This is a genomic window from Micromonospora sp. NPDC007271, from assembly GCF_040634005.1.
Classification (GTDB): Bacteria; Actinomycetota; Actinomycetes; order Mycobacteriales; family Micromonosporaceae; genus Micromonospora.
Window position 1 is genome coordinate 1 of the sequence record NZ_JBEYER010000021.1, and the last position, 57,671, is coordinate 57,671.

Annotated in this window: 45 protein-coding genes and 2 pseudogenes (1 of these 47 running past the window's edge); 29 read left to right on the top strand and 18 right to left on the bottom strand. The window is 72.1% G+C overall.

Features of this window, described 5'->3' with window-relative positions; all coding sequences use genetic code 11:
• Positions 1-159: 159 nt before the first annotated feature.
• The gene (locus ABZ570_RS10375; RefSeq protein ID WP_358059972.1) at positions 160-1,089 is read right to left on the bottom strand and encodes a LysR family transcriptional regulator; all 930 of its coding nucleotides are present in this window, start codon (positions 1,087-1,089) and stop codon (positions 160-162) included.
• A gap of 35 nt (positions 1,090-1,124) precedes the next feature.
• Between ABZ570_RS10375 and ABZ570_RS10380 the strand changes: the two genes are divergently transcribed.
• From ABZ570_RS10380 to ABZ570_RS10415, 8 genes are all read left to right on the top strand, one after another.
• Positions 1,125-1,856, top strand: a complete 732-nt coding sequence (locus ABZ570_RS10380; protein ID WP_358059975.1) for a succinate dehydrogenase cytochrome b subunit — start codon at positions 1,125-1,127, stop codon at positions 1,854-1,856.
• 1 nt (position 1,857) lies between these two features.
• Positions 1,858-3,792 carry a fumarate reductase/succinate dehydrogenase flavoprotein subunit gene (locus ABZ570_RS10385; protein WP_358059978.1) on the top strand — a complete coding sequence of 645 codons (1,935 nt, stop codon included), beginning with the start codon at positions 1,858-1,860 and terminating at the stop codon, positions 3,790-3,792.
• Positions 3,789-4,550: a succinate dehydrogenase/fumarate reductase iron-sulfur subunit gene (locus tag ABZ570_RS10390; RefSeq protein WP_358059981.1), complete on the top strand. Its 762-nt coding sequence runs from the start codon at positions 3,789-3,791 to the stop codon at positions 4,548-4,550. The genes ABZ570_RS10385 and ABZ570_RS10390 overlap by 4 nt, the downstream gene beginning before the upstream one ends.
• Before the next feature lie 417 nt (positions 4,551-4,967).
• Entirely contained in the window at positions 4,968-6,149 is a 1,182-nt protein-coding gene (locus tag ABZ570_RS10395) for a zinc-dependent alcohol dehydrogenase (RefSeq protein ID WP_358059984.1), read from the top strand.
• Complete coding sequence (locus ABZ570_RS10400) at positions 6,146-7,090, top strand: SDR family NAD(P)-dependent oxidoreductase (RefSeq protein ID WP_358059987.1); 945 nt, start codon at positions 6,146-6,148, stop codon at positions 7,088-7,090. The genes ABZ570_RS10395 and ABZ570_RS10400 overlap by 4 nt, the downstream gene beginning before the upstream one ends.
• Before the next feature lie 98 nt (positions 7,091-7,188).
• The gene (locus ABZ570_RS10405; RefSeq protein ID WP_358059990.1) at positions 7,189-8,331 is read left to right on the top strand and encodes an MBL fold metallo-hydrolase; all 1,143 of its coding nucleotides are present in this window, start codon (positions 7,189-7,191) and stop codon (positions 8,329-8,331) included.
• 166 nt (positions 8,332-8,497) lie between these two features.
• Entirely contained in the window at positions 8,498-9,142 is a 645-nt protein-coding gene (locus ABZ570_RS10410) for a sugar transferase (RefSeq protein WP_358059993.1), read from the top strand.
• Complete coding sequence (locus ABZ570_RS10415) at positions 9,139-9,783, top strand: NeuD/PglB/VioB family sugar acetyltransferase (RefSeq protein WP_358059996.1); 645 nt, start codon at positions 9,139-9,141, stop codon at positions 9,781-9,783. Before ABZ570_RS10410 ends, ABZ570_RS10415 begins: the two co-directional genes overlap by 4 nt.
• A gap of 20 nt (positions 9,784-9,803) precedes the next feature.
• Here the strand turns inward: ABZ570_RS10415 and dgt are convergent, their stop codons facing one another.
• Entirely contained in the window at positions 9,804-11,315 is a 1,512-nt protein-coding gene (dgt, locus tag ABZ570_RS10420) for a dGTP triphosphohydrolase (protein ID WP_358059999.1), read from the bottom strand.
• A gap of 57 nt (positions 11,316-11,372) precedes the next feature.
• Positions 11,373-12,635 (bottom strand): nucleotide sugar dehydrogenase, encoded by a 1,263-nt coding sequence (locus ABZ570_RS10425; RefSeq protein WP_358060002.1) that lies wholly within the window; start codon positions 12,633-12,635, stop codon positions 11,373-11,375.
• A gap of 140 nt (positions 12,636-12,775) precedes the next feature.
• Here ABZ570_RS10425 and ABZ570_RS10430 point away from each other — a divergent pair, with 140 nt between their 5' ends.
• Both ABZ570_RS10430 and ABZ570_RS10435 read left to right on the top strand, forming a co-directional pair.
• On the top strand, positions 12,776-15,223 hold the full coding sequence (locus ABZ570_RS10430) for a Tex family protein (protein WP_358060005.1): 2,448 nt from the start codon (positions 12,776-12,778) through the stop codon (positions 15,221-15,223).
• Between the two features lie 98 nt (positions 15,224-15,321).
• Positions 15,322-15,756, top strand: coding sequence for a hypothetical protein (locus tag ABZ570_RS10435; RefSeq protein WP_358060008.1), 435 nt, complete (start codon positions 15,322-15,324; stop codon positions 15,754-15,756).
• Here ABZ570_RS10435 and ABZ570_RS10440 read toward each other — a convergent pair.
• Entirely contained in the window at positions 15,719-16,717 is a 999-nt protein-coding gene (locus ABZ570_RS10440; RefSeq protein WP_358060011.1) for a DUF389 domain-containing protein, read from the bottom strand. The two genes, ABZ570_RS10435 and ABZ570_RS10440, sit on opposite strands and share 38 nt — an antisense overlap.
• A gap of 245 nt (positions 16,718-16,962) precedes the next feature.
• Here ABZ570_RS10440 and ABZ570_RS10445 point away from each other — a divergent pair, with 245 nt between their 5' ends.
• The 3 genes from ABZ570_RS10445 (at position 16,963) to ABZ570_RS10455 (ending at position 22,128) form a co-directional block, all read left to right on the top strand.
• The gene (locus tag ABZ570_RS10445) at positions 16,963-19,092 is read left to right on the top strand and encodes an acyltransferase family protein (RefSeq protein ID WP_358060014.1); all 2,130 of its coding nucleotides are present in this window, start codon (positions 16,963-16,965) and stop codon (positions 19,090-19,092) included.
• 319 nt (positions 19,093-19,411) lie between these two features.
• A complete protein-coding gene (locus ABZ570_RS10450) occupies positions 19,412-20,548 on the top strand; it encodes an aminotransferase class I/II-fold pyridoxal phosphate-dependent enzyme (protein ID WP_358060017.1) in 1,137 nt (378 codons plus the stop codon).
• A 53-nt stretch (positions 20,549-20,601) separates the two neighbouring features.
• The gene (locus tag ABZ570_RS10455) at positions 20,602-22,128 is read left to right on the top strand and encodes a hypothetical protein (RefSeq protein WP_358060020.1); all 1,527 of its coding nucleotides are present in this window, start codon (positions 20,602-20,604) and stop codon (positions 22,126-22,128) included.
• A 747-nt stretch (positions 22,129-22,875) separates the two neighbouring features.
• Here the strand turns inward: ABZ570_RS10455 and wecB are convergent.
• Positions 22,876-23,997 (bottom strand): UDP-N-acetylglucosamine 2-epimerase (non-hydrolyzing), encoded by a 1,122-nt coding sequence (gene wecB, locus ABZ570_RS10460; RefSeq protein ID WP_358060023.1) that lies wholly within the window; start codon positions 23,995-23,997, stop codon positions 22,876-22,878.
• 240 nt (positions 23,998-24,237) lie between these two features.
• Here wecB and ABZ570_RS10465 point away from each other — a divergent pair, with 240 nt between their 5' ends.
• From ABZ570_RS10465 to ABZ570_RS10475, 3 genes are read left to right on the top strand one after another with little or no spacing between them, the layout of a single operon-like run.
• The gene (locus tag ABZ570_RS10465) at positions 24,238-25,323 is read left to right on the top strand and encodes an SDR family NAD(P)-dependent oxidoreductase (protein WP_358060026.1); all 1,086 of its coding nucleotides are present in this window, start codon (positions 24,238-24,240) and stop codon (positions 25,321-25,323) included.
• Entirely contained in the window at positions 25,320-26,615 is a 1,296-nt protein-coding gene (locus ABZ570_RS10470) for a glycosyltransferase family 4 protein (protein ID WP_358060029.1), read from the top strand. Before ABZ570_RS10465 ends, ABZ570_RS10470 begins: the two co-directional genes overlap by 4 nt.
• Positions 26,612-27,523 (top strand): SDR family oxidoreductase, encoded by a 912-nt coding sequence (locus tag ABZ570_RS10475; protein ID WP_358060032.1) that lies wholly within the window; start codon positions 26,612-26,614, stop codon positions 27,521-27,523. Before ABZ570_RS10470 ends, ABZ570_RS10475 begins: the two co-directional genes overlap by 4 nt.
• Before the next feature lie 84 nt (positions 27,524-27,607).
• Here the strand turns inward: ABZ570_RS10475 and ABZ570_RS10480 are convergent, their stop codons facing one another.
• Positions 27,608-28,762, bottom strand: a complete 1,155-nt coding sequence (locus ABZ570_RS10480) for a glycosyltransferase (RefSeq protein WP_358060035.1) — start codon at positions 28,760-28,762, stop codon at positions 27,608-27,610.
• A 375-nt stretch (positions 28,763-29,137) separates the two neighbouring features.
• On the opposite strand from ABZ570_RS10480, the gene ABZ570_RS10485 reads away from it, so the two are divergent.
• Positions 29,138-30,487: a hypothetical protein gene (locus ABZ570_RS10485; protein WP_358060038.1), complete on the top strand. Its 1,350-nt coding sequence runs from the start codon at positions 29,138-29,140 to the stop codon at positions 30,485-30,487.
• A 37-nt stretch (positions 30,488-30,524) separates the two neighbouring features.
• Here ABZ570_RS10485 and ABZ570_RS10490 read toward each other — a convergent pair whose 3' ends face one another.
• Positions 30,525-31,244 carry a class I SAM-dependent methyltransferase gene (locus ABZ570_RS10490; protein ID WP_358060041.1) on the bottom strand — a complete coding sequence of 240 codons (720 nt, stop codon included), beginning with the start codon at positions 31,242-31,244 and terminating at the stop codon, positions 30,525-30,527.
• A gap of 217 nt (positions 31,245-31,461) precedes the next feature.
• Here ABZ570_RS10490 and ABZ570_RS10495 point away from each other — a divergent pair, with 217 nt between their 5' ends.
• Positions 31,462-32,391 (top strand): NAD(+)/NADH kinase, encoded by a 930-nt coding sequence (locus ABZ570_RS10495; protein WP_358060044.1) that lies wholly within the window; start codon positions 31,462-31,464, stop codon positions 32,389-32,391.
• A gap of 84 nt (positions 32,392-32,475) precedes the next feature.
• Here the strand turns inward: ABZ570_RS10495 and pgm are convergent, their stop codons facing one another.
• A complete protein-coding gene (gene pgm / locus ABZ570_RS10500; RefSeq protein ID WP_358060047.1) occupies positions 32,476-34,119 on the bottom strand; it encodes a phosphoglucomutase (alpha-D-glucose-1,6-bisphosphate-dependent) in 1,644 nt (547 codons plus the stop codon).
• A 25-nt stretch (positions 34,120-34,144) separates the two neighbouring features.
• Positions 34,145-35,377 (bottom strand): glucose-1-phosphate adenylyltransferase, encoded by a 1,233-nt coding sequence (gene glgC / locus ABZ570_RS10505; protein WP_358060050.1) that lies wholly within the window; start codon positions 35,375-35,377, stop codon positions 34,145-34,147.
• 150 nt (positions 35,378-35,527) lie between these two features.
• Here glgC and ABZ570_RS10510 point away from each other — a divergent pair.
• From ABZ570_RS10510 to glgA, 3 genes and pseudogenes are all read left to right on the top strand, one after another.
• Positions 35,528-35,641: pseudogene (locus ABZ570_RS10510) on the top strand (helix-turn-helix domain-containing protein); the annotation flags it as partial.
• Between the two features lie 13 nt (positions 35,642-35,654).
• Positions 35,655-35,918: pseudogene (locus ABZ570_RS10515) on the top strand (transposase); the annotation flags it as partial.
• 237 nt (positions 35,919-36,155) lie between these two features.
• Positions 36,156-37,364, top strand: coding sequence for a glycogen synthase (glgA, locus tag ABZ570_RS10520; RefSeq protein ID WP_358060149.1), 1,209 nt, complete (start codon positions 36,156-36,158; stop codon positions 37,362-37,364).
• A 10-nt stretch (positions 37,365-37,374) separates the two neighbouring features.
• On the opposite strand, the gene ABZ570_RS10525 is transcribed toward glgA, so the two are convergent.
• On the bottom strand, positions 37,375-37,830 hold the full coding sequence (locus tag ABZ570_RS10525) for a type II toxin-antitoxin system VapC family toxin (protein ID WP_358060053.1): 456 nt from the start codon (positions 37,828-37,830) through the stop codon (positions 37,375-37,377).
• On the bottom strand, positions 37,820-38,059 hold the full coding sequence (locus ABZ570_RS10530) for an AbrB/MazE/SpoVT family DNA-binding domain-containing protein (RefSeq protein WP_358060056.1): 240 nt from the start codon (positions 38,057-38,059) through the stop codon (positions 37,820-37,822). The genes ABZ570_RS10525 and ABZ570_RS10530 overlap by 11 nt, the downstream gene beginning before the upstream one ends.
• A gap of 117 nt (positions 38,060-38,176) precedes the next feature.
• Between ABZ570_RS10530 and ABZ570_RS10535 the strand changes: the two genes are divergently transcribed.
• The 3 genes from ABZ570_RS10535 (at position 38,177) to ABZ570_RS10545 (ending at position 44,780) form a co-directional block, all read left to right on the top strand.
• Entirely contained in the window at positions 38,177-40,273 is a 2,097-nt protein-coding gene (locus tag ABZ570_RS10535) for a maltotransferase domain-containing protein (RefSeq protein ID WP_358060059.1), read from the top strand.
• Positions 40,261-42,363, top strand: coding sequence for a 1,4-alpha-glucan branching protein GlgB (glgB, locus tag ABZ570_RS10540; RefSeq protein ID WP_358060062.1), 2,103 nt, complete (start codon positions 40,261-40,263; stop codon positions 42,361-42,363). The genes ABZ570_RS10535 and glgB overlap by 13 nt, the downstream gene beginning before the upstream one ends.
• 80 nt (positions 42,364-42,443) lie before the next feature.
• Positions 42,444-44,780, top strand: coding sequence for a hypothetical protein (locus ABZ570_RS10545; protein ID WP_358060065.1), 2,337 nt, complete (start codon positions 42,444-42,446; stop codon positions 44,778-44,780).
• 14 nt (positions 44,781-44,794) lie between these two features.
• On the opposite strand, the gene ABZ570_RS10550 is transcribed toward ABZ570_RS10545, so the two are convergent.
• Positions 44,795-45,835: a phosphatase domain-containing protein gene (locus tag ABZ570_RS10550; protein ID WP_358060068.1), complete on the bottom strand. Its 1,041-nt coding sequence runs from the start codon at positions 45,833-45,835 to the stop codon at positions 44,795-44,797.
• Positions 45,836-45,954: 119 nt separating this feature from the next.
• Here ABZ570_RS10550 and ABZ570_RS10555 point away from each other — a divergent pair, with 119 nt between their 5' ends.
• The 4 genes from ABZ570_RS10555 (at position 45,955) to ABZ570_RS10570 (ending at position 50,260) form a co-directional block, all read left to right on the top strand.
• On the top strand, positions 45,955-47,565 hold the full coding sequence (locus tag ABZ570_RS10555; RefSeq protein WP_358060071.1) for a hypothetical protein: 1,611 nt from the start codon (positions 45,955-45,957) through the stop codon (positions 47,563-47,565).
• A 22-nt stretch (positions 47,566-47,587) separates the two neighbouring features.
• On the top strand, positions 47,588-48,385 hold the full coding sequence (gene yaaA, locus ABZ570_RS10560; RefSeq protein WP_358060074.1) for a peroxide stress protein YaaA: 798 nt from the start codon (positions 47,588-47,590) through the stop codon (positions 48,383-48,385).
• 95 nt (positions 48,386-48,480) lie between these two features.
• Positions 48,481-49,152, top strand: a complete 672-nt coding sequence (locus ABZ570_RS10565) for a hypothetical protein (protein ID WP_358060077.1) — start codon at positions 48,481-48,483, stop codon at positions 49,150-49,152.
• Positions 49,153-49,297: 145 nt separating this feature from the next.
• Positions 49,298-50,260: a TAXI family TRAP transporter solute-binding subunit gene (locus ABZ570_RS10570; RefSeq protein WP_358060080.1), complete on the top strand. Its 963-nt coding sequence runs from the start codon at positions 49,298-49,300 to the stop codon at positions 50,258-50,260.
• A 78-nt stretch (positions 50,261-50,338) separates the two neighbouring features.
• On the opposite strand, the gene ABZ570_RS10575 is transcribed toward ABZ570_RS10570, so the two are convergent.
• The 3 genes from ABZ570_RS10575 to ABZ570_RS10585 form a co-directional block, all read right to left on the bottom strand.
• Positions 50,339-51,766, bottom strand: a complete 1,428-nt coding sequence (locus ABZ570_RS10575) for a HAMP domain-containing sensor histidine kinase (RefSeq protein WP_358060083.1) — start codon at positions 51,764-51,766, stop codon at positions 50,339-50,341.
• 10 nt (positions 51,767-51,776) lie between these two features.
• Positions 51,777-52,445 carry a response regulator transcription factor gene (locus tag ABZ570_RS10580; RefSeq protein WP_358060086.1) on the bottom strand — a complete coding sequence of 223 codons (669 nt, stop codon included), beginning with the start codon at positions 52,443-52,445 and terminating at the stop codon, positions 51,777-51,779.
• Between the two features lie 66 nt (positions 52,446-52,511).
• Positions 52,512-52,823, bottom strand: a complete 312-nt coding sequence (locus ABZ570_RS10585; RefSeq protein ID WP_358060089.1) for a hypothetical protein — start codon at positions 52,821-52,823, stop codon at positions 52,512-52,514.
• A gap of 204 nt (positions 52,824-53,027) precedes the next feature.
• On the opposite strand from ABZ570_RS10585, the gene ABZ570_RS10590 reads away from it, so the two are divergent.
• Complete coding sequence (locus tag ABZ570_RS10590; protein ID WP_358060092.1) at positions 53,028-53,552, top strand: acyltransferase; 525 nt, start codon at positions 53,028-53,030, stop codon at positions 53,550-53,552.
• A gap of 58 nt (positions 53,553-53,610) precedes the next feature.
• Here the strand turns inward: ABZ570_RS10590 and ABZ570_RS10595 are convergent, their stop codons facing one another.
• The 3 genes from ABZ570_RS10595 to ABZ570_RS10605 form a co-directional block, all read right to left on the bottom strand.
• A complete protein-coding gene (locus ABZ570_RS10595) occupies positions 53,611-55,359 on the bottom strand; it encodes a CDP-glycerol glycerophosphotransferase family protein (protein ID WP_358060095.1) in 1,749 nt (582 codons plus the stop codon).
• 203 nt (positions 55,360-55,562) lie between these two features.
• Entirely contained in the window at positions 55,563-56,846 is a 1,284-nt protein-coding gene (locus ABZ570_RS10600) for a nucleotide sugar dehydrogenase (protein WP_358060098.1), read from the bottom strand.
• A 4-nt stretch (positions 56,847-56,850) separates the two neighbouring features.
• On the bottom strand, positions 56,851-57,671 hold the 3' portion of the coding sequence (locus ABZ570_RS10605) for a glycosyltransferase (RefSeq protein ID WP_358060101.1). It continues 745 nt past the right edge of the window; 821 of the gene's 1,566 nt are visible here — the last part of the coding sequence; its start codon lies off the right edge, out of view; it ends in the stop codon at positions 56,851-56,853.

The following is a 57,671-nucleotide window of genomic DNA, read 5'->3' on the forward strand; positions in this document are numbered from 1 at the left end:
AAGGCCGGCGGCGGCCCGAAGTGCTGCACGTTGCGACTCCGTCAGGGAAAGGCAGCTCCGCGCGATCTTGCAGTTTGTGCCCTCGTTTTGAGGCTTCTGCGGGCTTTGTCCCGTCCGAAACTGCAAGATCGCGGGGGTGGGGTGGGGGTGGGGTGGGGGTTAGAGGGGTTCTACGCCGGGGGGGAGGGTTTGGGCGGCGGTGGCGTCGTGGACGTACTCGAGGAGGATGCGGCGCAGCTCGCGGCCGGCATGGGTGGGCACCACGTCGCGGCGGCGGGCCACCGCGATGGTGCGCCGTACGCCGGGCGGGGCGAGCCGGGTGACCCGGATGGCGGGACGGCGGGCCACCACGATGCCGGGCACCAGCGCGACGCCGAGCCCCGCCTCGACGAAGCTGAGCACCGCGTCCATCTCCCCGCCGTCCACCGACAGGGTCGGCTCGAAGCCGGCCTCCCGGCACGCCTGGAGGGTCGCGTCGCGCAGGTCGTAGCCCTCGCGGAACATCACCAGCGGCTGGTCGCGCAGGTCGGTGATGCGCAGCTCGCCGCCGTCGGGGGCACCCGGGAGCGGGTCCACCGACGCGACCACCAGGCTCTCCCGCAGGATCGGGTCGGCGCGCAGCCCCGGGTCGGTGCCGGCTGAGGGCATGATGATCAGCGCCAGGTCGAGGTCGCCGCGGAGCAGGTCGCGGACCAGGTCCTGGGAGCCGCCCTCCTCCACCCGCAGGTCGACGGTGGGGTGGGCGTCGCGGAACCGGCGCAGCACCGGGGGCGCGAGGGCGGTGGCCAGGCTGGGCGTGGCGCCGAGCCGCACCCGGCCGCGGCGCAGCCCGACCAGCTCCTGCACCTCCCGGGTGGCGGTCTCCACGTCGGCGAGGATCCGCTTGGCCAGCGGCAGTAGCACCTCGCCCGCCGTGGTCAGGGTGATGTTGCCCCTTACCCGCTCGAACAACGGGGCCCCGAGGTCGGTCTCCAGGGCGTGAATTTGCTTACTCAAAGACGGCTGGGTGATGCCCACGAGGTCGGCCGCTTGGGTGAAATGTCGTACTTCTGCGACCGCGACGAAGTACCGGAGCTGATGGAGCTGCACCTAGATAGCTTATGGCTATCAAGACTGCGAGGTCGATGCATTGGACGACTGATCAAACTGCTCCTAGCGTCGGTCGCGTGGTAATCGCGAAAACTCGGTCGCCCATCCGCTCGAACGTGGGCCTCAAGGCCCTCATGGCGGTGACGGGCATCCTCCTTGTGCTGTTCCTCGTCGCGCACATGCTCGGCAACCTGAAGGTGTTCACGGGGGAGACCTCGTTCGACCACTACGCGCACTGGCTGCGCGAGATCGGGACGCCGCTGCTGCCGTCGACCTGGTACCTGTGGATCCAGCGGACCGTGCTGACCGTGGCCGTGCTGGGCCACATCGGGGCCGCCACAGTCCTGGCGATGCGCGCCCGCGCCGCCCGCCCCGTGGCGTACGCGCACCGCCGCAAGGTGCACGTCAACTACGCGGCCCGCACGATGCGCTGGGGTGGGGTGATCATCCTGCTCTTCGTGATCTATCACATCCTGGACCTGACCACCGGTCACCTGAACCCGCAGGGCGACCTGAGCAACCCGTACGGCAACGTGGTCGCCGACTTCGCCCCGGAGCGCTGGTACGTCACGCTCTTCTACGCGCTGGCGATCGTCACGCTCGGCTTCCACCTGCGGCACGGCGCTGCCAGCGCGTTCCGCAGCCTCGGCCAGCAGACCCCGAAGGGCGAGCGCCGGGCCCGGGCCGCCGCGCTGGTCTTCGCCGTCGCGCTCTGCGCCGGCTACCTGGTGGTCCCGTTCGCCGTACTCACCGGATTGGTGTCCTGACATGGATCTCTACACCGAAGGCGACCCGATCGCCGACACCAAGGCCCCGGACGGCCCCATCGAGACCCGGTGGGAGCGCCGCCGCTTCGAGGCGAAGCTGGTCAACCCGGCCAACCGCCGGAAGCTGACCGTGATCGTGGTGGGCACCGGTCTGGCCGGCGGCTCCGCCGCGGCGACGCTGGCCGAGCAGGGTTACCACGTCAGGTCCTACTGCTACCAGGACAGCCCGCGCCGGGCCCACTCGATCGCCGCGCAGGGTGGCATCAACGCCGCGAAGAACTACCGCAACGACGGCGACTCGGTGCACCGGCTCTTCTACGACACCGTCAAGGGCGGCGACTTCCGCTCCCGCGAGTCGAACGTGCACCGGCTGGCCGAGGTCTCGGTCAACATCATCGACCAGTGCGTCGCCCAGGGCGTCCCGTTCGCCCGCGAGTACGGCGGCCTGCTGGACACCCGCTCCTTCGGCGGCGCGCAGGTACAGCGCACCTTCTACGCGCGGGGACAGACGGGCCAGCAGCTGCTGCTCGGCGCGTACCAGGCCCTGGAGCGGCAGATCGGCCTGGGCAACGTGGAGATGAACGCCCGCCACGAGATGCTGGAGCTGGTCGTCGTCGACGGCCGGGCGCGCGGCATCGTGGTTCGCGACCTGGTCACCGGTGAGATCACCACCGAGCTGGCCGACGCGGTCGTGCTCGCCTCCGGCGGCTACGGCAACGTCTTCTACCTCTCCACCAACGCGAAGGGCTGCAACGTCACCGCCTCCTGGCGGGCGCACCGCAAGGGCGCGTACTTCGCCAACCCCTGCTACACGCAGATCCACCCGACCTGCATCCCGGTCTCCGGCGACCACCAGTCGAAGCTGACCCTGATGAGCGAGTCGCTGCGCAACGACGGCCGGGTGTGGGTACCGAAGGCCAAGGGCGACAACCGCAACCCGAGGGACATCCCCGAGGACGAGCGGGACTACTACCTGGAGCGGATCTACCCGTCCTTCGGCAACCTGGTCCCCCGGGACATCGCCTCCCGGGCCGCGAAGAACGTCTGCGACGAGGGGCGCGGCGTCGGCCCGACCGGGCTCGGCGTCTACCTGGACTTCGCCGACGCCATCGAGCGCCTCGGCCGCAAGGCCATCGAGGCCAAGTACGGCAACCTCTTCGAGATGTACGAGCGGATCACCGGCGAGGACCCGTACGAGGTCCCGATGCGGATCTACCCCGCCGTCCACTACACGATGGGTGGCCTCTGGGTCGACTACGACCTCCAGTCGACCATCCCGGGCCTGTTCGTGATCGGTGAGGCGAACTTCTCCGACCACGGCGCGAACCGCCTCGGCGCCTCGGCGCTGATGCAGGGCCTGGCCGACGGCTACTTCGTGCTGCCGAACACCCTGCCCAACTACCTGGCGAACGCCGGCTCGTTCGGGAAGATCGACGCCAGCCACCCGGAGGTGGTGGCGGCGCGCGTGGCCGTCGAGGAGCGGATCCAGAAGCTGCTCTCCATCAACGGCGACCGGACCGTGGACTCGTTCCACCGGGAGCTGGGCCAGATCATGTGGGAGCACTGCGGCATGGAGCGCTCCGAGGCCGGGCTGCGCAAGGCGATCGACGAGATCCGCGTTCTGCGCGAGCAGTTCTGGCAGCGGGTCCGTGTCCCGGGCGACGGCGAGGGGCTCAACCAGTCGCTGGAGAAGGCCGGCCGGGTGGCCGACTTCTTCGAGCTGGCCGAGCTCATGTGCATCGACGCCCTGCACCGCGAGGAGTCCTGCGGCGGCCACTTCCGGGCCGAGCACCAGACCCCGGACGGCGAGGCACAGCGCGACGACGACCGGTTCGCGTACGCGGCGGCCTGGGAGTACACCGGCGACCAGCCCGTGCTGCACAAGGAAGACCTGAAGTTCGAATACGTCCACCCCACGCAGCGGAGTTACAAGTGAACCTGACCCTGCGCATCTGGCGCCAGAAGGGCCCCGAGGACAAGGGTCGGATGGTGACCTACCGGGTCGAAGACGTGTCCCCGGACATGTCGTTCCTGGAGATGCTCGACGTGCTCAACGAGCGGCTCATCCTCGAGGGCGAGGAGCCGATCGCGTTCGACCACGACTGCCGTGAGGGCATCTGCGGCATGTGCAGCCTCATGATCAACGGTGAGGCGCACGGGCCGCAGCGCGGCACCACCGCCTGCCAGCTGCACATGCGCCAGTTCTCCGACGGCGACACGATCGACATCGAGCCGTGGCGGGCCCGGGCCTTCCCGGTCGTCAAGGACCTGGTGGTCAACCGGAGCGCCTTCGACAAGATCATCTCCGCCGGCGGGTACATCACCGCGCCGACCGGCAGCGCCCCGGAGGCCCACTCGGTGCCGGTGGCCAAGGCCAACGCGGACGCCGCCTTCGAGTCGGCCGCCTGCATCGGCTGCGGCGCCTGCGTGGCGGCCTGCCCGAACGGCTCCGGGATGCTGTTCACCGCCGCCAAGGTCACCCAGCTCTCGCTGGTGCCGCAGGGCCAGCCCGAGCGGTACACCCGGGTGATCGGGATGGTGGACGCGCACGACGAGGCCGGCTTCGGCGGCTGCACCAACATCGGCGAGTGCGCGGCGGCCTGCCCGAAGGGCATCCCGCTGAACACCATCGGCCGGCTCAACCGGGACTACCTCACGGCGACGGCGAAGCGCGCCGGCACCCCGGGCTCCTGAGCCCGCGGCGGGTCCGCCCGCCGCCCGACCCACCGACCGCCGCTCCCCAGCCGGGGTGCGGCGGTCGGCCTTCTTCGGGGGCCGGCGGTGTCGCCGCCGATGCCTGTCCGATGACCCCCTTTGGAGCTGAGCCGGATGTGACGTCACGCCCGGAGGGGGCTGGCGGGCCGGAGCCGACGGGCCGGGACCGGCGGGCCGGGGGCCGGCGGGCCGGCCGGCGTCGGAGGCGGGAAGCCTGAATCGTTCGCGACATCAGCTCCAAAGAACGTGGAGACCTGGTGCCGCAGTCGCACGGCCGCGGGCCGCCGGGGGCCGCCGGGGGCCGCCGCGGGCCGGGTGGCGGCGGGCGGCCGGTTCAAGCCGCTCCTCGCGGGTAGCAGCCCAGTGGGGCGGCACCCGGAGAGGGGACATTCAGGCATGAAGGCACTCACCTGGCACGGCAAGCGGGACGTCCGCGTCGAGGACGTACCGGACCCCCGCGTCGAGGAGCCGACCGACGCGGTCGTGCGGATCACCTCGACCGCGATCTGCGGCTCCGACCTGCACCTGTACGAGGTGCTCGGGCCGTACCTGAAGCCGGGCGACGTGCTCGGGCACGAGCCGATGGGAATCGTCGAGGAGGTGGGCCGGGGGGTGACCCGGCTCAAGCCCGGCGACCGGGTGGTCGTCCCCTTCAACATCTCCTGCGGCTCCTGCTGGATGTGCCGGCGCCAGCTCTACGCCCAGTGTGAGACCACGCAGGTGACCGACGAGGGCAAGGGCGCGACGCTGTTCGGCTACACCTCCCTCTACGGGTCCGTCCCCGGCGGGCAGGCCGAGTACCTGCGCGTCCCGCAGGCCCAGTTCGGCCCGATCAAGGTTCCCGGGGCCGGACCCGACGAGCGGTGGCTGTACCTCTCCGACATCCTGCCCACCGCCTGGCAGGCGGTGAGGTACGCCGACACCCCGCCCGGCGGCACCCTGGCCGTGTTCGGGCTCGGCCCGGTGGGGCAACTCGCCGCCCGGATCGGGCGGCACCTCGGAGCCGGCCGGGTGATCGGGCAGGACCTGGTCCCGGAGCGGCTCGAGCTGGCCCGCCGGCACGGCATCGAGGTGCTCGACCTGACCGACCTGGACGACGTGCCCGGGGCGCTGATCGACCTGGTCGACGGGCGCGGGCCGGACGCGGTGATCGACGCGGTCGGCATGGAGGCGCACGGCGCGCCGCTGGGCAAGCTGGCCCAGGCCACCGCCGGCCGACTGCCCGACAAGCTGGCCCGGACGATGACCGACCGGGTCGGGGTGGACCGCCTCGTCGTGCTGCACGCCGCGATCAAGGCCGTCCGGCGCGGCGGCACCGTCTCCGTCACCGGTGTGTACGGCGGCGAGCAGGACCCGATGCCGATGATGGAGATGTTCGACCGGGGCGTCCAGCTGCGCATGGGGCAGTGTCACGTGCGCCGCTGGGTGGACGAGATCATGCCGCTGCTCTCCGACGAGGACCCGCTGGGCGTCGAGGACCTGCGTACGCACCGGCTGCCGCTGGAGCAGGCGCCGCAGGCGTACGAGATGTTCCAGAAGAAGCAGGACGGCTGCGTCAAGGTCGTGCTCGCGCCGTGAGTCGTACGGTGGTGATCACCGGCGCGTCCAGCGGCATCGGCCGGGCGGCGGCCCGGGAGTTCGCCCGCCGCGGCGACCGGCTGGTCCTCGCGGCCCGCTCCCCCGCCACCCTGGCCCAGGTACGCGACGAGTGCCGGGCCGCCGGCGCGGCGGTGCTGGTCGTACCGCTGGACGTCACCGCGCCCGGGGCGGTGGCCGGGCTGGCCGACGCGGCCGTGGCGGAGTTCGGCGGCATCGACGTCTGGGTGCACACCGCCGCGGTGATGGCGTACGGCCGCTTCGACGAGCTGCCCGCGATGGTCTTCGAGCAGGTGGTGCGCACCGACCTGCTGGCCGCGGCCGAGGTGGCCCGGGTGGCGCTGCGCCGGTTCCGGGCCGTCTCGGCGGGCACGCTGATCCTCACCGGCTCGGTCCTCGGGCACATCACGGCGCCCTACATGAGCGGGTACGCGGCGGCCAAGTGGGGGCTGCAGGGGCTGGCCCGAACCCTGCAACAGGAGGCCCGGGAGACCCCGGACATCCGGATCTGCCTGATCAACCCGGGCAGCGTCGACACCCCGATCTACCGGCAGGCGGCCAACTACCTGGGTCGGGTCGGCCGCCCGCCACCGCCGGTCGCCAGCGCCCGGCGGGTGGCCCGGGCGATCGTGCACTGCGCCGAGCATCCCCGCCGCGAGGTGTCGATCGGCCGGCTGAACGTGGTCATGCGGTTCGGCTTCACCGTGCTGCCCGGCCTCTACGACGTGCTGGTCGGGCCGCTGATGCGGCTCGCCGGGCTGAGCAACCGGCCGGTCGCGCCGCACGGCGGCACGGTGTTCGCCCCCAACCCCGACGGCGAGGCGGTACGCGGCGGCTGGCTGCCCGACCTTCCGCAGGTGGTGCGCGCGCTGAGCGGGGCGACGGCGACGGCGGGCTCGGCGATGCTGCGCCGGCTGCGCTGAGCGCGGAGGCGAACCGGCGTCGGGATGGCTACCGTGTACTCGGCGGCGGCCTGCGGCGGCCGCGGTGGTGGTCCGCGGGACACGGCGGAGGGACGGCGATGGGCGCAGCACAGGAGCAGGAGGTCGAGCGGGCGTTGAGCCGCCGGCTGTGGCGGACGGCCGGGGTGGCGGCGCTGGCCGGGCTGGCCTGGGCGGGCCGCGACGTGCCGGCCCAGCTGGGCGGCCGGCTGACCGGTGCCCGGGCGGAACGTGCCGCCCGCTCCCCCCGGTTCCGGGACGGCACGTTCCACAACCCGACGAGCACCCGGACGATGGTCGCCGACCCAGGGCGCAACCTGCTCAAGGAACTGGTCTTCGGCAAGCAGAAGCGACGCCCGGACGGCCCTGTCCCGCTGCTCCGTCCGGCCGACCCGGCCCCGGCGGACACCACCCGCGAGCTGGGCATCGTCTGGTACGGCCACGCCTCGCTCCTGATCGAGATCGAGGGGCACCGGGTGCTGGTCGACCCGGTCTGGAGCGATCGTTGCTCCCCGTCGACCCTGATCGGCCCGCGCCGCATCCACCAGCCGCCGGTACGCCTCGACGAACTGCCCCGCCTCGACGCGATTCTCATCTCGCACGACCACTACGACCACCTGGACATGGCGACCGTACGCGGGCTGCTCGCCCACCAGTCCGCGCCGTTCCTCGTTCCCCTCGGGGTGGGCACCCACCTCGACCGCTGGGGCGTACCCGAGGAGCGGATCGTCGAGCTGGACTGGTCGGAGAGCCACCGGGTGGGCGGGCTGACCCTCACCGCCACCGCCGCCCAGCACTTCTCCGGCCGCGGCCTGCGCCGCGACGGCACGCTGTGGAGCTCCTGGGTCGTGGCCGGGTCGCAGCGGAAGGTCTTCTACACCGGCGACTCCGGCTACTTCGACGGCTATTCCAAGATCGGTGCCGAGCACGGCCCGTTCGACGTCACGCTGATGCAGATCGGGGCGTACGACCAGGCCTGGCCGAGCATCCACATGTTCCCGGAGGAGGCGGTCACCGCCCACCTCGACCTGCGCGGCGACCTGTTCATCCCGGTGCACTGGGCCACCTTCAACCTGGCCCTGCACGGCTGGTCCGAGCCGGTCGACCGACTCTGGGCCGAGGCGAAGGCCCGGGACGTCCGGCTGGCGGTGCCGCGCCCCGGCGAGCGGGTGGTGGTGGACGACCCGCCGCCGGTGGACGGCTGGTGGCAGGCCGTCGCCTGACACGGGTATCCGAAAAAGCTGGACAAGGCCCGCTTGCCGTCATATTTGGCTAGGCTTCCCGCTCATGTGGGATGGGACATTGAGGCCACATTATGCGAATTCCCTACATGAACCCCGCACGAAGCTGCGGCAAGGAAGATCGGGTCATCGGTCGCTGAGCCTGGCGGTGAAGCGAGCCGTCGACCTCTGCGTCGCCGGGCTCGCGCTGCTCGTCGCGGCGCCGGTGCTCGCCGTGGTCGCGCTGGCGGTGTTGCTGACAATGGGCCGGCCGGTGCTGTTCCGGCAGGCCCGGGTGGGCCGGCACGGCCACACCTTCATGATCCTGAAGTTCCGGTCCATGACCACCGGCTCGGCCGGGTTCGACACCGCCGACGACGCGGCCCGACTCACCCCACTCGGCCGCTGGCTGCGCGACACCAGCCTGGACGAGCTGCCAAGCCTCTGGAACATCGTCCGGGGTGACATGAGCCTGGTCGGGCCGCGCCCGCTGCCCACCAGCTACCGCTTCCGGTACACGCAGGAGCAGTTCCGCCGGCACGAGGTACGCCCGGGGCTCACCGGCCTCGCCCAGGTCAACGGGCGCAACGAGCTGAGCTGGGAGGAGAAGTTCGGCTACGACGTCTGGTACGTCGACCACCGCAGCACCCTGCTCGACCTGCGCATCATCGGCCGGACCGCGGCGGCGGTGCTGCGCCGGGAAGGGATCAGCGCACCGGGCAGCGCCACCGCGCACGAGTTCCTGGGGACCCCGGCCCGTCGGCCGGAGGTGCCGGTCGGCGCGGCGGCCGGCGGAGGGACAAGCGCGGGATGAGCCTCGACCTCGTCATCGTCGGCTGCGGCGGGCACGGGCGGGAGATCGCCCAGCTGGTGGGCGCGGTCAATGCGGCCGCCACCCGGCCGCCGTGGCGACTCCTCGGCTTCGTCGACGATCACCCCGCAGAGCAGAACCGCAAGCGGGTGGAGGCGGGCGGCATGACGTACCTCGGGCCGCTGTCCGCCCTGGCCGACCTGCGACCGCAGACCCACCTGGTCCTCGGCCTGGGCGATCCCCGGGTCCGGCGGGCGGTCGGTGGACGCGTCGACGCCCTCGGCCTCCCCGCCGCGAGCCTGGTGCACCCCGCCGCCACGGTCGGCGGCGACCTGGTCGCCGGTGAGGGCCTGGTCGTCTTCGCCGGGGCTCGGATCACCACGAACGTGACCGCCGGCCGGCACCTGCACGTCAATCAGAACGCCACCCTCGCGCACGACTGCGTCGTCGGTGACTTCGTGTCGCTGCATCCCCTCGCCGCCGTCTCCGGCGACGTGGAGCTGGGTGCGGGCGCGCTGGTGGGGGCGGGCGCGGTGGTGCTGCCCGGGCTGCGGGTCGGAGCCGGGGCCACCGTGGGTGCGGGCGCCTGCGTGACCCGGGACGTGCCGCCGGACGCGGTGGTGAAGGGCGTGCCGGCCCGCTGACCGGCCTGCTGGCCTCCCGATCAGAGCACGAAGGCGTCGGTCCAGAGGGCGCCGGAGCGGCCGGAGAGGGCGTCCAGCATCGCCACCGCCTGCCCGTCGGTGAGCTGGGCGACGAAGTCCACGATCGCCCGGCCGCGGGCCCGGCCGATCCGGTCCGGCGTACGCGGGTGCAGCTCGGCCTCGCCCAGCTCGACCAGGTCGTGCAGCCGGCGTGGCAGCCGGGACTCCTCCTCGGGGTCGAGCAGCCACTCCCAGAGCGCCTCGACCAGGGTGCCGAGCAGCCGCGCCTGGCCCCGCTGGTGCAGCGCCAGGTCCGGGCGGGCCAGCACGAACCGGTGGTGGACGAACTTGAGCACCTGCACCTCGTGCCACTGTGCCTTGGCCAGCAGCACGTGCCCGGAGCGGACGTCCGGCTCCGGGGTCACCGTGATCGCCTCGACGAACCGGGTGGACCAGCGGGCGGAGAAGCGGGCCACGTACTGCTCCGCCTCGATCGAGCCGTCGAACGGCAGCGCCAGCAGCCCCTCCACCAACTCCTCGCGGACGTGCTCGACGGCGGCGCCGAACGCCTCGTCGTCGGCGATCCAGCCGTCCTTGCGGTGCAGCTGGCGGCGCAGCCGCTCGATGGCCGCCCCGGGCCGGCGACCGGCGGCGGCCAGCGCGGCGCCGGTGATCGACCGGAAGTGCCCGCACTCCCGCTGCCAGGCCATCAGCTCGGCGGCCACCGCGCCCTGCTGGAGCACCCCGACCCGGTAGAAGTCCTCCACGTCGTGGATGGCGTACGCGATGTCGTCGGCGGTGTCCATGACGGACGCCTCCGGGGTCTGCTGCCAGTCCGGGATCCGCCCGGCGAACGGCTCCCGGGCCTGGCGCAGGTCGTCCAGCTCGGTCCGGTACGCGCCGAACTTCGCCGACCCGCTCTCCGGGTCGTCGGGCGGGACCGCCGCGCCGCGCGGCGCCGGGTCGAGGTGCCGCGGGTGCGGGTCCGGATGGTCCAGGCGGGTCCACGGGTACTTCAGCATCGCCGCCCGGACCGCCGCGGTCAGGTCCAGGCCGGTGGTCGCCGCGCCGCGGATCTCCGTGCTGGTGACGATCCGGTACGACTGGGCGTTGCCCTCGAAGCCGTCGGGCAACCCGAGGCGCTGGCGGGCCAGCCGATCGAGGACCCGCTCCCCCAGGTGCCCGAAGGGCGGGTGGCCGAGGTCGTGGGCGAGCGCGGCGGCCTCCACCACGTCGGGGTCGCAGCCGCCCAGTTTCTCCAGCAGGTCGCGGTGCGCCTCGTCGGCGATCAGCCGCTCGGCGATCGCCCGGGCCACCTGGGCGACCTTGAGGCTGTGGGTGAGCCGGTTGTGCACCAGCAGGCCGGACCCGCCCGGGCTGACCACCTGGGTCACCCCGCCCAGCCGGGTGAAGAACGGCGACGCGACGATCCGGTCCCGGTCGGCCCGGAACGGGCTGGTGGCCAGGTCGCCGAGCGCCCGGGCGCTGCCCCCGAAGAGCCGGCGGGCCCGCGGATCCGCTGGTTGTTCCATCAGCGCAACGCTAGCGCGGGGGCCGGGCACTGGTGACAGCGGCCGGGCGTACCGGGTCTAGAGGCGTTCCACCGCCGGTCCGGAACACCGGTTCCGGGCGTCGAAGACGTAGCGCGCCCGCCGGCTCACCATCTCGTAGTCGAAGACGTCGTGGTCCGTGGCCACCACCACCGCGTCGGCCGCGTCGACCTCCTGCTCGGTCAACGGCACGACCAGCACCCCGCCTGGGACGTAGTGCGGCTCGGCGTACGGTTCGGCGGCGCGGACGTCCGCGCCCAGGTCACAGAGCCGCCGGGCGACGTCGGCGGCCGGCGAGTCGCGCATGTCACCGGTGTTCTTCTTGTAGGCGAGGCCCAGCATCAGGATCCGCGCCCGGCTGACCGCCCGGCCGGTCCGGTTGAGTCCGCCCATGATCCGCTTAGTGACGTGCTCCGGCATCTCGCGGTTGACGTCGTTCGCCAGCTCGATGAAACGGAACTGGCGGCCCAGCCGCCGCTTCACCTGCCAGGAGAGGTAGCAGGGGTCGATCGGCAGGCAGTGCCCTCCGACACCGGGGCCGGGCCGGAACGGCATGAACCCGAACGGTTTCGTCTCGGCGGCCTCGATCGCCTGCCAGATGTCGATGTCCAGCTGGTGGGAGACCATCGTGAGTTCGTTGATCAGGGCGATGTTGACCTGCCGGAAGGTGTTCTCGATCAGCTTCGTCAGCTCGGCCACGCGGGTCGAGGCCACGGGGACGGTGCTGGCCACGATCCGGCGGTAGAAGTCGTCCACCCGGGTCAGCGATGCCGCGTCCACCCCGGAAACCACCTTCGGCGTGTTCTCCAGCCGCCAGCTGGGGTTACCCGGATCGATGCGCTCCGGGCTGTAACCGAGGTGGAAGTCACCCGGACTGTGCAATCCGCTGGCCGACTCCAGGAGCGGGCGTAGCAGTTCCTCCGTGGTGCCCGGGTACGTGGTCGACTCCAGCACCACCACGCAGCCCGGCCGGATGTAGGGCCCGATTCCGGTGCCGGCCTGCTCCACGTAGCTCAGGTCGGGGGTGCCGTCCCGGAGCGGGGTGGGCACCGTGATCACGCAGACGTCGAAGCCCTCGGCGTCGGGGTACTCTGCGCTCGGGCGGTACCGGCCGCTGGCGAGCGCCCGGCCGAGCCGGTCGGACGGGATGTCCTCCACGAAGGACTCGCCGGAGGCGAGCCGCTTGACCCGATCGGTGTCGACGTCGAGCCCGACCACGTCCATGCCTGCTTCAACGGCCCGCATGGCCAGCGGCAGACCGACGTAACCCTGGCCGATCACGACCAGCTTCTCAACACTCACCCGGGCTCCCGGTGGACGAAGGAATCACCTGGTTGGGAGGTTAGAGGGACTTCTGATGCCGTAAGTCCGGTTTCGTGATATCAGGCCGATCGGCGTCACCGGGTGCGCCGGAGGGCGGGGCGTCGGGGGTGGACGGCAGAATGCACGACGGAACCCACGCGAGAAGGCGGATCAAGATCGTGACCCAGTCTGTTCACCAGCGGATCGCAGACGAGCTCGGCGTCGCCGAGCGTCAGGTGCGGGCGGCCGTGGAGCTGCTCGACGGCGGCGCCACCGTGCCGTTCATCGCCCGCTACCGCAAGGAGGCCACCGGCCTGCTCGACGACACGCAGCTGCGCACCCTGGAGGAGCGGCTGCGCTACCTGCGCGAGCTGGACGAGCGCCGCGCCGCGATCCTGGAGTCGATCCGTTCCCAGGGCAAGCTCGACGAGGCCCTCGAGGCGCAGATCATGGCCGCCGAGTCGAAGTCCCGACTGGAGGACATCTACCTCCCGTACAAGCCGAAGCGGCGGACCAAGGCGCAGATCGCCCGGGAGGCCGGGCTGGAGCCCCTGGCCGACACGCTGCTCGCCGACCCGACGCAGGACCCGCGCGAGACGGCCGCCGGCTTCGTGGACGCGGACAAGGGCGTGGCGGACGCGGCCGCGGCCCTGGAGGGCGCCCGGGCCATCCTCATCGAGCGCTTCGCCGAGGACGCCGACCTGATCGGCACGCTCCGGGAGCAGATGTGGTCGCGGGGCCGGCTGGTGTCCCGGGTACGCGACGGCCAGGAGGCCGCCGGCGCCAAGTTCGCCGACTACTTCGACTTCGCCGAGCCGTACCCGAAGCTCCCCTCGCACCGGATCCTCGCCATGCTGCGCGGCGAGAAGGAGGGCGTGCTTGACCTGACCATGGACCCGGAGCCGGAGGGCGACTCCGATGCCGTCGTCACCGGCCCGACCCGGTACGAGGCGGCCATCGCCGGCCGGTTCGGCGTCACCGACCAGGGGCGCCCGGCCGACAAGTGGCTGACCGACACCGTCCGCTGGGCCTGGCGTACCCGGATCCTCATCCACCTCGGCGCGGACCTGCGGATGCGGCTCTGGCAGGCGGCCGAGGAGGAGGCCGTGCGGGTGTTCGCCACCAACCTGCGCGATCTGCTGCTCGCCGCGCCCGCCGGCACCCGGCCCACCATGGGGCTGGACCCGGGCCTGCGCACCGGCGTGAAGGTGGCCGTGGTGGACGCCACCGGCAAGGTGGTCGCCACCCACACCATCTACCCACACGAGCCGCGCCGGCAGTGGGACGCCTCGATCGACATCCTCGCCAAGCTCGCGGCGGCGCACGGGGTCGAGCTGATCGCGATCGGCAACGGCACTGCCAGCCGGGAGACCGACAAGCTGGCCGGCGACCTGATCAAGCGGCACCCGGAGCTGAAGCTGACCAAGGTGGTGGTGTCCGAGGCCGGCGCCTCGGTCTACTCCGCCTCGGCCTACGCCTCGCAGGAACTGCCCGAGCTGGACGTGTCGCTGCGCGGCGCGGTCTCCATCGCCCGCCGCCTCCAGGACCCGCTCGCCGAGCTGGTGAAGATCGACCCGCGCTCGATCGGCGTCGGGCAGTATCAGCACGACCTGTCCGAGGTGAAGCTGTCCCGCTCGCTGGACGCGGTGGTGGAGGACTGCGTGAACGCGGTCGGGGTGGACGTCAACACGGCCTCCGCTCCCCTGTTGACCCGGGTCTCCGGCATCGGCGCCGGGCTGGCGGAGAACATCGTGCTGCACCGGGACGCCAACGGGCCGTTCCGGACCCGGGCCGACCTGAAGAAGGTGCCCCGGCTCGGGCCGAAGGCGTTCGAGCAGTGCGCCGGCTTCCTGCGTATCCCCGGCGGCGACGACCCGCTCGACTCCTCCAGCGTGCACCCCGAGGCGTACCCGGTGGTGCGGCGGATCCTTGCCCAGACAGGGCAGGACGTGCGCTCGCTGATCGGGCAGAGCAGGATCCTGCGCGGGCTGAAGGCGACCGACTTCGTCGACGAGACGTTCGGCCTGCCCACCGTGACCGACATTCTCGCCGAGTTGGAGAAGCCCGGTCGCGACCCGCGCCCGGAGTTCAAGACGGCGACGTTCGTCGAGGGCGTTGAGACGATCGGCGACCTGAAGCCCGGGATGATCCTGGAGGGCGTGGTCACCAACGTGGCAGCGTTCGGCGCGTTCGTCGACGTCGGCGTGCACCAGGACGGCCTGGTCCACGTCTCGGCGATGTCGCACACCTTCGTGAAGGACCCGCGGGACGTGGTGAAGTCCGGCGACGTGGTGAAGGTCCGGGTGCTCGACGTCGACGTACCCCGCAAGCGCATCTCGCTGACCCTGCGGCTCGACGACGAGGCCCCGGCGGGCGGCGGCCGGCCGCCAGCCGGCGACGGGCGCCGCGAGCGCGGCGGTGGCCAGGGCGGCGGCGGTCAGCGCGGCGGCCAGGGCGGCGGGGGCCAGCGCGGCGACCGGAGCGGCTCGCGGGGCGGGCCGCAGCAGCGGGAGGGCCGTGGGGGCGGCGGGGCCGACCCGGCCAACAGCGCCATGGCGGACGCGCTGCGCCGCGCCGGCCTGGCCTGATGTCCTCCGCGCGCTGTCGAGCTGATGTCGTCAACGGATCGGCCGGGACGACTCAGCTCGACAGCCGCCGGCCGGTCGGGGCGCGTACCCTCGCGGGCGTGGGTGCGGACGACGGCCTGGAGTGGCGGGAGCGGCAGCGCCGCGCGGTGCGGGCGCACGCCGAGGCCGACGCCCGGCAGCGTGCCACCGAGCAGGCGGAGGCGGCGGAGCTGGTGGCCCGGTTCGCGGCCGAAGCGACCCGGCGCGGCCTGCGCCCGGACCGGTTGACCGTGACCTCCTACGACGGCCGCGCCCGCTACCGCACCCGCCTCACCGGCTGGTACGTGGACCGGGCGCGCAGCCGGGCGGTGGACGGCGAGGGGCGGTTCTACCTGCTGACCGTGCCGCCCAGCCTCCGGTCGTGGGTGTTCGGTGCCGACCCCGAGCCGTCCCCGCCGCCGTTGGTCGTCGGGCGGGGTGGCCGGGACGGGGAGTCGATCCTGCTGCGGGACCTGCTCACCCGGCGGCTGGCGGCTGGCGACGACTGGGGCTGAGCCGGCGCTCAGTCCCCGGCGGCCCGGTACCCGCCGCCCGGTGGCGCACTCGCCACCACCACAGCTGCTGTACGACCAGGGTGGCGAGGCCGGCCAGCACGATCGCGAGCAAGTTGATCACCAGCTGGACCGAGGAGCCCATCGCCTCCTGCCACACGCCGTACGCCGCCGCCACGGCCACGTTCGCGGCGGCGGGCACGGTGGTCACCGAGATCAGCACACCGACCAGCGCGCCGGACTTTCTCGAGGTCAGCGAGAGCATGCCGGCGACACCGGCGAGCAGACCGACCACCCAGGAGAGAGCGTCCGGCCGCCAGATGAAGTCGGTCAGCGGCCGGGGCGCCAGCAGGGTGGCCCGGCTGACCAGACCGGCCGCGGTCAACGCCCAGGTGCTCAGCACGGTCACGAGCATGGCGGCCAGGAAACCGACGGCGAGGGCCTGCAGCGACCGGCCGACCACCCGCCGGTTGCGCCGCAGCAGTGCGACGCTGAGTGCGGCGAGCGGGCCGAATTCAGGGCCGACCACCATCGCCCCCACGATCAGGATCGGCTGGTCGAGCAGTACGCCGATACCGGCGATCATCGTGGCCACCATGATCAGCGCCAGGAACGTCCCGCTAAGCACCGTCTGCTCGCCGGTCTTTGCGGCGATCTCGTCCCAGACCAGGGCGTCCTCCCCGTGCCCTGGCGCCTCCCGGGCGGCCCGTTCCGCCGCCGCCGAGAGCGTCACCTCGACGTCGTCCGCGGAGATGCCGCCGCGCGCCTCGACGCCGAGTTCCTGAAGCCGGCGCAGGACCTGGTCGGCGCGCTCCCGGACCACGTCACAGGTGATGTAGTCGCCGGCCGGCTGGCGGGCGGCACCGGCCAGCAGCACAAGATGGGTCACGCCGGGATCGGCCGCCAGCAGGTCGGCGACCGCGTCTGACCGGTCGGGCGGCACGATGATCCTCAGGTGCAACACGGCCTTCCCCCTCGCCGATCAGCCGCCGAGCACTGTACTGCGTCATTCAGGCCGGCGGGCGCTGGTCCTGGCCGCCTCCTGACGCCCGAACGGCGCTGTGCCAGGGATCGCCGTGCTCGTCGGATCTTGCTGGCCGGCTGCCTCCACCCGAGGGACACGAGCAACGGGGGAAAAGGACACACAGGTTTCGATGGGATATAAAGGAACAAAGGACCTTTAAGCGCATTTCTAGCACAGGCGGAGCAATGACGCAGACACGAAGCAGGCCGGAGGCCTCATCGCAGACGTCCTTCCGGGCTGACATCGAGGGACTACGTGCCCTGGCGGTCGTCCTGGTACTGGTCGGCCACGCTGGCAGTCAGTTCCTGCCCGGCGGTTTCGTGGGCGTGGACGTCTTCTTCGTGATCTCGGGTTTCCTGATCACGGGCCTTCTCGTCGACGAACTCGACCGCACCGGACGGATCTCGCTGGCCGGCTTCTACGCCCGCCGCGCCAAGCGACTGCTGCCTGCCGCCGGCCTGGTGCTCCTGGCCACCCTGCTGCTCACGTACCTGTTTCTGCCGAAGGTTCGCTTCTCCAACACCGCCTGGGATGTGGTGAGCAGTGCGCTGTATGTGATGAACTGGCGGCTCGCCCAGCAGTCCGTGGACTACATGTTCGTCGACCAGGCACCCAGCGTCCTGCAGCACTACTGGTCGCTGAGTGTGGAAGAGCAGTTCTATTTGATCTGGCCGTTGCTGTTGCTCGGATTGACCGTCCTCGGTGGCCGGAAACGGCTGCGCCGTGACGTGCTGATGGTCGGTTTCGCGGTCGTCGCGCTGCCGTCCTTCGCCTGGTCGATCCACCTCACCTCGGCGGATCCCGCACCGGCGTACTTCGTGACGACCACGCGGATGTGGGAACTCGCCCTTGGCGGCGCGGTGGCCATCGTCGGCGCCCGACTCCACCGGACGCCGCGAGGGCTGGCCCCCGTTCTCGCCTGGTCCGGGCTGGCCGGCGTGGTCGCTTCGGCCTTCGTGTTGGACTCCACGTCGGCCTTCCCCGGGTACGCCGCCTTGCTGCCCACCGCCGGTACGGCTGTGGTGATCGCCTTCGCCGCGGCCGCCGGCCGGGCCGGGCCGGCCGGGCTGCTCAGCCTGCCGCCCATGCGCGTGATCGGCGGGCTGTCGTACTCGCTCTACCTGTGGCACTGGCCGCTGTTGATGGTCGCTGACTATCGGTTCGGCGAGTTGACTCCGTCTGCGCGCCTGGCGGTGGTGGCGCTGTCCGCGGTACCGGCGGGCCTCACCTACCACTTCGTGGAGAACCCCATCCGCCGGTCGCCGGCGCTGGCCTGGTACCCGATGCGGGCGCTACGCCTCGGCGCCCTCTGCACGGGCACGGCGGTGATCGCGGGCCTGCTCTTCCAGCTGACCGTCTGGCCGCCGGCCCGAGCGCCACTGTCTGCGCCCGCTGTGCCGTCACTTGGCGGGAGCAGCGCTTCGGCGAGCGCCAACGCCCCTGCCGGACCACCGGGAGCTGCGGTCCTGAGCAAATCGCCCCGGGGTGACCTGGCCGGGAGGCCGGTCGACCGGGTCGACTCGATCACCCCCGACCCGCTGGTCGCCGCGAAGGACGTTCCGGCGACAAACCGCACCAACTGTCACATCCAGCAGAACAGCAGCGAGCCAGTGACCTGTGTGTACGGTGTCAAGGACGCCTCCTACACCGTCCTGCTCGCCGGCGACTCCCACGCCGAACAGTGGCTTCCCGCGCTGGAGGAGGTCGCGGTGAAGCGGAATTGGCGGGTGGTGGCGCACATCAAATCCGCGTGCCCGTTCCTCGCCATGGAGGTGGCGCTTGACGGCCGGCCGTACACCAGTTGCACCGAGTGGAACCGGCGGATCCGCGCCCAACTGCGCGCCGACCCGCCCGACCTGCTGCTGGTGGGCAGCTCCTTTTATCTGACCCTGCGCGACGGCGAGCTGGTGACACAAGGGGCGCAGGAGATCCTGGCCACCGGTCTACGAGACAGCTGGCGGGAGATGACCACGATCGGGGTGCCGGTGGTGGTGCTCCGGGACCCGCCGTACCACCGCCGAGACCCGGTCGAGTGCGTCTCCGCCAACCCGAACCGGCTGACTCGGTGCGCCCCGCAACGTGACGAGGTGCTGGCTGCCGGAGGTGGCATCGCCCAGGAGCGGGCCGCCAAGCGACAGCCGGGAGTCCACCTGATCAATCTCAACGACGCGATCTGTCCCACAGACCGCTGCGCGCCGGTCATCGGCGGCGTACTCGTCTATCGGGACACCAACCATCTCACCGCCACCTACGCCCGGACGCTCGCGCCCCGGCTCGACAGCGCCCTGGCCACCGTACAGTCGGGTGGAATCTGAAGCGTCACACGGTTGCGTCGATGAGTCCCGGCCGTGCCCGCCGTGCTCGACGGCGGGGCCGACACACATCGATCGATCCTCGGGCAACAGCAGCTCTCTACTGACCGGACCGCCGGCAGGGTTGATCATGCTCTGGCGCTGTTCCGCGGCAGAGCGTCACCCTTCCGGCGAAATGGCGTTGGCCGTGTTAGGTCGCTGCCGTTCCACCTACCGGGCCGCTGCGCCGCCTATTACATGAAAAGCCCGAAGAGAACGATCAGCGCGTGCTACACACATATACCCAGATAATCGCCACGTGCCCGGATGGAGGGAGGAGCCGATGAGTAGCCGCATTTTTCTCTCCTCGCCGGATGTCGGACCGCTGGAAGAGTCGTACCTGGTACGCGCCCTCAGGTCCGGGTGGGTCGCACCCCTCGGACCAGAGGTGGAGCAGTTCGAGCGGGACGTGGCGGAGCGGGCCGGCACGGCCGGCGCGGTGGCGCTCGGCTCCGGGACCGCCGCGCTGCACCTCGCCCTGCTGGCCCTGGGTGCGGGACCGGGCACGGTGGTGGTGGTCCCCACCCTGACCTTCGTCGCCACCGCCAACGCCGTCGTGTACACCGGCGCCGAGCCGGTCTTCGTCGACTGCGAACCGGCCAGCGGCAACATCGACGTCGACCAGCTCGCCGAGCTACTCAACGAACTGGCCCGGGCCGGACGCACCGTGGCGGCGGTGGTGCCCGTGGACATGTTCGGCAGCTGCGCGGACTACACCGGACTGCTGCCGGTCTGCGCCGCGGCCGGCGTACCGGTGCTGGAGGACGCGGCGGAGGCGCTGGGCGCCACGCACGGGGGCCGGCCCGCTGGATCGTTCGGCCACGCCGGAGTCTTCTCGTTCAACGGCAACAAGATCATCACCACCTCGGGCGGCGGCATGCTGGTCTCGGACGACCGCGACCTGCTGGCCCGCTGCCGGTACCTGGCCACCCAAGCCCGGCAACCGGTACGCCACTACGAACACACTGACGTCGGCTACAACTACCGGCTCAGCAACCTCTTGGCCGCGCTCGGCCGGGCCCAACTGCGCCGGCTCGACGGGATGATGTCCCGTCGGCGCGACATGCGCGACCGGTATGCGAAGCTCTTCGCCGGGGTGGCCGGCGCCCGGCTGCTCGGCGACCACGACCAGGGCTCGAACTGCTGGCTGACCACTCTGATCGTCGACCCCGGGGTGGCCGGCTGGCGGGTCGAGGATCTCGCCGCCGACCTGGAGCACCAGGAGATCGAGACCAGGCCGGTGTGGAAGCCGATGCACCTCCAGCCGGTGTTCGCCGGCCGGCAGGCCCGGGTCACCGGCGCCGCGGAGACCCTCTTCCGGAACGGCCTGACGCTGCCCAGCGGTTCGGTCTTAGGCGAGCCCGAGATCGAGCGGGTGCTCACCGCCATCTCCCGGTTCCTGCAGCTGCGTGGGCGATAGCCCCCGCGCCGCCCCTGGTGGCCCGCGCGACCAGCGACGACGACAGGAGAGAGATGGACGAGGGGACTACGTCGACGGAGCTGGCGGCGCCGGGGGTGCTGCGAGCGCTGCCGGTCGCCATGGCCTGGTACGTCGTCGGCCTGATCGGGCTGGTCCTCGCCCCCGGCACGGACGGCACCCGGGACAACCGCAACTGGCTGCTCTCGCTCGCCTGCCTCGGCTTCGGGCTGTACGTCTTCTGGAGCCACGGCGGACCGCGGATCACGGCCGTCGGCATCTACAGCTTCGCCTTCGCCCTCTTCGTCGGCTTCTCGGCGGTGTACCAACTGGTCCTGCCGGACCCCACCGCGCTCGACTTTCTGCACCCGGCCCTGGTCTGCGCGTACTTCGGCCAGGTCACGACGTGGTTGCTGTTCTGGACCACCGCCCCGGCCGGGCGGGACGGCCCGAAGCGGACGCCGTGGGGCGACCGCCGGATCCTGCGGACCACCACCGCCATCGGCACCGCACTCACCCTGATCTCGCTCGCCAAGCTCGCCGTCGAGCAGCCCGCCCAGGTGGAGCCAGACGCCAGCCGGATCTCCTTCATCCTGGACGCGGCGGGCTTCTGCGGTGCCCTGCTGCTCGCCGTGGGTCTGCTGGACCGGGAACGCCACCGCCCACGGCCACTGGCCTACCTAACGCCGCTGGCCGCCTTCGGGGTGCAGATCGCCCTGTCGACCGGCATGGGTCGGCTCAGCCTCGGCGCGCTCGGCTTCGCCTTGCTGGTGGTGATGTCGCGACACGCCCGCGGCCGGTTGCTGAAGCTCAGTGTCCTGCTTGTCAGCCCCGCCGCCCTCTGGTTCCTCGCCTCCATGCGACGCCGGGAGGCCGATGAGGTGGTCAGCGTAAGCCAGAACGGACTGGAATCAGTGGTCAGTCCGCTGCAGGGCTTCGCCACGCTGCTACACATGTCCCAGCTCAGCGACATCCCGCTGGCCTGGGGACGGACCTTCGTCGCCGCCGTCGTGGGTCTGGTGCCCCGGGCGGTCTGGCCGCACAAACCCGACGGATTCGGCTCGGAGGTCGTCACCGTGCTGCACCCCGGGCTGGTCGGCACCGGCCACTCCGACGCGGCCCTCTTCCAGGGGGAATGGATCTACAACTTCGGCACCGTCGGCCTGCTGCTGATGGTCCCCTGCGCGGGCCTGATCGTCCGGGGCGTCGACCGGCTCATCGTCTGGATGTCCGAGCGGCGGATCGACGGCGTCCGCGCCCTGGCCGGATACGGGCTGGCGATCATCGTCGCCGTCGGCATGCCCGACCTGATGTGGGTGGGCACCTTCACCTGGGTAGTCCGCGGCGGGATGCGGGCGATTGTGCTCGGCACGGCGGTCCTGGCGATCCTCGTGCTGCTCCAGCTCTCCGCCCGGGCCACGGCGACGCTGCACGCCCCGCGGGTCACCGCCCGCCGTCCCGCGCAGCCCGCACAATCCGGATCGGGCGGCCCCACGCCGCAGCGCCACGCGTCCACCTTCGCCGCGCGCCAGGGAGAAGCAGCCCGATGCATGTCGACCACCATGATGGACACGAACGGCTGAAGTGGCTGCTCGACATCGCCGTAGCGGGGCCGCTGCTGCTGGCGGCGCTGCCCGTCATGGCCGCGGTGGCGCTGGTGGTGGCGCTCGCCATGAGGCGTCCGGAGCATGCTCGTCGGCACGAGGTCAGGCCCGGATTACCGGGCTCGCGTAGATCTGTGGTCGCAACCCCATCGGCTCGGAGGACAAGTTCGCCTACGATGTCCGCTACGTCGACCAGGGCTGCCTCGCACTCGACCTACGGATCCTGGCGGAGACAGTCGCCGCCGTCCCGCTCCTGCGGGGATTTCCGCGGCCGGGAGGTCACCGCCCCGGAGTTCGTGGGAGCGGTCCGATGCGGCAGCGTGCCGTTCCTCTGGTCGACCGAGGCGCTGCGTGACGCCCACCCCAGCGCCTGCACATCGGGGCGGACAGCACGGTCGGCGCCGGCACGTGCGTGGCTGCGGGACGTGCCGACGGGCAGCGTCGTAAAGAACGTACCGGCACGGTGATCGTCGGGCGGGGTGGACGGTGGCCGGGACGAAGGCCTGCTCCGCGCCCGGGCCCAACGGCGGGGCCCGCAGACAGCATGCATTTGCCCGAGGGCGCGGCGGTGGTCACCGACGACCGGCCTACCTCGGCTTCGGCCTGACGTTGGCCCCCGCGGCGCGGGACGACCTGGTCGCCCGTTCGCTCACCCACCTGCTGGGTAGCAGTTGGTGAAATCCCCTCGACCTGCGGCCGCGCGCGGGCGCGGCACCGGGCCGGTCCTCACCATCGGATGCCTGCCCACGCGTGGTGACGACGCACGGTCGACAGGATGAAGTCGACCACTCGGCGGGAGGTGTCCGGCACCTGGTAGTCGGCCGGGCAGGGCACCCCGTCGGCGCTCTGGCCGATCACGACTCGCACCGCCTCCACCACGCCGGCCGGGTCGAGGCCGGTCATGATGATGCTGCCCGCGTCCAGAGCCTCCGGGCGCTCGATGGACTCACGCAGGGTGACCGCGGGGAAGCCCAGAATTGCGGCCTCTTCGCTGATGGTGCCGCTGTCAGAGAGGGTGCAGCGGGCGTTGCGCTGCAGGTGCACGTAGTCGAAGAGACCGAACGGCTCGTGGAACGCCAGGCCGTCGAGAATGCTCGGGTCGGGCGCCAGCGCCTCCAGGCGTTTGCGGGTGCGTGGATGGGTGGAGACGAGCACCGGCAGGCCCCACTCGTCGCGCACCGCGCCCAGGCACCCAAGCAGTTGGCGCAACCGTTCTGGCTGGTCGACGTTCTCCTCCCGGTGGGCGCTGACCAGGAAGTAGCCGCCCGGATCGAGCTCCATCCGCCGGAGCACCGTGGATCTGTCGATGTCGGCGCGGTAGTGGCCGAGCACCTCACGCATGGGCGAGCCGGTGTGCAGGATCCGGCGGGCGGGCAGTCCCTCGGCGAGCAGGTTCCGCCGGGCGTGTTCGGTGTACACCAGGTTGAAGTCGGCGACGTGGTCAACCAGCCGGCGGTTCGTCTCCTCCGGCACGTTCAGGTCGAAGCAGCGGTTGCCGGCCTCCATGTGGTAGACGGGCACCCGCATCCGCCGGGCCATCAGGGCAGCGATAGCGCTGTTCGTGTCGCCGAGCACCAGCAGGGCGTCGGGCCGGACCTCCAGGATCGCGTCCTCCACGCCGGCCAGCACCCCGCCCAGCACCCGCCCGAGGGAAGTGGTGTCCACGCGCAGGAACCGGTCCGGCCGACGAATCCGCAAATCACGGAAGAACACGTCCGACAGGGCCGGATCCCAGTTCTGCCCGGTGTGGACAAGGACGTGGTCGACCGTGCGGTCGAGCAGGTCGACCACCCGGGACAGCCGGATGATCTCCGGCCTCGTCCCCACCACCGTCATTACCCGCGTCATCTCACGTCGTCCTCTCAGGCCCGTGGTCGCCCACATCGATCAGTCGTTGACCACAACGAACCGGGCGATCCGCGAGACACGTCCACCAATCAGCGAGCGCCTCGTTTTTGGTCGTCTTAAACGCATTTGCCGGCTTGAGGTAGCTTTTCAAGCTTCTGGGGGATTTACGGGCGTATGGTAACCAGCGACACGAGGCCGATCAGACCCCGTTTGCGGGACGGGGAAGAGCAGGAGGAAGACGTGACGTCCTCGCTTTCGGACCGACGCTTTCTGATCACCGGCGGAACCGGTTCCTTTGGCCAGACGATGGCCCAGCGGCTGCTCGACGCCGGCGCTGCCGAGGTGCGCGTCCTGAGCCGGGACGAGGCGAAGCAGGACGCCATGCGCCTACGCCTACGCAACGAGCGGGTCCGCTTCTACGTCGGCGACGTACGCGACCCGGACAGCGTGACGAAGGCGGCGCGAGGCGTGGAGTACGTGTTCCACGCCGCCGCGCTCAAGCAGGTCCCATCCTGCGAGTTCTTTCCGCTTGAGGCGGTGCGGACCAACGTGCTCGGCAGCGCGAACGTGGTCGACGCCTGCGAGCGCAACGGCGTCGAGTGTCTGGTGCTGCTCAGCACCGACAAGGCCGTCCACCCGGTCAACGCCATGGGCATGACCAAGGGGCTGATGGAGAAGGTGGCCCAGGCACATGCCCGCAACAACCCCGGTGCGCGCACCCGGGTCTGCTGCGTCCGCTACGGCAACGTCATGTGCTCCCGGGGATCGGTCATCCCGCTCTTCCTGGAACAGATCAGGAACGGCGTCCCGCCCAGGGTGACCGTGCCGACCATGACGCGCTTCCTCATGTCGCTGTCCGAGTCGGTGGAGCTGGTGGAGCACGCGTTCCGACACGGGCAGCCGGGTGACGTCTTCATCCGCCGGGCCAACGCCTGCACCATCGGCGACCTGGCCATCGCGCTCTGCGAGCTCCTCGATGCTCCTCCGAAGATCGACGTGCTGGGCATCCGACACGGGGAGAAGCTCTACGAGACGCTGGCCAGCCGCGAGGAACTGGCCCGCGCGGAGGATTTCGGCCAGTTTCTCCGAGTGCCGGTCGACAGCCGCGACCTCAACTACTCGCTCTACTTCGAAGAGGGTGACACGGGCGGGGAGCACAGCTCCGACTACAACTCCCACAACGCCCGGCGGCTCAACGTACCCGAGATCATGTCCCTGCTGATGACCCTGCCCGAGGTGCGCGGGCCGGTGGAGGAGGCGCGGGGGCGGCGGCTGGACGAGATGGTCGGCACCGCGGGCGTCCTCGGGGCGCGAGCGGCGCGATGACCACCTCGGACAACCCGTTGGAGCGGCCCACCCGGGTCGCCTTCGTCACCCAGTGGTTCCCGCCGGAGCCGGCCACGATCCCGCTGGGGCTCGCCCGCGCCCTGCGCAGCCAAGGACTGAACGTGGACGTCCTGACCGGTGTGCCCAACTACCCGACCGGTCGGGTCAGCCAGGGCTACTCCGCCTGGCGCCGGAGCACCGAGACCCGGGAGGGGTTCCGGATCCGCCGGACCCCGCTCTACCCCAGCCACGACCACTCCACCCTCCGGCGGACCGCCAACTACCTGAGCTACGCGGCCTCGTCGTCGCTATTCGGCGGGGCGGTGCTCCGGGCCGCCGACGTCGCGTTGGTGTATTCCTCGCCAGCGACCGCCGCCACGGCGGCGATGGCGGCCCGACGGCGCTGGGGCCTGCCGTACGTGCTGATGGTCATGGACCTCTGGCCGGACTCGGTCTTCGCCACCGGCTTCCTCGACCGCGGGCCCGCCCGGCGGGTCGCCGAGCGGGGACTCCACTGGTTCACCGACCGGACCTACCGGCTGGCCGCCCACGTGACGGTGACCTGTCCGGGCATGTTGGAGGCGCTGGTCGCCCGGGGCGTCCCGCGGCAGAAGGTCTCGGTGGTCTACAACTGGGCCGACGAGAAGCTGATGCAGCCCACCGAACCCGACCCCCGGCTCCGCGCGGAGCTGGGGCTGACCGACGGCTTCGTCATCATGTACGGCGGCAACCTCGGCGTGGCTCAGCGCCTCGACGTGGCGGTCCGCGCCATGGCGGAGCTGCGCGACCTGCCGGACGTGCACCTCGTGCTGGTGGGCGACGGCATCGAACGGCCGGTGCTGCGCGCCCTGGTGGATGAGCTCAAGTTGCGCACCGTGCACTTCGTGGACCGGGTCGCACCGGAGCGGATGGCGGCGCTCGCCGCGGCGGCGGACCTCCAGCTGGTGTCGCTGGCCGACGAGCCGCTGTTCCGGATCACCATGCCGAGCAAGGTCCAGTCCATCATGGCGTGCGGACAGGCCCTCCTGGTCTGCGCCCCTGGGGACGCAGCGCGGGCGGTCGAGAATGCCGGCGCGGGATTCACCGCCCCGCCCGGCGATTCCGTCGGGTTGGCCGGCATCATCCGGCACGCCCGTCGAGTGCCACGCCGGGATCTGCAGGCGATGGGCCGCAACGGACGCCACCACTACCTGCGGGTGATGAGCGAAGAGATCAACTCGCGGCACCTGGCCGATCTGCTCACCTCCGCCGCCCGACCGGGCGTCCGGTCGGGCACCGGGGAGGGCCGATGAGCCGCCGGATACTGGTCATGGGTGCCACCGGAATGCTCGGTCACACCCTGGTCCGCCAGCTCAACGAGGCCCCCGGCCTGGACGTGCACGCCTCGGCCCGGACCACCGCTGACCTCAGCACCGTCTTTCCCCCCGACGTGGCGGCCCGGATAACCGGGGGTGTCGACGTGCGGGACATGGCCCACGTGGAGCAGCTGCTCGGCCGGGTCCGCCCCGAGGTGGTGGTGAACTGCGTCGGGATAATCAAACAACGGCCCGACGTCCAGGACGCCATACACACGGTGACGCTCAACGCCCTCTTCCCGCACCTGCTCGCCCGGGAGTGCGCGCGCCGGGACATCCGGCTGATCCACGTGAGCACCGACTGCGTTTTTTCGGGGGACCGGGGCAGCTACGTGGAAACCGATATACCGGATCCACCCGACCTCTACGGTCGATCGAAGCTGCTGGGCGAGCCGGGCGACCCGGCGCTCACCCTGCGCACCTCGATCGTGGGCCACGAGCTGGCCAGCAACCGGTCCCTCGTCGACTGGTTCCTCTCCCAGACCCACGAGGTCCGCGGCTTCACCAAGGCGATCTACAGCGGGGTCACCACGACCGAATTCGCCCGTTTGCTCAGCTCGGTGGTGTTTCCCCGGGAGGACCTGACCGGCATGTACCACGTGGCCGCCAGCCCGATCACCAAGCACGACCTGCTGCATCTGGTGGCCGAGGCGTACGACTGGCCGGGGCGGATCGTCCCGGACGACCGGTTGTCCTGCGACCGGTCGATGTCGGCGGAGGCGCTGGCGCTGCGGACCGGCTACCGCCCGCCCGCCTGGCCTCAGATGATCTCGCAGCTGCGGGACGCACGAACGCGCTGGGCGCTGCCCCGACCGATACCGGCCCCACCGGCCTGCGGGGTGTGACGACGGCGGAGCGGCCGACTCCATGACAGCGGGCCCGGACGGATGCCCGGGCCCGCTGTCGTTCCCTGCCGCGCCACCCTGCCGTCAGCCGAGGAGGCGGACCTCCTCCAGCACGTTGGCCGAGCGCTGCTGAGCGTGCCAGGAGCGGAACGCCCGCCCGGCCGACTCCCTGGCCCGCCACCGATCGTCGGCGGACCGGGCGGCGAGGCGGTCGACCTGGGCGGCGAAGGCCTCGGCGGTGAGCGGCCGGACGACCACGCCGCCACCGTCCTCGATCAGCGTGCTCCACGGCGTCTCGCCAGAGCAGACGACCGGGCAGGAGGCCGCCAGGCTCTCCAGGATCACGTGCCCGAAGTTCTCACCTCGGGTGGGCAGGAGGAACGCCTCGTACTCCCCGAACGTCGGGATCACCCGCTCGGGTGTCAGCTCTCCGAGGTAGCGGACCACCACGTGGGCCGGCATCTTGTCCATCAGTCGACGACAGCGGGCCCAGTAGGCGGCGTCCTCCAGCGGGCCGAAGATGTCGAACTCGACCGGGCGGGCCACCTTCCGCAGCGCGGCGAGTGCCAGGTCCAGGTTCTTCATCGGCGAGACGCGGCTGATGAACACGAGGCGCAACGGCCCGGCCGAGCGGCCCTGCGGCGGCTGGGGAGCGGCCGGGAGCGCGGCCTCCTGGCCGTGCACGATGATCCGGGCCCACGGGAACCGCGCGGCGATGTGCCGCGCCTCGAGCTCACTGCACGCCTGCCAACGCACCCCCAGTCGTTTCAGCAGGGGCGCCCAGAGCAGGAGGAACGCCCGTTTCCGGGTCGCCTTCAGCCGTAGCGCGCCCGGGGAGAGTTCACCGCGTGGCGCGACGAGGACCGCCCGTACCGGAAGCACCCGCAGGGCGACGGCGAGGACGGGCACCAGCGAGAAGAACGACCAGAGGCTGTTGACGTACAGCAGGTCGAGGCGGCGGGCCCGCAGCTGCCGCGCCAGCCGCAGCCAGTTGGCGGGATCACCCACGCGCAGGTAGTGGACCAGCGCCGCGCCGCGGCGGGTCCACCGCCCGGACAGCCCGGGGTACGGCTGGGACGAGCCGAGATCCCGGTCCCGGGTCACCAGCAGGAGTCTGATGTGCGGTGGCAGCGTGTTCATGATGGTCTCCAGCGACCGCACCGGACCCCCGCCCCGGAATCCCGGCTGGAACACCTGGCTGGTCGCCAGGACCTGGTAGGGAATGGGTGTGTCGTCCAACGTTTGCTCTACGTCGGATCGCAGCGCCGCTTCATTTCTGTTCACACCAATTTCGCCTCCCGCGGGCGTGCCGTCGCCGCACCGCTCATCCTGAAAACTCGGTGCGGCGGCAAAAGGTCACGGATGTCCGTCATGGGGCGGATGAACGCCGCCAGGGGTGAGACACGGCGCGCCACGAAACGGAGAACTATTCAAAATGCCCTGAATCAGGATTCATCACTCCGACAGGTGCTACAAACCCTTCATCAGGCAATCAATCACCGATGGAGGCGACATGGACGTGCTGGACGGCGGCCCCCAGGCTCGCCGACGGGGTCGTCGGCCCACCTCCGCCCGACCACCCCGGCTCAGCACGGGCACCCGGTCGGCCCGCCGATGACGAGGTCCATCCGAGCCACCGGCGGCGGCCGTTTCATTCCCGTCGAAGAACCGGCCACGCTGCCCGGGGCGGGGGGACCTCGGCACGCACTGCCCCCGGGGCGCAACCGCTCGTCCACCCGGAACTCGCTGATCGCCTCCTCGTCGGGCCTGGCGAGCGGACTGCTGAACGCTGCGGTGCTGGCGCTGAGCGCCCGCGACGGCCAGACCGGGGAGATCGCGGCCTACACCGTCGTCACCGCCGCGCTGACCCTGGTGGGCATCGCCGTCGCCGGCGGATCTCCCCTGCTCTACATCAGCGGGGACGCCGAGCAACGTCGTGCGGTACGCAGCCAGTGGGTCTTCCTGACGCTGCCCAGCATGGCGGTGGGCACGGTGGCGATCGGTGCCTTCTACAGTCGGTCCGGATACGAGTGGCCGGCGATGTTGGCGGTGGGCGCGGTGGCCGTCGGCAACAACCTCGCCGCACTCCAACTCGGCGACCTCGCCCGGGAACTGCGCTTCATCCGCAGCGCGCTGGTCATCTGCGGCTGCAAGGTGCCGGCGCTGCTGATGGTCGTCACCGGCGCTCGGTTGACTACCGCGCTGCTGGTCGCGACGGTCGTCCAGTTCCTCGTCGCCGAGGCCTGCCTCGGCCGGCACTCCTGGCTGCGCCCCGCCCGACTGACCGACCTGTCGCCACGGCGGGCGATGTCGGTCTTCGGAATGAACCGGCACCTGTTCACGTACACCATCGCGGAGTTCTACAGCGGCAGGGTCACCACGGTGGCGCTGTCCCTGATCGCCACTCCCCGGGTGATGGGCGCCTTCGGCGCCGTCATCAGCGTCTACCAGGCGCTGGGCGGGGTCCTGCTCGCCGCGCTACGGGTGTCGCTGGTCGGGCGGGTACGCATCCGGCAGGGAATCGGCGGCCGCACCGGCCCCGATCGACAGGCCGAACTCGTCGCCGTCCTCGGCGCCACCGTGATGGCGGTGGTGACTGCGGTGGGGGCGCCCTGGATCAGCGGCGAACTCCTCCGGCTGCCGGACAGCGGGCCCGCCGTGTGGCTGATCCTGCTGGCCGTCGCGCTGCCGTTCATGACGGTCGCTCGCGCGGCGACGCTCAACCTGATCGGCGATGCCGACTACGGCACCGCCACCCGGATCATGTTGCTCAACGCCGCGCTGATCAGCCCGCTGGCCATCGTGGCCGTACCCCTGGCCGGGCCGATGGGGGCGGCCGTGTCCACCCTGGGGGCAGAGGTGCTGACGGTGGCGGCTCTCGGGCTACCCTGGCTCCGCCGCCGCGGCCGGTGGCCGGCGGTGGCCGGCCCGCCACTGCGGGGGCAGGGGCGGCCGGCACCGTGACCGTCGGCGGCGGGTCGGTACCCAGCGCCGGCGCCGATCAGAGATCGGTCGTCCGCCAGACGCCCATGACCCGACCGCTCTGCACCGCATCGTCCCGGATCTCGTACCGTGGGGCGGGAAGATTGAACGGGCGCCGGCGCAAATTGAGCACCCGGAAGTCGCCACTCCTGATGTCGGCGTTGAACCTGGTCGCCTCGTCCGTGGTCACCACGAGATGACCCGCCCCCGACGCTCGGACGTTGGCCAGCAGGCTCCGGGCGTCGGCGAGGGAGAGGTGGAAGAGCACCTCCCGGCAGAGGACCACGTCGACGGCGGGAAGCGGCTCGGTGACCGCGTCGAGGCAGCGGAACTCGCGCCGGGGCGAGCCGTGCCGGCGCTGATTCTCCTCGATCACCGCGGCCACGATGTCCACGCCCACGTACGGGACGTCGAGGCGGACATGCTGCATCCAGGTGAAGTCCCCGCAACCCACGTCCAGCACGGAACGGGCTCCGAGCCGATCGATCAGTCGGGGCAGTTCCTGCTGGAGCACCGTGGTCGCCTCCAGCCGAGAACCGGCACCGGAGAGGGTCGCCGGATTCTGCCCGTTCAGCCAAATGCCTCGGCGGTAGATCTGCTCGAACGCCCCTTTGCGGTCCGGCGTCATCAGGTGGCTCACGTCCATGCCGCGGGAAGCGCGGCGTCGGAACAGCAGCTGGTCGAGCGACGTTGCGTGCAGTCCGTGCCGGACCAGCTCGCGGACAGTTGTTCTGTTCATCGGGGCATTCCTCCGAGGTCGTGGGTGCGCTGTGACGTAAGGGCCCGGTCCGCATAGACCAGGGGCGCTCGCGAGATTCCTGTAGATTACCGATGAAAAGCGCAGATTATCGCATTTGTGATTCCACAGCTGGGCTTCTGGCCCGCCGATGGCGGGGCCGGGCGGCCCGCCTTCCGGTACTCCCGCCGCGGGCGCCGCGTTGTGGTGAGCTGTACCGGTGGCGGGGTATGTGTTCGGGCTGGTGCTGCATCCCACCCGGGATGTCTCCGAGGTGGTCGGCATCATCGACGGCTGGGCGGCCCGGCATGGCAGGACGCTGGCCGTCCGCGCCGAGGACCGGCACCGGGTGCCGGCATCGGTGGAGCCGGTCCCCGGGCCGGAGCTGGCCGCCCGGTCGGACGCGCTGATCAGCGTCGGCGGGGACGGGACCATGCTGGGCGCGCTGCGGGCGGCGGTGCGGGACCCGAAGCCGGTGCTCGGGGTGCACGTGGGCCGGGTCGGTTTCCTGGTCGAGGTGGAGCCGCCGGACCTGCCGCGGGCGCTGGACCGGCTGGCGGCGCACGACTTCACCATCGAGTCGCACGCCTGCCTGGCCTGCGACGTCTGCGGCGACGACGTGGTGGCGTTCAACGACGTCGCCCTGGTCCGGCAGCCGGGCCTGGGCTTCGTCACCGCCAGCCTCGCCGTCGACGGGCAGGAGTACGGTTACTACCGCTGCGACGCCCTGGTGGTGAGCACGCCGATCGGCTCGACCGCGTACAGCTACGCCGCCGGCGGACCGCTGGTGTCGCCCGCCACCCAAGCGGTGGTGGTGACGCCCTCCGCGCCTATGTCGGGCATCTCCCGATCGGTGGTGTTCTCCCCCGAGGAGCGCATCCGGCTCGACCTCCGCCCGAGTTCGGCGCCCGTCGCCGTCGAGGTGGACGGCCTCGTGATCCGCGACGCCGCCACGGAGGGCGCGGTGGAGGCCCGATACGTACGCGACGCGGGCTTGGTCGTCCGGCTCGATCCCCGCCGCTACCAGGAGCGCAGCCAGCTCAAGCTCAGCCTGCTCGACCTGCCGCTGCTGCCCGACCAGCTCCGGGAGCTGCTTCCCGAGGAACTGCGCGAGCAGCTCAACCGGCGCGAGCTCCCCCCACCCCGCTGACCGGCGAACGGCCCGGCGGGAGCCGCGCCCCTTCACTGCGGGCAGCCCGCCTGGGCAGTCGCGCGACGATCGCCGGGGCCGGCGTCAGCCCTTCGACAGCACCGCGCCGACCAGGGCCTTCGCCTCCTCCTGGATGCGGGCGAGGTGCTCCGACCCCTGGAACGACTCGGCGTAGATCTTGTAGACGTCCTCTGTGCCGGACGGCCGGGCGGCGAACCAGCCCGACTCGGTGGTCACCTTCAGCCCGCCGATCGACGCGCCGTTGCCGGGGGCGGTGGTGAGGATGGCGGTGATCGGCTCGCCGGCCAGCTCGGTCGCGGTCACCTGCTCGGGTGACAGCTTGCCGAGGACGGCTTTCTCCTCCCGGCTGGCCGGCGCGTCGAGCCGGGCGTACGCGGGCGCGCCGAAACGCTCGGCCAGCTCGGCCCAGTGCTCGCTCGGGGTCCGGCCGGTGGTGGCGATGATCTCGGCGGCGAGCAGGCAGAGCAGGATGCCGTCCTTGTCGGTGGTCCAGGTGCTGCCGTCCCGGCGCAGGAACGACGCGCCGGCGCTCTCCTCGCCGCCGAACCCGACCGCGCCGTCGAGCAGGCCGGGCACGAACCACTTGAAGCCGACCGGCACCTCCAGCAGCGGCTGGCCCAGGTCGGCGGCGACTCGGTCGATCATGGAGGAGGAGACCAGGGTCTTGCCGACCGCCGCCAACGGGCCCCACTGCTCCCGGGTACGGAACAGGTGGCCGATCGCCACCGCCAGGTAGTGGTTGGGGTTCATCAGGCCACCGTCGGGGGTGACGATGCCGTGCCGGTCGGCGTCGGCGTCGTTGCCGGTGGAGACCTGGTACCTGTCGCGGGCGGCGATCAGCGAGGCCATGGCGTTCGGTGAGGAGCAGTCCATCCGGATCTTGCCGTCGGAGTCCAGCGTCATGAACCGCCAGGTCGGGTCGACGGTCGGGTTGATCACGGTGAGGTCGAGCCGGTGGCGCTCGGCGATCTCCCCCCAGTACGCCACGCTCGCCCCGCCCATCGGGTCGGCGCCGATCCGCACCCCGGCGTCCCGGATCGCGGCGATGTCCAGCACGGCGGGCAGGTCGTCGACGTAGCGGGCGAGGAAGTTGTACTCGCCGGTGGTGTCGGCGGCGCGGGCCCGCGCGTACGAGATGCGTTTCACCTCCTTGAGCCCGGCGGTGAGAATGGCGTTCGCGCGGTCCTGGATCCACTTCGTGACGTCGGTGTCGGCGGGCCCCCCGTGGGTGGGGTTGTACTTGAACCCGCCGTCCGAGGGCGGATTGTGGGACGGGGTGATGACGATGCCGTCGGCGAGGCCGCTGGTCCGCCCCCGGTTGTGGGTGAGGATGGCGTGGGAGAGCGCCGGGGTGGGGGTGTAGCCGTCGCGGCTGTCGAGCAGCACGGTGACGTCGTTGGCGGCGAGCACCTCCAGCGCGCTGACCGTCGCCGGGGCGGAGAGGGCGTGGGTGTCCCGGGCGAGGAAGAGCGGGCCGTCCAGGCCGCGTTCCCGCCGGAAGTCGCAGAGCGCCTGGGTGACGGCGAGGATGTGATCCTCGTTGAATGCCGTGGTCAGGCTCGACCCGCGGTGCCCGGACGTGCCGAAGGAGACCTGCTGCGCCGGGTCGCTCGGATCCGGGTGCTCGGCGTAGTAGGCGGTGACCAGCCGGGGTACGTCGACCAGGTCGGCGGGCTCGGCGGGCTGGCCGGCACGGGGATGGGCCACTGCGGATCCTCCTCGAGTTACGCGGTCAGGGCTCGACGCGCTGACCCTTGCCGATGACGACGATGCCGTTGTCGGAGACGGTGTAGCGCTGGCGGTCCTTCTCCAGGTCGACGCCGATCTCGGCGCCCTCCGGGACGTAGACGTTCTTGTCCAGGATGGCCCGCCGGATCACCGCGTGCCGCCCGATCTCGACGCCTTCCATGAGCACCGCGCCGTCGACGTGCGCCCAGGAGTGCACCTTCACCTTCGGCGAGACGATCGAATTCTCCACGAGCGAGCCCGAAATCACCGAGCCCGGCGAGACCATCGAGCTGACCGCCCGCCCGACCCGCTCCCCCCAGGCGTGCACGAACTTGGCGGGCGGGTACGGCGGCTGGTTGCTGTAGATCGGCCAGTCGAAGTTGTAGAGGTTGAACACCGGGTGGACGTTGATCAGATCCATGTGCGCGTCGTAGAACGAGTCGAGCGTCCCCACGTCCCGCCAGTAGCCCCGGTCCCGGTCGGTGCTGCCCGGGACCTCGTTGTCCTTGAAGTCGTAGACGTTGGCCTCGCCGCGCTCGACCAGCATCGGGATGATGCTGCCGCCCATGTCGTGCTTGCTGGTCTTGTCCTCGGCGTCGCGCTCGACGGCCTCGCAGAGCGCCTTGGTGGTGAACACGTAGTTGCCCATCGAGGCGTAGATCTGGTCGGGCGCGTCGGGCAGCCCCACCGCGTCGGTGGGCTTCTCGCGGAACGCGCGGATCCGCCGCCCGTCCGCGCCGACCTCGATCACGCCGAACTGGTCCGCCATCGACAGCGGCTGGCGGATGCCGGCCACGGTCACCGCGGCGCCGGAGGCGATGTGCTCCTCCACCATCTGCCGCGGGTCCATCCGGTAGATGTGGTCGGCGCCGAAGACGATCACGTGGTCGGGCTGCTCGTCGTTGATCAGGTTGAAGCTCTGGTAGATCGCGTCGGCCGAGCCGGCGAACCACCACGGCCCGCGGCGCTGCTGGGCCGGCACCGGGGTGACGTAGTTGCCGAGCATGGTCGACATGCGCCACGTCGTGGTGATGTGCCGGTCCAGCGAGTGGGACTTGTACTGGGTCAGCACGACGATCTTGAGAAAGCCGGCGTTCGCCAGGTTGGAGAGGACGAAGTCGACCATGCGGTACATCCCGCCGAAGGGGACGGCCGGCTTCGCCCGATCGGTGGTGAGGGGCATCAGGCGCTTGCCCTCCCCGCCGGCCAGCACGATCGCGAGCACCTTGGCAGCCATGCTCCGACGCTAACCATCCCGCCCCGACTTCACCACTCGTACGGGCACGATTCCACGCCGGGTGCGCGGCATGCATCTGCACCTGGCTAGCTGGTGACTGGTGTTGGCCATTTTTGGAAGTGGCGTAGGTGGCGGGCATGGTGTGGGGCCGTGGGGAGGTTTAGCGCGTTCCGGTTCACGGTCGATCCGTCGCCGTCGCAGGTGGCGGTGTTGGCCCGTCATGCGGGGGCGTCCCGGTTCGCATTCAACCAGTGCCTGGCTCTAGTAAAAGAGGCCCGTGGAGGACCTACACACCGCCGGTCTGCTGCGCAACCGGCGTCTCGCCGCCGCCATCTCCGACGCTGGCTGGGCCGACCTGGCCCGCATCATCGGCTACAAACAACGCTGGCGAGGCGGGCAGACCGCCCAGGCACCCCGCTGGTACCCGTCCACCAGAATGTGCAGCACCTGCCCCACCACCGGTCCCGCCCTACCCCTGTCGCCCCGCATCTTCCGCTGCCAGGAGTGCGGCCATACAGCCGACCGGGACGTCAACGCGGCGGTCAACCTCGCCGTCTGGGCCGAGCAACACCATGCCCAGACCCGGGACCCCGAAGCACGAGGCCCGGTCACCAACGCCTCCCGAGGGGACGGCTCTGGCCAGCGCCCACGCGCCGGTGAAACCAGCCCGATGACGGAGGAACCCCACCGCCACGAACACCGTGACGGCAGGGACGCCCGAGAAGGGCGGTGTCTCATGATCCAACCGACTATTGAGACACGCTGTAGGGTGCCGAGCATGAGCGACTTCGCACGCCTGCGCGTCGACCTGCTCACCCGGGAGTACCCACCGGAGGTGTACGGCGGGGCCGGGGTGCACGTCGAGTACCTGGCGCGCGAGCTGCGCCGCCTCGCCGACGTGCGGGTGCACTGCTTCGGCGCGCCGCGCGACGAGCCGGGGGTCACCGCGTACGCCGAGCCAGCCGAACTCGCCGGCGCGAACCCGGCGCTGCGGACCATGGGCGTCGACCTGGCGATGGCGGCCGGCTGCGCCGGCACCGACGTGGTGCACAGCCACACCTGGTACGCCAACCTGGCCGGGCACACCGCGAAGCTGCTGCACGGGGTGCCGCACGTGGTCACCGCGCACAGCCTGGAGCCGCTGCGCCCGTGGAAGGCCGAGCAGCTCGGCGGCGGGTACGCGCTCTCCTCCTGGTGCGAGCGGACGGCGTACGAGGCCGCCGACGCGGTGATCGCGGTCAGCGCGGGGATGCGGCGGGACGTGCTGGCCGCGTACCCGGCGGTGGACCCGGACCGGGTGCGGGTGGTCCACAACGGCATCGACACCGCCCAGTACGCGCCGGACCACGACACCGACGTGGTGGACCGGCTCGGCATCGACCCGGCCCGCCCGAGCGTGGTGTACGTCGGCCGGATCACCCGGCAGAAGGGCCTGCCGTACCTGCTGCGGGCGGCCCGGGAGCTGCCCGCCGACACCCAGCTGGTGCTGCTCGCCGGCGCCCCCGACACCCCGGACATCGCCGCCGAGGTGGAGGGGCTCGTCGCGGAGCTGCGGGTCAACCGCTCGGGCGTGGTCTGGGTCGCGGCGATGCTGCCCAAGCACGAGGTGATCCAGGTGCTCACCCACGCCACGATCTTCGCCTGCCCGTCCGTGTACGAGCCGATGGGCATCGTCAACCTGGAGGCGATGGCCTGCGAGACGGCCGTGGTGGCGACCGCCACCGGCGGGATACCCGAGGTGGTCGCCGACGGCGAGACCGGACTGCTGGTGCCGATCGAGCAGGCCACCGACGGCACCGGCCGGCCGCTGCACCCGGAGCGGTTCGTGGCCGACCTGGCGGCCCGGCTCAACGAGCTGCTGGCCGACCCGGCGCGCACCGCCGAGTTCGGCCGGGCCGGGCGGCGCCGGGCGGTGGAGCACTTCTCCTGGGACGCCATCGCCCAGCGGACGCTGGAGGTGTACCGCTCGGTGGGCGCCGCCGGCTGACGCCCGGGGGTCAGGTGTCGGGCGAGATCAGCGCCAGCTTCGGAAAGTACATGCGGTACCGGGCGCCGTCCCGGGTCAACAGGCGGTACCCGCACACCGCGGCGTGGGCTCCGATGTAGAAATCGGCGATCGGCGAACGCTTGGTGCCGCCCTGCATGCGGTACCTCGCGTACGCCTTGCCGGCGAGGAAGCCCGCCGGATACGGCAACTCCTCGCGCAGGAAATCCGCGGCGGGCAGCGCCTCGTCGAGTTCCTCGATGGCGGCGAAGCGTACCGACACCTCGGCGTACACGATCGGGTTGATGACCAGGGCACCGGCGTCCCGGGCGGCGGCCAGGGCCTCGGCTGACCACTCCGCCCAGCGCGGGTCCTCGGTGAAGATGTCCAGCAAAACGTTGGTGTCGACCAAGGTGGTGGCGGCGTCACCCGATCGGGCGGCGACGGCCCGGACCCACTCACTCGCCACGGAGCAGGTCCATCAGCTCGTCCGTGGACATCCCCTCGGCCTGCCGGGCCCCACCCCGCCCGCGCATGTGCCGGACCAGGCGTTGGCCCCGGGTCTCCGCGCCGCTCACCCGAACGATCCGCAACGCGCCGCCCTCCTCGACGACGTCGACCTCGTCGCCCTCGTGCAGCCCGTGTCGGGCGCGCAGGGCGGCGGGGATGGTCACCTGACCCTTGCTGTTCAGCTTCATCCCGCCTCCTTCTGACACGTATTACGAATGATACGTGCCACCAAGCGTCAGGGGGGCCGACGCGTGGATCACGCCTCGAGCCGAGCGCGAAGCGATCTCGCGCAGTAGGTTGAACCGGTGACCGGAAGGTTCCCGATCGAAGACGTCTCCCCCGTCGTCTCCTGCGGTCGCTACCCGGCCAAGGCGGTGGTGGGCGAGCTGGTGCCCGTCTCGGCCCGCGCGTACCGCGAGGGGCACGACGCGCTCGGCTGCAACCTGGTCTGGCTCGGCCCGGACGGCGTGGCCCGCCCGTTCACCCGGATGCGGCCCGGCGAGCCCGGCCAGGACCGCTGGCACGCCACCGTCCGCCCGGACGCGGTGGGCGAGTGGCGGTTCGCCGTGGAGGCGTTCCAGGACCCGTACCTGACCTGGCAGAACGCGGTGACCAAGAAGCTCGCCGCCGGCCAGGGCCCGGCCGAGCTGGCCAACGACCTGGCCGAGGGCGCCCGGGTGTTGGAGGCGGCCCTGGAACTGGTCTCGGCGGCCGACCGGACGCGGGTCCGGGAGGCGGCGGTCGCGCTGCGCGACGACGACCGCGAACTGCCCCGGCGGGTCGGTCCGGCCCTCGACCTGGCCCCGCTGCTCTGGGACCATCCGGTCCGGGAGCTGGTCACCACCGGCGACGAGTACCGGCTCTGGGTGGACCGCCCACGGGCGCTCTTCTCCGCCTGGTACGAGTTCTTCCCCCGCTCGGAGGGGGCGATCCCCGCCACCGTGGACGCGCCGGCCCGGTCGGGCACCTTCCGGACCGCGACGGCACGCCTGCCGGGCGTGGCGGCGATGGGCTTCGACGTGCTGTACCTGCCGCCGATCCACCCGATCGGCCGGATCAACCGCAAGGGCCGCAACAACTCGCTCACCGCCGGGCCGGACGACGTCGGCTCACCGTGGGCGATCGGCGCCGCCGAGGGCGGCCACGACGCCCTCCACCCCGACCTGGGTACGCCGGCGGACTTCCGCGACTTCATCGCCGCCGCCGCCGGGCAGGGCCTGGAGGTGGCGATGGACCTGGCGTTGCAGTGCGCCCCGGACCACCCGTGGGTGACCGAGCACCCGGAATGGTTCACCACCCGGGCCGACGGCAGCATCGCGTACGCGGAGAACCCGCCGAAGAAGTACCAGGACATCTACCCGCTGAACTTCGACAACGACCCGGAGGGCATCCGGGCGGAGATCCTGCGGGTGGTGCTGCACTGGGTCGGCGAGGGCATCCGCATCTTCCGGGTCGACAACCCGCACACCAAGCCGTTCGACTTCTGGCACTGGCTGATCGCGGCGGTCAAGCGGGTCGAGCCGGACGTGCTCTTCCTCGCCGAGGCGTTCACCCGGCCGGCGATCATGCACGGCCTGGGCAAGATCGGCTTCACCCAGTCGTACACCTACTTCACCTGGCGCACGACGGCGGCGGAGCTGCGGGCGTACTGCGAGGAGCTGGTCGCGGCGGCCGACTACATGCGGCCCAACTTCTGGCCCAACACGCCCGACATCCTGCACGAGTCGCTCCAGCACGGCGGCCCGCCGATGTTCAGGATCCGGGCGGTGCTGGCCGCGCTGCTCTCCCCCTCCTGGGGCATCTACGCCGGCTACGAGCTGTTCGAGCACGTGGCCCGCCCCGGCGCCGAGGAATACCTGGACAACGAGAAGTACGAGCTGCGCCCCCGGGACTGGGCCGGCGCCGAGGCGCACGGTCGCTCGCTCGCCCCGTTCATCACCACCCTCAACCGGGTACGCCGCGACAACCCGGCCCTGCACCGGCTGCGCAACCTGCGCTTCCACGAGATCGACAACCCGGCGTTGCTCTGCTGGTCCAAGCACGACCCGGACACCGGCAACACGGTGCTCGTGGTCTGCTCGTTCGACTCCCGTGAGGTCCAGTGGGGCAACACCACGCTGGACATGCCGGCGCTCGGCCTCGACTGGCACGACCGGTTCACCGTGCACGACGAGCTGAGCGGGGTCAGCTACGACTGGGGGCAGCGCAACACCGTCCGGCTCGACCCGTACCTGCAACCGGCGCACGTGTTCACCGTGCGGCGGCCCGCCGCACCGGCCGTACCCGAGCCGGCGACCGTGGGGCCGGCGGAGCTGACCGTCGCCGCCGTACCCGCCGACCTCTCCGGCGGCACCGCCCCGACCGCACCCGCCGTGGAAGACGAGGAACGATGGAGCAGCTGATCTCCGGCGAGGCGTACGACCCGCACGCCATTCTCGGCGCGCATCCCGCCGACGGGCGCACCACCATCCGGACCATGCGCCGCGGCGCGGCCGACGTGGCCGTGCTCGTCGGCGGCGAGCGGCGACCGATGAAGCGGGTGCACGACGTCGGCGTCTTCGAGGCGGTGCTCCCCGGCGAGGTGCTCGACTACCGGGTCGAGGTCGACGGCGCGGTGCACGACGACCCGTACCGCTATCCGCCGACCCTGGGCGAACTGGACCTGCACCTGATCGGCGAGGGGCGGCACGAGCGGCTCTGGGAGGCGCTCGGCGCCCGGGTCCTCGACCAGGGGGTGGCGTTCGCGGTGTGGGCGCCCAACGCCCGCGGGGTGCGGGTGGTCGGCGACTTCACCGGGTGGGGGCCGGACGACGGCTGGCCGATGCGCTCGCTCGGCGCCAGCGGCGTGTGGGAGATCTTCGTGCCGGGCGCGCCGGTCGGCGCCCGCTACAAGTACCGGATCCTCGGCGCCGACGGACACTGGCGGGACAAGGCCGACCCGATGGCGGCGCGCACCGAGGTTCCCCCGGCCACCGCCTCGGTGGTGCACCGCTCGACGTACGAGTGGGACGACGCGGCCTGGCTGGCGCGGCGGGCGCGGCGGCGGCCGCACCAGGAGCCGATGAGCGTGTACGAGGTGCACCTCGGCTCGTGGCGGCCCGGCCTCGGCTATCGGGAACTGGCCGAGCAGCTCACCGCGTACGTGACCGAGCTGGGTTTCACCCACGTGGAGTTCCTGCCTGTGATGGAGCACCCGTTCGGCGGCTCCTGGGGCTACCAGGTCACCGGCTACTACGCGCCCACCGCCCGGTTCGGCGACCCGGACGAGTTCCGGCACCTGGTCGACCGGCTGCACCAGGCCGGCATCGGGGTGATCCTCGACTGGGTGCCCGCGCACTTCCCGAAGGACGACTGGGCGCTCGGCCGCTTCGACGGCACCCCGCTGTACGAGCACCCCGACCCGCGTCGCGGCGAGCACCCCGATTGGGGCACGTACGTCTTCGACTTCGGCCGCCGCGAGGTGCGCAACTTCCTGGTCGCCAACGCGCTCTACTGGCTGGCCGAGTTCCACGTCGACGGGCTGCGCGTGGACGCGGTCGCCTCGATGCTCTACCTGGACTACTCCCGGCAGGAGGGGCAGTGGGTGCCCAACGTCCACGGCGGCCGGGAGAATCTCGAGGCCATCGCGCTCCTCCAGGAGGTCAACGCCACCGTCTACCGGCACCACGCCGGGGTGGTGATGGTCGCCGAGGAGTCCACCGCCTGGCCCGGTGTCACCCGGCCCACCGGTGAGGGCGGGCTCGGCTTCGGCTTCAAGTGGAACATGGGCTGGATGCACGACACCCTGCTCTACGCCTCGAAGGACCCGATCTACCGGCAGCACCACCACCATCAGCTCACCTTCTCCCTGGCGTACGCCTGGAGCGAGAACTACGTGCTGCCGATCAGCCACGACGAGGTGGTGCACGGCAAGGGCTCCCTCGCGGGCAAGATGCCCGGCGACACCTGGCAGCGGCTGGCCAACGTGCGGGCGCTGTTGGCGTACATGTGGGCGCACCCCGGCAAGCAACTGCTCTTCATGGGCTGCGAGCTGGCCGACGAGCGGGAGTGGAGCGAGGAGCGCGGCCTGGACTGGTACCTGCTGCACGACCCGGCCCGGGCCGGCGTGCAACGCCTCGTCGGCGACCTGAACCGCGTCTACCGGGCCACCCCGGCGCTGTGGTCGCAGGACACCGAGCCGGCCGGCTTCCGCTGGATCGTCGGGGACGACGCCGCCAACAACACGGTGTCGTTCGTCCGGATCGCCCCCGACGGCCAGACCATGGTCTGCGTCGCCAACTTCTCCGCCGTACCGCTGGAGGGCTACCGGATCGGCCTGCCGGCCGGCGGCGCCTGGAGCGAGGTGGTCAACACCGACGCCCACCACTACGGCGGGTCGGGCGTCGGCAACCTGGGCACGGTGCACGCCGAGAGCGTGCCCTGGCACGGCATGCCAGCGTCGGCGGCGCTGCGGGTGCCGCCGCTCGGCGTCCTCTGGCTCCGCCGCGACTGACCCTCAGTCTGGTCGGACCGGCGCCGGCATCAGGGGCTGCCCCAGAAGCAGGCCTGGGTGGACAATTGGGCCCACCACAGGTGGAGGGAAAACTGAGGGCAACGTTGGGTCGTCGGGTCAGATGGCTGGTCACCGCGGCGGCGGGCGTGGGGCTGACAGCAGGCTCCCTGCTGCTGTGGCGGATTCGGAAGGGACTGGAGGAGGAGAGCTGGGTCGTTGCCATCGTCGGCGGGGTGGTGGCGCTTCTGGTTGCCGTTCGCCCGGTGGTCGACTGGGCGCGCAGCACGCTGTCACCAGCCACCTCCACCCCCACCCAACTCGATGAGGCACAACAGAAGCTGGCCGACGTCGTGCTCGCCCAATGGCGGGACGAGGCGGCCGTCCGGCAGTTGGACCGGCCCATGCCGCTGGCGGTGGCGTGGCGACCGGCCGACCCGGACCTGATGGACCATCCCTCCCACGTGACCGCCGCCGAATTCCGCTTCGTCGGCCGTACCGATGACATCGCGACGATCGCCGAGAACTTCCGGAAGTTGCGCCGCCGCAGACTGGTGATAATCGGCGGCGGGGGAACCGGCAAGACCACCCTCGCCGTGCTTCTACTGCGTCAGTTACTGGCGACCCGCCGGTCCGGCGAGCCGGTGCCGGTGTTGTTCTCCCTGTCCAGTTGGGATCCCCGAGCCGAGGCCTTCCACGTGTGGCTCAGCCGCAAGCTGGCGCAGGACTATCCGATGCTCCGGATTCCCGGCTACGGCGGAAACGCTCCCGCGAGCCTCGTGCGGAGCAGGCGAATCCTTCCCGTGCTGGACGGGATGGATGAACTGCCGGAAGCTGTTCGCCCGCGGGTGTTGGGCGCACTCAACGCGCAGATGTCCGACGCGGACGGGCTCATCCTCACCTGCCGGACGAACGAGTATCGGGCGGCCATCGAGAGCCGGAACGAGGTGCTCAGCGGCGCAGCCGTGATCAGTCCCAGTCCACTCGCCGCCGCCTATGTCCGGCAATACCTGAACGCCTGCCTCAGCCCCGCCACGGCCAACGCCGACCGCTGGCGGACCTTCATGAGCCGCTTGCACTCGGAGCCCACCGGGCCGCTCGCCACTGCCCTGTCGACTCCGCTGACCCTGTGGCTGCTGCGGTCCGTGTACGTGGGCACCCGGCAGGACCCGACCCCCCTGGCGGACCCGGCCCGGTTTCCCACGCCACTGTCCATCACTCATCACCTCATTGACAACCTGGTGGAAGCCACCTTTGCCGCGCGACGGCCCGCCGAGGCGAACGGCGAGCACGTCGACAATCTCTTCCGGCCGCGACGGAGGTGGGGCTGGCGGAAGGCCCGGGAGTGGTTGGCCTACCTTGCCGTGCAGCTCGACGAGCGGAACGTCCGGGACCTTTCGTGGTGGTGGCTGCACTACGCGATCTTCCGTCGCCAGCGGAGAATCGTCTCCGGCCTGCTCGGCGGGCTACTGGGCGGGCTCACTGTCGGGCTGGCGAGTGCTCCCGCCTTCGGACTCGAGGTCGGGCTCGTCGTTGGCCTGACCGTCGGGATGAGCAGCGGACTCGCCGCCGGACTCACGATCACGCCGAGCGTGGAAGACCCGAGCTACGCGAACTTGAGATGGTTGCGACGAGCACAACACATCGTCCCGCATTTCGCGCTCTGTCTGTCGGTCGGACTGGCCGCCGGCATCGCAGCCGGCGCAGCCGTCGGGATGGCCCTCCGAGCTGCCGTCGCTCTCGCCCTCGGGCTCACCGTCGCACTGCTCGCCGGCGGCACCGTGGGCCTGATCGCCGGGCTGAGAGCCGAGGCGTCCGCCTATGCCAATCTGCGGTTGCGCGGACGGGTGCGGATTCTGGTCAAGTATCTGGCGATCGGCACCGTGGCCGGTAGCGTTGCGGGTCTCGTGGTCGGATCCGCCATCGGTCTGGCGTTCGCCGTCGGAATCGAGTTCGGGGTGGGGATGCGAACCGGCGTCGCCGGCGCGCTCGCGGTGGGTCTGTCGTTTGGCATCGCTTTCGGCCTGCGGGAGTGGGCGCGGCGACCGTTGAACTTCCCCCACCGCTCGTCCCCGGCCTTTACCCTGCGCGGGGACCTCACCTCGGCCGGACTCGTTCTCGGCACGATCGTGGCAGGCGTCGGCGTCACGTTCGGCGTCCCGTTCGGGGTGGCGTACGGCGCCTCGTTCGGGCTGGCGATCGGACTGACGGTCGCGGCCGCCTCCCGACAGGCCAGCATCATGTATCTCATCGCCAAGACGCATCTGTTCGCGACCGGGAGGATGCCATGGCGGCTCATGGCGTTCATGGAGGACAGCCACCGTCTCGGACTGCTGCGCCAGGTGGGAGCCGTGTATCAATTCCGCCACGCTGACCTTCAGGACCGGCTTGCCCGCACCTACGAACAGCCGCGCCGTTGAGCGTCGGTCGCCGGTCAGACCAGGCCCGCGTCCCGCAGCAGCTTCCAGAGCCCGGCGCCGTCCGGCGCGGAGAGCCACTTCTGCCCGACCGGGCCGGCGGACGGGCGGCCGGGCGGGGCGGGCAGGCTGCCGGCGAGCACCGACTGGGTGGGCGACAGCCGGCGGATCGCCACCCCGGCCACGTTGTCCGGGTGCGCGGCGGCGAACTCGCGGTAGATCTCCTGGTCGTGCTGCCCGTCGTCGCCGATCAGCAGCCACCGCACGTCCGGGAACTCCCGGGCCAGCCGGGCCAGGGTGGCCCGCTTGTGCTCCTTGCCGCTGCGGAACCACCGGTCGGCCGTCGGACCCCAGTCGGTGAGCAGCAGCGGCCCCGCCGGGTAGAGGTGCCGGGACAGGAACCGGGTGAGCGTCGGCGCGACGTTCCAGGCGCCGGTCGACAGGTAGAACACGGGAGCGCCGGGGTGGGCGGTGACCAGCCGCTCGTACAGCACCGCCATGCCGGGCACCGCGGCCCGGGCGTGCTCGTCGAGGACGAAGGTGTTCCAGGCGGCGAGCAACGGCCGGGGCAGCGCGGTGACCATCACCGTGTCGTCGATGTCGGAGAGGATGCCGAACCGGACGTCCGGGTCGAGGACGCGGACCAGGGCCTCGACCGGTTCGGCGTCGGGCACGCTGAGGCGTACGCAGCCCCAGCCGGGGGTGAAGTCAGCCTCGACGACGGTGTCGACGAAACCGCTGCGGTCGGCGGTCGCCTCCTGGCGTACGTCGCCGGCCTCGATGGTCACCTTGGCGTACTTCGCGGGCAGGGTGGCGAAGCTGCGCCAGCCGCGGACCTTCTCCGGCCGGGCCCGCTGCCGGACGTCCGGCCGGCCGAGCAGCACCCGACAGAGCACCCGCGCCCAGCCCGGGGCGCCGTAGCCGGCGTACGCGACGATGTTGATCTTCCATCCGGTGCGGCGCAGCCGGCGTTCCACCAGCCGGTGCACGGCGTCCTCGATCCGGGCGGCGCGGTGCAGCCGCGGAACGGCGAGCTCTCCGGCGGGTGTGGCTGGCACGCTGTCACCCTGCCACACCCGGTCGCGCGGGACCATGCGAGTCGACCTCGCGGATCCGGCCCGAGGCGGCCCGGCCTCGTGACAGACTGCGGTCGCAGGCGACGACGGGGGCGTTGGCCGTGGCGGCACCAGTACGGAGACCGGGGCGGTGGCGTCCGACGCTCGACCGCCCGGCGCTGGTCGCGCTGCTGCTCGGGCTGGCCGGGGTCGGTTACCGGCTGGTCCTGACGCTGTTCACGCTGCCCGGCTCGAACAGCGACGAGGCCACCTTCGGCCTCGCCGCCCTGCACATCGCCCACCACCACGAGCGGCCGGTCTTCCTCTACGGCCAGCGCTACATGGGCATGCTGGAGTCGTACCTGGCGGCCCCACTGGTCGGGTGGGCCGGGCCGAGCTGGCCGGTGCTGCGGCTGCCGCTGCTCGCGCTCTACGCGGTCTTCCTGTGGTTGGCCTACCGGCTGACCCACCGGCTCTTCTCCCCCTGGCTGGCCGTCTTCGTGGTCGGGCTGCTGGCGCTCGGCTCGGAGCGGGTGGTCCGGGACCAGCTCACCGTGGTGGGCGGGCGACCGGAGGTGAAGCCGGCGGTGGTGGCGATGCTGCTGATCGCGGTGGCCCTCGGCGAACGGCGGGTGCGGCACCGCTGGCTCGCCACCGGCGGGTTCGGGCTGCTCGCCGGGCTGGCCCTGTGGTCGGACTGGCTGATCGTGCCCTACCTGGCGGTGGCCGGAATGCTGCTGGTCTGGGCGGCGCCCCGGAACCTGGTCGGCTGGCCGGGGCTGCTGCTGGTGGCCGGGTTCCTGGTCGGCGTCGCCCCGATGATCAAGGACAACCTCGGAGCCCCGCCCGGGCAGGACTCGCTGTCGGTGTTCCAGAAGATCAGCACCCGGCCGGGCGCCCCGCCCACCTGGTCGGAACGGGTACACGGCGGGCTGCTGGAGGGGGTGCCGCTGGCCGGCGGCCTGTGCCCGTCGAGCGGCTGCCCGCGGTGGCTGACCTGGTTCGGTCCGGCCTACCTGGCGCTGCTGGTGGCCGCCGCCGTGCTCGGCCTGGTCGCGTACCGGCGGGCGACGGAGGCCCCCGCGCGGGTCCGGGCGGTCGCGCAGCTCACCCTGGTCGTCGGGGCCGCGCTGACCCTGCTCGGGTACGTGCGCAGCGCGCTCTCCGCGACCGACCCGCTGGGCAACGCCCGCTACCTGTCGGTGCTGCAGATCTCGCTACCGGCGGTGCTCTGGCCGCTCTGGCTGGCCGCCGCGCACGTCTGGCGGCGCACCACGGGCGTGGCGGCCCGGGTCGGGGGCGCGGCGGCGGGCGTCCTGCTGGCCGCGCTGACCGCGACGACGGTGGCGGCCACCGGGGCGTTCGTCGTCGACGCGCCGTCGATTCGGGCCGAGGAGCGGGGGGCGCGGGAGCTGGCCGACACGGTCCGCCGGGCCGGCCTGCACGAGGTGTACGGCGACTACTGGACCTGCAACCGGCTGATCTTCAACAGCGGCGAGTCGGTGGTCTGCGGGGTGCTCGACGGCAACCTGACGCCGGGGCAGAACCGCTACCCGGCGTACTGGAAGCGGGTGGGACGGGCGGAGCGGCCCGGGTACGTGCTGCGGGTCGGGTCGCCCGCGGAACGGACGTTGCGCCTGCTGCTCGGCGGCCGGGCCGACGCGGCCGTGGTCGCCGAGGTCGGCGACCACCGCGTCTACCACCCGCCGATCGCCCTGCGGCCGTGGCGCTGATCCCGGGTCGTACCCTGGGCCGGTGCTCATCCTGTTGCCTCCGTCCGAGGGGAAGGCCGAGGCCGGTACCGGCCGCCGGTTGGACCTGACCCGGCTCTCCCTGCCGGAGCTGACCCCGGCCCGCGAGGAGGTGCTGGGCGCCCTGGTCGCGCTCTGCGCCGGGCCGGACGAGGCGGCGGCCCGGGCCGCACTGGGCCTGAGTGAGGGGCAGCGCGGCGAGGTGCGCCGCAACGCCCGGCTGCGCGAGGCGGGCACCGCGCCCGCCGGGCGGATCTACACCGGGGTGCTCTACGAGGCGCTCGACCTGGCCTCGCTGCCGCCGGCGGCGGGCCGGCTGGCCCGCCGGTCGGTGCTGGTCAGCTCCGGTCTGTGGGGCGCGGTACGCCTCACCGACCGGATCCCGCCCTACCGCTGTCCGGTCGGGGCGCGGCTGCCGGGCATCGGCGCGCTGTCGGCGTACTGGCGCCGGGCGTTGGCCCCGGCGATGGCCACGGCCGCCGGCGGCGGGCCGGTGCTGGACCTGCGCTCCGGCGCGTACGCGGCCACCTGGGCCCCGCGCGGGGAGGTCGCGGAGCGGACCGTGACGGTCCGGGTGCTGCACGAGCGCGACGTGGACGGGGTGCCGACCCGGTCCGTGGTGAGCCACTTCAACAAGGCCACCAAGGGGCGGCTGGTCCGCGACCTGTTGACCGCCGGCGTCCGGCCACGCAGCGCCGACGCGCTGGTCGGGGCGCTGCGGGACCTCAAGTACACGGTCGAGGAGCAGCCGCCGGTAACCGGGCGGCCACGCCAGCTCGACGTCGTGGTGACCGAGCTGTAGCCGCAATTTTTCCTCAAGGCTCGGGCGCAGCGGTTCCGCCGGTGCCGGTGGCGGGTCACGGTAGGGGAACCCCGACGCCGACAAGGAGTCCCTCGATGGCCCCCGAGTCCACCACACTGCTCGACCGGCCCCGCCCGTCGTCGCCGGCCCCCACACCACTGGACTGGCCCACCCTGGCCGACGCGTTCGAGGTCGCCTGCCTGCTGCGGTGCACCCCGCCCCCGGCCACCGGCACCCGCCGGCTCGCCGACGAGACGTACCGGGGCGGAGTCGCCGAGTTCAACCGCGAGCACGCGGCGCACCGGATGCGACAGCTGCTCGGCCGGCTCGACGTGCCGGTGGAGCACGAGCTGGCCACCGGCGGCCTGCGCCGCCGCTACGAGCTGCACCGGCTCTGGGTGCCTCGGGAGAACCGGTCGGCGTACGCGGCCCTGCTGGAGACCGGCTGGCGGCAGGGTCGCCGGGAGCTGCTCGGCGGCCCGGTCCCCGGCGCCTCCCGCGCACGACAGATCTGGCGGTCCCGGCTGGCGGCGTCCGCCTGGCGCGCGGCGCTGCTGGCCGGCGGGCGGCACGTCCGCCGGCACTGCCTCGGCGTCCGGCTGGCCGACCGGGACCTGGCCGCGGTGCTGGTCCGGGGCGCGGCGCTGCTGGAGGTCCCGGCGACGCTCCGGCCCGGTGCCGGCTGTTTTCTGGTGAGCGTCGCCAACGGCCCGCACCGGATGCGGATCGTGGACAGCGCCGCCGTCGCACCGGCGGTCGCCTGCTGAGCCGCGCCGGCCGGCCGGGCAGCCTGGGGCGAACGGCCGCGGCAGCCGGCTGAGCCGCCCGGCCGGGGCCGGCTGAGCCGTATCCTCCGGGCGGCTGACCAGCCGGGCTTGCGTCATGGGCGGTGCGCGTCGCAGAGTGCAGCCCGTGAGCCGACACTGGACTACGCGTGGCCGCTGCCGGGCCGCTGGGCCGCTGGCCCTGGTGACGCTGCTGGTGTCGGCCCTCGCCGTGCTCGCCGCCTGCCGGGACGAACCGACCGAGCCGGTGCGGATCCGGATCGCCACGGGCAGCCCGACCGCTGTCTACCACGCCTTCGGCCAGTCGCTGGCCACCATCCTCAACCGCGAGCTGCCCGGGGTGCGGGCCAGCGTGGTGGTCACCGCCGCCTCCGCGCAGAACGTCCGGCTGGTCGGCTCCCACCAGGCGGAACTGGGCTTCACCCAGGCCGACGTGCTGCCGCCGCATTCGGCGGAACACCCCGCCGTGCTCGCCGTGGCCCGCGTCTACGACGACCTGCTGCACCTGGTGACCACCGCCGGTGGCCCGGTGCGGACGCTGACCGACCTGCGCGGACGGCGGGTGTCGGTGGGCGCCGACGGCTCCGGCACCGAGATCACGGCGACCCGACTGCTGGAGGTGGCCCAGCTGGGCGGTGACCGGGTGCGCAAGGAGCACCTCAGCCTGGACGACTCGGTGGCGGCGCTGCGCGCCGGCCGCATCGACGCCTTCTTCTTCTCCGGCGGGCTGCCGGTACGGGGCGTGGCGCAGCTCGCCGAGAGCACAGCCATCCGATTGATCGACCTGGGTGACTGGACCGAGCCGTTGCGCCGCGGATACGGGCAGGTCTACGTGACCCGGGACGTCCCCCGCTCGGTGTACGGGGTGGACCCGGTCAGCACGGTGGCCAACCCCAACTACCTGATCGTTCGCGCGGACCTGCCGGAGGCGCTGGTCCGGGACATCACCCGGCTGCTGATGGAACGCCGGGAGGAGTTGGCGGCGGCGCATCCGGCGGCCGGCCGGATGAGTCCCCGCTCGGCGATCGCCACCACCCCGCTGCCGCTGCATCCCGGTGCGGCCGACTGGTACCGGTCGACGAAGCCCTGACCCGCCCCGGCTGCGCCCGGCCGGTGGCCGTGACCGCGGTCGGTGCGCCGGCCTCGCCGTCGGGCGCCGGAGCCCGGCTCAGGCCCGGCCCGCCTCGACGGTGCCCGGCTCCCTGGCCGCCGGCTCGACGGCCAGGTCCTCCGGCGCCGGGAACCAGACCTCCGCGACCAGGCCGCGCGGCTCGCCCTGGCGCATCGTCAGCCGGCCATCGGAGGCGTCGACCAGCACCGCGACGATGGTCAGGCCCAGCCCGGCGCCGTCGACGTTCTGCACGTCCGGCGCTCGCCAGAACCGCTCGGTGGCCTGGTCGAGTTGGCTGGAGGTCATGCCGGGGCCGGTGTCCCGCACCTGCAGCACGATCCCGCCGTCGGCCGCCCGTACGGTCACCGTCACCTCTCCCCCGGCACCGCTGAACTTGACCGCGTTGTCGATCAGCGCGTCGAGCGTCTGGTCGATGGCGGTCGGCACGGTCCGGGCGTACGCGGGTGCCTCGGCGGTGTCCAGCCGCAGGGTGACCGACCGGTGCCGGGCCAGCGGCTGCCAGGCGGCCACCCGGGAGGCAGCCGTCTCGGCAGCGTCCACGATGACCCGCTGGTTCTCCGTGCGTTCCGCGCGGGCCAGGGTGAGCAGGGCGTCGAGCAACGTGGTCAGCCGGTCGGTCTCCTCCAGCGCGAGCCGATGCTCGGCGCGGCCGTCGGGGTCGGTCAGGCTCGGCCCCAGCTCCTCCACCCGCAGCCGCAACGCGGTCAGCGGGTTGCGCAGCTGGTGGCTGGCGTGCGCCACGAACGCCCGCTGCCGGTCCATCACGTCGGAGACCACGTCGGCCATGTTGTTGAAGCTGGCGGCGAGCCGGCGCAGCTCCGGCGGGCCGAGCCGGGGGCGTACCCGGGCGGTGCGATCGCCCTCGGCGATCTCATGGGTCACCGCGTCCAGCTCGGTCACCGGGCGCAGCACCCAGCCGGCCAGCCCGAACGCGGTGGAGACGCAGGCCAGCACCGCGAGCAGGCCGATCGCCGCGAGCAGCAGCCACCAGGCGGTGACCGTCCGCCGCACCTTGTCCGCCGGGGTGGCGGTGACCACCGCCCCGAGCACCTCTCCGCCGTCGTTGATCGGGACCGCCACCACGACCGGCCCGTCCATCCACGGCCACACCGACTCCGGGCCGCTGAACTGCTGCCCGGACAGCGCGATGTCCAGCGCGATGGCGGTGCCCGCTCCGGGCTCCCAACTGACCGAGGAGACCACGATGCGCCGGTCCCGGTCGACCACGGCCGCGCCGACGCCGTACAGGTCGTCGTAGGCGGCCAGCTCCCCGTTGATCGGACCGGCCCCGCCCCCGCGCAGGGCGGGCTTGGCGAGCGAGGCGAACCGGGTGGCGTCGGCCAGTCGGTCGGCGCGGATCCGATCGGCCTCCCGGGTGGCCAGCGTGGCCGCCAGGGGCGTCTCCAGGGCCAGCAGCACCAGGACCATCAGCAGCAGATAGCTGATCACCAGCCGGCGGCGCACTCCGGCCTCCTCACTCGCCGCGGAGCCGGTAGCCGACCCCGCGTACGGTCTCCACCAGCGTCGGGTCGCCGAGCTTGCCGCGCAGCGAACCGACGTGCACCTCCACTGTGTGCCGGTCGGCCCAGGTGGTGCCCCAGACGTCCAGCAGGATCCGGTCCCGGGGCACCACCACGCCGCGCTGCCGGGCCAGGGAGAGCAGGATGTCGAACTCCTTGCGGGTCAGCGCCACCGGGCGGCCGGCCACGCTGACCGTCCGGCCGCCCACGTCGATGCGGACCAGGCCCGCCTCGATCAGGTTCCGCTCCGGCGCGGTGTGCGCCGTGCGGCGCAGCACCGCCTCGATCCGCGCCTGCAGCTCCACCATCGAGAACGGCTTGACCACGTAGTCGTCGGCGCCCAGCCGCAGGCCGAGCACCCGGTCCCGTTCCTCGCCCCGGGCGGTCACCGCGATGATGCCGAGTTGGCTGCTGCGCCGGCGCAGTTCCCGGCACAGGTCGGTGCCGTCCCCGTCGGGCAGGGTCAGGTCGAGCAGCACCAGGTCGCAGGGGGCGGCGGAGAGCGCGGCCTCGACGGTGGCGGCGTGCTCCACCTCGTAGCCGCGCCGGGTCAGCGCGGACGACAGGGCGGCGGCCACCCGATGATCGTCCTCGACCAGGAGGATCCGCACCCGTGCCCCCATTCCGCTCGACGTACTGCCCTGCGAATGGTGGCAGACGTGGCGGCGGGAGGGGAGTGCCGGCCTCCGTCAGAGACCGAAGATCTCGTCGGCGGTGGCGTCCCGTACGCCGTCGACGAAGCCCCGGAAGCCCGGGTCGGCGTGGCTGGCCGGCACGCTCGTCACGTTCTCCCCGGTGGCCTGGGTGACGGCGTCGACCAGCGGCGGGAAGTCCGTCTCCGAGTCGCCGAAGGTGTCGTCGTCCGCCTGGCCGAGGTTGATCACCTGCTGGACGTCCTCACCGGGGGTGTCCGGATCGCCCACCCACTCCGCGCCGGCCTGGTAGCACTCGTCGTAGACGGCCCGCTGGCCGTCGGTCCACTCGTCGTCGTAGCTCGGCATGTCATTCCTCCCGGGGACCTCCAACCGAGCATGCCCGCTGCCGGCGGACGGGCGCGGGCGTACGCGGGAACCGGCACGACGCGGTGGCGGAACTGCCCGGCTGGCGGATCGATATGCTGCCTCGAGCCAATGGGCCTACACCTGAGAGGAGGAGCGGCGTTTCCTCCCGACCCAGAACGGCCGGGCTGCCACGCCGCAACACCGATGACTGACACCATCTTCGTCCACCCGACGGCCGACGTGGAGGAGGGCGCCAAGGTCGGCGACGGCACCAAGGTCTGGCACCTGGCCCACATCCGGTCGAGCGCGCAGGTCGGCGCCGGCTGCGTGATCGGCCGTAACGTGTACGTCGACGCGAACGTCACGGTCGGCGACCGCGTGAAGATCCAGAACAACGTCTCGGTCTACCAGGGCGTCACCATCGAGGACGAGGTCTTCGTGGGCCCGTCCGCGGTGTTCACCAACGACTTCCGCCCCCGCGCCCAGAACCCGGACTGGACCATCACCCCGACCCTGGTCCGGCGGGGCGCCTCGATCGGCGCCAACGCCACCCTGGTCTGCGGCATCGAGGTCGGCGAGTACGCGATGATCGCCGCCGGCTCGGTGGTGACGAAGGACGTCCAGCCGTACCAGCTGGTGGCCGGCAACCCGGCCCGGCCGAAGGGCTGGGTCGACGAGAAGGGCGAGGTCGTCTCCCGCGACGTCGACACCCCGCCGCACCGGGGCTGAACCGGCCCGGGGGCGACGAGCGGTGTGTCGTCGCCCCCGTCGGGCGTAGCGCGCCCGCTCAGCCGCAGAGTCGGTCGATCTCCCGGCGGAACCGGTCCATCGGGTTCGACCCGGCCGGCCCGAGCAGGTACTCCTTCAGTTCCCGCCGTGCCTCGGTCATCGGGTCGTCCGCCGAGCGGGTGACGGTGAGGATCTTCGCCAGCTCGCCGCAGTCCGTGGAGAGCAGGTACGCCGCGCGCGCGGTGGGGAACGACCGGCGGAACTCGTCCTCGGGCAGGCCGGCCGGGTTGGCCACCACGTACGGCCGCTCGCTCTGCACGAAGTCGGAGACCACGCTCGACACGTCGCTGACCAGCAGGTCGGTGACGTTGAAGCAGTCGAACAGGGCGGGGGTGCGGCCGGTGACCACCAGGTGCGCGGTGCCCTCCAGCGAGGCCGGGTCGTCCTGGCCGCCGGCGGCCCGGATCCGGGCCACGATCCGCTCGTGCACGGCGCGGGCCTTGCGGGACCGGGTGCCGGTCAGCGGGTGCGGCTTGTAGATCACCCGGAGGTCGCCCGCGGCCAGCAGCCCGGTCACGATCCGCTCGCCCATCAGCACCAGCGAGGTGTGGTACGGGTCGTCGTCCAGCCAGCCCTCCCAGGTGGGGGCGTAGAGGACGGTGAAGACGTGGTCGGCGGCGCCGGAGCCGAAGGTGTGCACCCCGGCGAGCTGCGGGCGGCCGACCTCCACGATGTCGCGGTCCAGCACTCCCACCCCGGCCCGGGCGTAGCGCTCCCGGCCCGCCGGCCCGGCCACCCAGACCTCGTCGTACACCTTGCTGTACGGGTTGACGCTGGCCTGCTTGTCGCTGTCGCCGTGGCCGACGAAGACGTGCTTCACGCCCGGCTCGCGCAGCAGGTGGATGTTGGCGCCGACGTTCGCCGCGTACAGGGCGACCCGGATCGAACTGAGGTCGAGATTCATGAAGTCGACGCCGGCCGGTACGCAGATCACCGGCAGCCGGGTGTCGGCCAGCTCCTGGAACGCGTCCTCGGCGCGGAGCAGCACCACCGCCCGGTGGCCGGCCGCCTCGACCGGGGCGAGCCACATGTTGGCCTGGTAGACGTCCTTGGCCGGGCCGGCGAAGTAGAGCGCCACCTCGGGCCGCTCCTGGGCCATCCAGTCGTGCACCGCGGGCAGCACCCCGGGACTCCGGCCGCGCCCGCGCAGCCAGGTGAGCGTCAGCACCACCGCGGTGACCAGCCCGGCGGCCAGGGTGACCAGCCCGGTCACCACCACCGGGGTGACCCGGTCGACCAGCGCGCCCGCCACCGCCGCCGGGACGAGGAGCACGTTGAGCAGCGGCAGCCGCAGGCCGGCGAGCCGCTGGGCCCAGGCCGGCGGCACCGGCACCCGGCGCAGCGCGCCGAGGTCGATGTTGCGGGTGAACGCCGGGGTGGCGGCCCGGCCCTCGACGATCCGGGTGAGGGCGGTGGTGCCCACGGCCACGGTCCAGAGCGCGGCCGGCAGCAACAGGACCGCGACGGTGGCGCCCGCCGCCGGGCGGACCGCGGTGACGATCAGCAGAACGACCGACAGGTCGCGGACGAGCCGCCGCCAGACCGGCCCGAGGCCGGCCTTGTCGACGAGTTCGTCGGTGTCGGCGAACCGGGTGGCGAGGGCCAGCTCACCGGCGATGACGACCAGTGCGGCGACCGCGTACGGGATCGCCTGGCCAAGGGCGGCGGTCAGGACCATGACCCCGTAGCCGAGCAGGGCCACGCCGGCGACGGCGACACCCTGCTGGCCTCGTACTCTGCTGAACAACGACACGCTCCCTGTCTGTCTGCTCACCGATGTCGATCAAGTCGGGCAGCTGCGACCTTAAACGGGGCAGATTACTCAAGTATTGCCGGGGTGTCGGGCGGGTGAACGGGCAGCGACGCCGCTCACGCCGGGTGCCGGCCGGCCCGCGCAACGCAGTGGGCCCCGGCCGTCGGACGGCCAGGGCCCACGGGCGGACGGACGGATCAGCCGCCGATGACGACCCGGCGGACGCCGGTCCAGCGGGCCGGGTCGGTGACCCGGCGGCCGTCGACCAGCACCGTGACGCCCGGCAGGTCGGCCGGGGTGAGGGTGCGGTACTCGGCGTGGTCGGCCTGGATGACGGCGGCGCCGACCGGCTCCCCGGCGTAGCCGGGCAGGCCGTGCGCGGCCAGCTCCTCGTTGGTGTACATCGGGTCGGAGACGTACGGCACGGCACCCCGCCTGCGCAGCGCCTCCACGGTCGGGAAGACGCCGGAGAAGGCGGTCTCCTTCACGCCGCCCCGGTAGGACGCGCCGAGCACCAGCACGCCCACGCCGGCCAGGTCGCCGTACGCGGCGGCGAGCAGGTCGACGGCGTACTCCGGCATGGCGGCGTTGGCCTCGCGGGCCGAGCGGACCACGGTGGCGGCCGGGTCGTTCCACAGGTACATCCGCGGGTAGATCGGGATGCAGTGGCCGCCGACGGCGATGCCCGGGGAGTGGATGTGGCTGTACGGCTGGGTGTTGCAGGCCTCGATGACCTTGGTGACGTCGACGCCGACGGTGTCGGCGAAGCGGGCGAACTGGTTCGCCAGGCCGATGTTCACGTCCCGGTAGGTCGTCTCGGCGAGCTTGGCCAGCTCGGACGCCTCGGCCGAGCCCAGGTCCCACACGCCGTTGGGGCGGTTGAGGTCGGCCCGCTCGTCGAAGTCCAGCACCGCCTCGTAGAAGCGCACGCCGTGGGTGGCGGACTCCTCGTCGATGCCGCCGACCAGCTTCGGGTAGCGGCGCAGGTCGGCGAAGACCCGGCCGGTGAGCACCCGCTCGGGGCTGAAGACCAGGTGGAAGTCGGTGCCGGCGGTGAGCCCGGAGCCCTCCTCCAGCATCGGCGCCCAGCGGTTACGGGTGGTGCCCACCGGCAGCGTGGTCTCGTAGCTGACCAGCGTGCCCGGCTTCAGGCCGCGGGCGATGGCCCGGGTGGCGTCGTCCATCCAGCCGAAGTCCGGCACCCCCTCGGCGTCCACGAAGAGCGGCACGACCACGACGACCGCCTCGGACCGGGCGACCGCGGCGGCCGTGTCGGTGGTGGCCGACAGCAGCCCGGCGGACACCGCCTCCTTCAGCTTGACGTCCAGGTCGGCCTCGCCCGGGAACGGCACGGCCCCGTCGTTGACCAGCTGGACGACCCGCTCGGAGACGTCGGCACCGATCACCCGGTGCCCCTTCGAGGCGAACTGCACGGCGAGCGGCAGGCCGATCTTTCCGAGCGCGACGACGCAGATGTCCATGTGACTACTTTCCTCCAGAGGGCCAGATTCGACGCAGGCGGGCAAGGAGCCGGCGGGGGGTCACCGGCGTGATCGCGACGATCACCTGGCCCTTGTGGTTGGTGGTGGGCGTGACGAGGTGGAACCGGACACCACGCCGGGCCAGCAGGCGAGGCGCGGAGACCCGGCGGGCCGTCCGCAGCGGCGCCGTGCCGGTGCCGCCCGCCGCGGTCACCTCGGCCCGTACCGCCCGACGTTCCCCGTTCGCGGGGACGGCCGCGAGCAGCCGGTCCACCGCGAAGTCCGTCCGTACGACGGTACCCGGGCCGCCGGGAGCGACGGTCGTCACGCCCGTCAGCTCCCCGACGCTGACCCGGATCGCCTCGGCGGTCAGCTCCGCCCAGCGGCTCTGCGCGGTGACCACCAGCGCCCGGGCCCCGGCGGCGTCCCGCCCCCAGGCCAGCCCGGTCGCGGTCAACCGGGCCAGCATCGTGGCGGCCTGGTCGGTCACGTCGTACCACTCGTCAGGGTAGCCGAGCGACGGGTCACGGAAGCCGACGTAGCGGACGTACCAGCGCTCGCCCTCGATGCTGACCTCGGGCCACGTCTTGTCGGCCTGCTGCCCGATCAGCTCCCGCAACCGACCCAGGTCGGCGTCGCGGGCGACCGCCAGCCGCAGCCGCAGGTCGGGCGCCATCCGGGCCAGGATGCCGTCGGTGAGGTACGCCTCGGCGAGCTTGCGGATCCGGTCGTGGACCTGTCGTTGGACGTCCGTGTCGAGGTCGAGGAACTCCGCCCGGAGCAGCTTCGCCACCTCCCAGCTGAAGTGGCGCAGCAGGACGGCGT

Coding starts and splice junctions, on each gene's coding strand:
- ABZ570_RS10380 (WP_358059975.1), top strand. CDS start 1,125: ATGCATTGGACGACTGATCAAACTGCTCCTAGCGTCGGTCGCGTGGTA.
- ABZ570_RS10385 (WP_358059978.1), top strand. CDS start 1,858: ATGGATCTCTACACCGAAGGCGACCCGATCGCCGACACCAAGGCCCCG.
- ABZ570_RS10395 (WP_358059984.1), top strand. CDS start 4,968: ATGAAGGCACTCACCTGGCACGGCAAGCGGGACGTCCGCGTCGAGGAC.
- ABZ570_RS10405 (WP_358059990.1), top strand. CDS start 7,189: ATGGGCGCAGCACAGGAGCAGGAGGTCGAGCGGGCGTTGAGCCGCCGG.
- ABZ570_RS10415 (WP_358059996.1), top strand. CDS start 9,139: ATGAGCCTCGACCTCGTCATCGTCGGCTGCGGCGGGCACGGGCGGGAG.
- dgt (WP_358059999.1), bottom strand. CDS start 11,315: ATGGAACAACCAGCGGATCCGCGGGCCCGCCGGCTCTTCGGGGGCAGC.
- ABZ570_RS10430 (WP_358060005.1), top strand. CDS start 12,776: ATGCACGACGGAACCCACGCGAGAAGGCGGATCAAGATCGTGACCCAG.
- ABZ570_RS10445 (WP_358060014.1), top strand. CDS start 16,963: ATGACGCAGACACGAAGCAGGCCGGAGGCCTCATCGCAGACGTCCTTC.
- ABZ570_RS10450 (WP_358060017.1), top strand. CDS start 19,412: ATGAGTAGCCGCATTTTTCTCTCCTCGCCGGATGTCGGACCGCTGGAA.
- ABZ570_RS10455 (WP_358060020.1), top strand. CDS start 20,602: ATGGACGAGGGGACTACGTCGACGGAGCTGGCGGCGCCGGGGGTGCTG.
- wecB (WP_358060023.1), bottom strand. CDS start 23,997: ATGACGCGGGTAATGACGGTGGTGGGGACGAGGCCGGAGATCATCCGG.
- ABZ570_RS10470 (WP_358060029.1), top strand. CDS start 25,320: ATGACCACCTCGGACAACCCGTTGGAGCGGCCCACCCGGGTCGCCTTC.
- ABZ570_RS10475 (WP_358060032.1), top strand. CDS start 26,612: ATGAGCCGCCGGATACTGGTCATGGGTGCCACCGGAATGCTCGGTCAC.
- ABZ570_RS10485 (WP_358060038.1), top strand. CDS start 29,138: ATGACGAGGTCCATCCGAGCCACCGGCGGCGGCCGTTTCATTCCCGTC.
- ABZ570_RS10490 (WP_358060041.1), bottom strand. CDS start 31,244: ATGAACAGAACAACTGTCCGCGAGCTGGTCCGGCACGGACTGCACGCA.
- glgC (WP_358060050.1), bottom strand. CDS start 35,377: ATGGCTGCCAAGGTGCTCGCGATCGTGCTGGCCGGCGGGGAGGGCAAG.
- glgA (WP_358060149.1), top strand. CDS start 36,156: ATGAGCGACTTCGCACGCCTGCGCGTCGACCTGCTCACCCGGGAGTAC.
- ABZ570_RS10530 (WP_358060056.1), bottom strand. CDS start 38,059: ATGAAGCTGAACAGCAAGGGTCAGGTGACCATCCCCGCCGCCCTGCGC.
- glgB (WP_358060062.1), top strand. CDS start 40,261: ATGGAGCAGCTGATCTCCGGCGAGGCGTACGACCCGCACGCCATTCTC.
- ABZ570_RS10565 (WP_358060077.1), top strand. CDS start 48,481: ATGGCCCCCGAGTCCACCACACTGCTCGACCGGCCCCGCCCGTCGTCG.
- ABZ570_RS10580 (WP_358060086.1), bottom strand. CDS start 52,445: ATGGGGGCACGGGTGCGGATCCTCCTGGTCGAGGACGATCATCGGGTG.
- ABZ570_RS10585 (WP_358060089.1), bottom strand. CDS start 52,823: ATGCCGAGCTACGACGACGAGTGGACCGACGGCCAGCGGGCCGTCTAC.
- ABZ570_RS10590 (WP_358060092.1), top strand. CDS start 53,028: ATGACTGACACCATCTTCGTCCACCCGACGGCCGACGTGGAGGAGGGC.
- ABZ570_RS10600 (WP_358060098.1), bottom strand. CDS start 56,846: ATGGACATCTGCGTCGTCGCGCTCGGAAAGATCGGCCTGCCGCTCGCC.